Annotated in this window: 54 protein-coding genes, 3 tRNA genes and 1 riboswitch (1 of these 58 cut by a window edge); of the genes, 24 read left to right on the top strand and 33 right to left on the bottom strand. The window is 57.7% G+C overall.

Annotated features, from left to right (window positions below):
* The 5 genes from lptG to LT85_RS26750 form a co-directional block, all read left to right on the top strand.
* On the top strand, nucleotides 1-235 hold the end of the coding sequence (gene lptG / locus LT85_RS20025) for an LPS export ABC transporter permease LptG (protein ID WP_038492446.1). The gene continues 899 nt to the left of window position 1, outside the view; only the last 235 of its 1,134 coding nucleotides appear in the window; its start codon lies beyond the left edge, outside the window; it ends in the stop codon at nucleotides 233-235.
* Nucleotides 236-276: 41 nt separating this feature from the next.
* Nucleotides 277-672, top strand: coding sequence for a sirohydrochlorin chelatase (locus LT85_RS20020; RefSeq protein WP_038492443.1), 396 nt, complete (start codon nucleotides 277-279; stop codon nucleotides 670-672).
* Between the two features lie 807 nt (nucleotides 673-1,479).
* Nucleotides 1,480-1,884: a hypothetical protein gene (locus tag LT85_RS25610; protein ID WP_052135342.1), complete on the top strand. Its 405-nt coding sequence runs from the start codon at nucleotides 1,480-1,482 to the stop codon at nucleotides 1,882-1,884.
* Nucleotides 1,885-2,335: 451 nt separating this feature from the next.
* Nucleotides 2,336-2,554, top strand: a complete 219-nt coding sequence (locus tag LT85_RS20010) for a hypothetical protein (protein WP_038492440.1) — start codon at nucleotides 2,336-2,338, stop codon at nucleotides 2,552-2,554.
* A 166-nt stretch (nucleotides 2,555-2,720) separates the two neighbouring features.
* Nucleotides 2,721-2,897 carry a hypothetical protein gene (locus LT85_RS26750; protein ID WP_156117592.1) on the top strand — a complete coding sequence of 59 codons (177 nt, stop codon included), beginning with the start codon at nucleotides 2,721-2,723 and terminating at the stop codon, nucleotides 2,895-2,897.
* Between the two features lie 27 nt (nucleotides 2,898-2,924).
* Here the strand turns inward: LT85_RS26750 and cobA are convergent, their stop codons facing one another.
* The 7 genes from cobA to LT85_RS19975 all read right to left on the bottom strand — a co-directional run bounded on the left by cobA (nucleotide 2,925) and on the right by LT85_RS19975 (nucleotide 9,991).
* The gene (gene cobA, locus LT85_RS20005) at nucleotides 2,925-3,725 is read right to left on the bottom strand and encodes a uroporphyrinogen-III C-methyltransferase (protein ID WP_038492437.1); all 801 of its coding nucleotides are present in this window, start codon (nucleotides 3,723-3,725) and stop codon (nucleotides 2,925-2,927) included.
* A 31-nt stretch (nucleotides 3,726-3,756) separates the two neighbouring features.
* On the bottom strand, nucleotides 3,757-5,085 hold the full coding sequence (locus LT85_RS20000; protein ID WP_038492434.1) for a sulfate adenylyltransferase subunit 1: 1,329 nt from the start codon (nucleotides 5,083-5,085) through the stop codon (nucleotides 3,757-3,759).
* Entirely contained in the window at nucleotides 5,085-6,020 is a 936-nt protein-coding gene (gene cysD, locus LT85_RS19995; RefSeq protein WP_038492431.1) for a sulfate adenylyltransferase subunit CysD, read from the bottom strand. The genes LT85_RS20000 and cysD overlap by 1 nt, the downstream gene beginning before the upstream one ends.
* A gap of 31 nt (nucleotides 6,021-6,051) precedes the next feature.
* Nucleotides 6,052-6,795: a phosphoadenylyl-sulfate reductase gene (locus LT85_RS19990; protein WP_038492429.1), complete on the bottom strand. Its 744-nt coding sequence runs from the start codon at nucleotides 6,793-6,795 to the stop codon at nucleotides 6,052-6,054.
* A gap of 1 nt (nucleotide 6,796) precedes the next feature.
* Complete coding sequence (locus LT85_RS19985) at nucleotides 6,797-7,342, bottom strand: DUF934 domain-containing protein (protein WP_038492426.1); 546 nt, start codon at nucleotides 7,340-7,342, stop codon at nucleotides 6,797-6,799.
* Entirely contained in the window at nucleotides 7,320-9,014 is a 1,695-nt protein-coding gene (locus tag LT85_RS19980; RefSeq protein WP_038492423.1) for a nitrite/sulfite reductase, read from the bottom strand. Before LT85_RS19980 ends, LT85_RS19985 begins: the two co-directional genes overlap by 23 nt.
* Before the next feature lie 203 nt (nucleotides 9,015-9,217).
* Nucleotides 9,218-9,991: a sulfite exporter TauE/SafE family protein gene (locus LT85_RS19975; protein WP_038492421.1), complete on the bottom strand. Its 774-nt coding sequence runs from the start codon at nucleotides 9,989-9,991 to the stop codon at nucleotides 9,218-9,220.
* A gap of 246 nt (nucleotides 9,992-10,237) precedes the next feature.
* Between LT85_RS19975 and LT85_RS19970 the strand changes: the two genes are divergently transcribed.
* Complete coding sequence (locus LT85_RS19970) at nucleotides 10,238-11,179, top strand: CysB family HTH-type transcriptional regulator (protein ID WP_038492418.1); 942 nt, start codon at nucleotides 10,238-10,240, stop codon at nucleotides 11,177-11,179.
* 71 nt (nucleotides 11,180-11,250) lie between these two features.
* On the opposite strand, the gene LT85_RS19965 is transcribed toward LT85_RS19970, so the two are convergent.
* The 3 genes from LT85_RS19965 to LT85_RS19960 form a co-directional block, all read right to left on the bottom strand.
* Nucleotides 11,251-11,709, bottom strand: coding sequence for a hypothetical protein (locus LT85_RS19965; RefSeq protein WP_052135341.1), 459 nt, complete (start codon nucleotides 11,707-11,709; stop codon nucleotides 11,251-11,253).
* Nucleotides 11,710-11,852: 143 nt separating this feature from the next.
* Nucleotides 11,853-11,981 carry a hypothetical protein gene (locus tag LT85_RS27375; RefSeq protein ID WP_301280474.1) on the bottom strand — a complete coding sequence of 43 codons (129 nt, stop codon included), beginning with the start codon at nucleotides 11,979-11,981 and terminating at the stop codon, nucleotides 11,853-11,855.
* A 171-nt stretch (nucleotides 11,982-12,152) separates the two neighbouring features.
* The gene (locus LT85_RS19960; RefSeq protein ID WP_038492415.1) at nucleotides 12,153-13,748 is read right to left on the bottom strand and encodes an MDR family MFS transporter; all 1,596 of its coding nucleotides are present in this window, start codon (nucleotides 13,746-13,748) and stop codon (nucleotides 12,153-12,155) included.
* 227 nt (nucleotides 13,749-13,975) lie between these two features.
* Here LT85_RS19960 and LT85_RS26745 point away from each other — a divergent pair, with 227 nt between their 5' ends.
* From LT85_RS26745 to LT85_RS19945, 3 genes are all read left to right on the top strand, one after another.
* Entirely contained in the window at nucleotides 13,976-15,037 is a 1,062-nt protein-coding gene (locus LT85_RS26745; RefSeq protein ID WP_038496923.1) for a J domain-containing protein, read from the top strand.
* Between the two features lie 184 nt (nucleotides 15,038-15,221).
* On the top strand, nucleotides 15,222-16,649 hold the full coding sequence (locus LT85_RS19950; protein WP_253273583.1) for a chloride channel protein: 1,428 nt from the start codon (nucleotides 15,222-15,224) through the stop codon (nucleotides 16,647-16,649).
* Nucleotides 16,646-17,293 carry a class I SAM-dependent methyltransferase gene (locus LT85_RS19945; protein ID WP_038492412.1) on the top strand — a complete coding sequence of 216 codons (648 nt, stop codon included), beginning with the start codon at nucleotides 16,646-16,648 and terminating at the stop codon, nucleotides 17,291-17,293. The genes LT85_RS19950 and LT85_RS19945 overlap by 4 nt, the downstream gene beginning before the upstream one ends.
* A 35-nt stretch (nucleotides 17,294-17,328) precedes the next feature.
* Here LT85_RS19945 and LT85_RS19940 read toward each other — a convergent pair whose 3' ends face one another.
* The 8 genes from LT85_RS19940 to LT85_RS19905 form a co-directional block, all read right to left on the bottom strand.
* Complete coding sequence (locus LT85_RS19940) at nucleotides 17,329-19,572, bottom strand: mechanosensitive ion channel family protein (protein ID WP_052135340.1); 2,244 nt, start codon at nucleotides 19,570-19,572, stop codon at nucleotides 17,329-17,331.
* A gap of 122 nt (nucleotides 19,573-19,694) precedes the next feature.
* Nucleotides 19,695-20,672 carry a D-erythronate dehydrogenase gene (gene denD, locus LT85_RS19935; protein ID WP_038492409.1) on the bottom strand — a complete coding sequence of 326 codons (978 nt, stop codon included), beginning with the start codon at nucleotides 20,670-20,672 and terminating at the stop codon, nucleotides 19,695-19,697.
* A gap of 21 nt (nucleotides 20,673-20,693) precedes the next feature.
* Nucleotides 20,694-21,482: a 2-oxo-tetronate isomerase gene (gene otnI / locus LT85_RS19930; protein ID WP_038492406.1), complete on the bottom strand. Its 789-nt coding sequence runs from the start codon at nucleotides 21,480-21,482 to the stop codon at nucleotides 20,694-20,696.
* A 45-nt stretch (nucleotides 21,483-21,527) separates the two neighbouring features.
* A complete protein-coding gene (locus tag LT85_RS19925; RefSeq protein ID WP_038492403.1) occupies nucleotides 21,528-22,838 on the bottom strand; it encodes an MFS transporter in 1,311 nt (436 codons plus the stop codon).
* Between the two features lie 166 nt (nucleotides 22,839-23,004).
* On the bottom strand, nucleotides 23,005-23,652 hold the full coding sequence (otnC, locus tag LT85_RS19920) for a 3-oxo-tetronate 4-phosphate decarboxylase (protein WP_038492400.1): 648 nt from the start codon (nucleotides 23,650-23,652) through the stop codon (nucleotides 23,005-23,007).
* Complete coding sequence (gene otnK, locus LT85_RS19915) at nucleotides 23,649-24,938, bottom strand: 3-oxo-tetronate kinase (protein ID WP_038492397.1); 1,290 nt, start codon at nucleotides 24,936-24,938, stop codon at nucleotides 23,649-23,651. Before otnK ends, otnC begins: the two co-directional genes overlap by 4 nt.
* Before the next feature lie 3 nt (nucleotides 24,939-24,941).
* On the bottom strand, nucleotides 24,942-25,847 hold the full coding sequence (ltnD, locus tag LT85_RS19910; protein ID WP_038492395.1) for an L-threonate dehydrogenase: 906 nt from the start codon (nucleotides 25,845-25,847) through the stop codon (nucleotides 24,942-24,944).
* 13 nt (nucleotides 25,848-25,860) lie between these two features.
* Nucleotides 25,861-26,619: a FadR/GntR family transcriptional regulator gene (locus LT85_RS19905; RefSeq protein WP_038492392.1), complete on the bottom strand. Its 759-nt coding sequence runs from the start codon at nucleotides 26,617-26,619 to the stop codon at nucleotides 25,861-25,863.
* A 279-nt stretch (nucleotides 26,620-26,898) separates the two neighbouring features.
* Between LT85_RS19905 and LT85_RS19900 the strand changes: the two genes are divergently transcribed.
* From LT85_RS19900 to LT85_RS19880, 5 genes are all read left to right on the top strand, one after another.
* Nucleotides 26,899-28,062, top strand: coding sequence for an ABC transporter substrate-binding protein (locus tag LT85_RS19900; RefSeq protein WP_052135339.1), 1,164 nt, complete (start codon nucleotides 26,899-26,901; stop codon nucleotides 28,060-28,062).
* A 32-nt stretch (nucleotides 28,063-28,094) separates the two neighbouring features.
* Nucleotides 28,095-29,270 carry an HPP family protein gene (locus LT85_RS19895; RefSeq protein WP_038492389.1) on the top strand — a complete coding sequence of 392 codons (1,176 nt, stop codon included), beginning with the start codon at nucleotides 28,095-28,097 and terminating at the stop codon, nucleotides 29,268-29,270.
* A gap of 55 nt (nucleotides 29,271-29,325) precedes the next feature.
* Nucleotides 29,326-29,581, top strand: a riboswitch (cobalamin riboswitch).
* An 86-nt stretch (nucleotides 29,582-29,667) separates the two neighbouring features.
* Entirely contained in the window at nucleotides 29,668-31,551 is a 1,884-nt protein-coding gene (locus LT85_RS19890) for a TonB-dependent receptor plug domain-containing protein (protein WP_038492386.1), read from the top strand.
* Between the two features lie 87 nt (nucleotides 31,552-31,638).
* Nucleotides 31,639-32,613: a FecCD family ABC transporter permease gene (locus tag LT85_RS19885; RefSeq protein WP_172657049.1), complete on the top strand. Its 975-nt coding sequence runs from the start codon at nucleotides 31,639-31,641 to the stop codon at nucleotides 32,611-32,613.
* 10 nt (nucleotides 32,614-32,623) lie between these two features.
* Nucleotides 32,624-33,433 (top strand): ABC transporter ATP-binding protein, encoded by an 810-nt coding sequence (locus LT85_RS19880; protein WP_038492383.1) that lies wholly within the window; start codon nucleotides 32,624-32,626, stop codon nucleotides 33,431-33,433.
* Here LT85_RS19880 and LT85_RS19875 read toward each other — a convergent pair.
* The 5 genes from LT85_RS19875 to LT85_RS19855 all read right to left on the bottom strand — a co-directional run bounded on the left by LT85_RS19875 (nucleotide 33,425) and on the right by LT85_RS19855 (nucleotide 37,103).
* Nucleotides 33,425-34,006: a GNAT family N-acetyltransferase gene (locus tag LT85_RS19875; RefSeq protein WP_038492380.1), complete on the bottom strand. Its 582-nt coding sequence runs from the start codon at nucleotides 34,004-34,006 to the stop codon at nucleotides 33,425-33,427. The genes LT85_RS19880 and LT85_RS19875 overlap by 9 nt on opposite strands.
* Nucleotides 34,007-34,054: 48 nt before the next feature.
* Entirely contained in the window at nucleotides 34,055-34,930 is an 876-nt protein-coding gene (locus LT85_RS19870) for a cobalamin-binding protein (RefSeq protein WP_038496908.1), read from the bottom strand.
* Between the two features lie 43 nt (nucleotides 34,931-34,973).
* Nucleotides 34,974-35,813: a pantoate--beta-alanine ligase gene (panC, locus tag LT85_RS19865; RefSeq protein WP_038492377.1), complete on the bottom strand. Its 840-nt coding sequence runs from the start codon at nucleotides 35,811-35,813 to the stop codon at nucleotides 34,974-34,976.
* A 190-nt stretch (nucleotides 35,814-36,003) separates the two neighbouring features.
* Nucleotides 36,004-36,867 carry a segregation and condensation protein A gene (locus LT85_RS19860; RefSeq protein WP_038492375.1) on the bottom strand — a complete coding sequence of 288 codons (864 nt, stop codon included), beginning with the start codon at nucleotides 36,865-36,867 and terminating at the stop codon, nucleotides 36,004-36,006.
* A gap of 26 nt (nucleotides 36,868-36,893) precedes the next feature.
* Nucleotides 36,894-37,103 (bottom strand): DUF3460 family protein, encoded by a 210-nt coding sequence (locus LT85_RS19855; protein WP_038492372.1) that lies wholly within the window; start codon nucleotides 37,101-37,103, stop codon nucleotides 36,894-36,896.
* Nucleotides 37,104-37,275: 172 nt separating this feature from the next.
* Here LT85_RS19855 and bamE point away from each other — a divergent pair, with 172 nt between their 5' ends.
* Nucleotides 37,276-37,782, top strand: coding sequence for an outer membrane protein assembly factor BamE domain-containing protein (gene bamE / locus LT85_RS19850; RefSeq protein WP_038492369.1), 507 nt, complete (start codon nucleotides 37,276-37,278; stop codon nucleotides 37,780-37,782).
* A 7-nt stretch (nucleotides 37,783-37,789) separates the two neighbouring features.
* On the opposite strand, the gene LT85_RS19845 is transcribed toward bamE, so the two are convergent.
* Together LT85_RS19845 and metG are read right to left on the bottom strand one after the other, a co-directional pair.
* On the bottom strand, nucleotides 37,790-38,269 hold the full coding sequence (locus tag LT85_RS19845; protein ID WP_038492367.1) for a GNAT family N-acetyltransferase: 480 nt from the start codon (nucleotides 38,267-38,269) through the stop codon (nucleotides 37,790-37,792).
* A 9-nt stretch (nucleotides 38,270-38,278) separates the two neighbouring features.
* Nucleotides 38,279-40,369, bottom strand: a complete 2,091-nt coding sequence (gene metG / locus LT85_RS19840) for a methionine--tRNA ligase (RefSeq protein ID WP_081992572.1) — start codon at nucleotides 40,367-40,369, stop codon at nucleotides 38,279-38,281.
* A 207-nt stretch (nucleotides 40,370-40,576) separates the two neighbouring features.
* Between metG and apbC the strand changes: the two genes are divergently transcribed.
* Nucleotides 40,577-41,665 (top strand): iron-sulfur cluster carrier protein ApbC, encoded by a 1,089-nt coding sequence (apbC, locus tag LT85_RS19835; RefSeq protein ID WP_038492364.1) that lies wholly within the window; start codon nucleotides 40,577-40,579, stop codon nucleotides 41,663-41,665.
* Here the strand turns inward: apbC and LT85_RS19830 are convergent.
* Nucleotides 41,662-42,006 (bottom strand): cupin domain-containing protein, encoded by a 345-nt coding sequence (locus LT85_RS19830; protein WP_038492361.1) that lies wholly within the window; start codon nucleotides 42,004-42,006, stop codon nucleotides 41,662-41,664. The two genes, apbC and LT85_RS19830, sit on opposite strands and share 4 nt — an antisense overlap.
* A 135-nt stretch (nucleotides 42,007-42,141) precedes the next feature.
* Between LT85_RS19830 and LT85_RS19825 the strand changes: the two genes are divergently transcribed.
* From LT85_RS19825 to LT85_RS19805, 5 genes are all read left to right on the top strand, one after another.
* Entirely contained in the window at nucleotides 42,142-42,549 is a 408-nt protein-coding gene (locus LT85_RS19825; protein ID WP_052135338.1) for a DUF4399 domain-containing protein, read from the top strand.
* 137 nt (nucleotides 42,550-42,686) lie between these two features.
* Nucleotides 42,687-44,117, top strand: coding sequence for a glutamate--tRNA ligase (gene gltX, locus LT85_RS19820; protein WP_038492358.1), 1,431 nt, complete (start codon nucleotides 42,687-42,689; stop codon nucleotides 44,115-44,117).
* Between the two features lie 71 nt (nucleotides 44,118-44,188).
* Nucleotides 44,189-44,264, top strand: a tRNA-Ala gene (locus LT85_RS19815).
* 62 nt (nucleotides 44,265-44,326) lie between these two features.
* Nucleotides 44,327-44,402 (top strand) — tRNA-Glu (locus tag LT85_RS19810).
* 168 nt (nucleotides 44,403-44,570) lie between these two features.
* A tRNA-Glu gene (locus LT85_RS19805) sits at nucleotides 44,571-44,646 on the top strand.
* 241 nt (nucleotides 44,647-44,887) lie between these two features.
* Here LT85_RS19805 and LT85_RS19800 read toward each other — a convergent pair.
* From LT85_RS19800 to LT85_RS19775, 7 genes are all read right to left on the bottom strand, one after another.
* Nucleotides 44,888-46,309, bottom strand: coding sequence for a TolC family protein (locus tag LT85_RS19800; RefSeq protein WP_081992570.1), 1,422 nt, complete (start codon nucleotides 46,307-46,309; stop codon nucleotides 44,888-44,890).
* Nucleotides 46,306-48,438, bottom strand: coding sequence for a peptidase domain-containing ABC transporter (locus LT85_RS19795; protein ID WP_038492356.1), 2,133 nt, complete (start codon nucleotides 48,436-48,438; stop codon nucleotides 46,306-46,308). The genes LT85_RS19800 and LT85_RS19795 overlap by 4 nt, the downstream gene beginning before the upstream one ends.
* Before the next feature lie 2 nt (nucleotides 48,439-48,440).
* Nucleotides 48,441-49,697, bottom strand: coding sequence for an HlyD family secretion protein (locus LT85_RS19790; RefSeq protein WP_038492353.1), 1,257 nt, complete (start codon nucleotides 49,695-49,697; stop codon nucleotides 48,441-48,443).
* 67 nt (nucleotides 49,698-49,764) lie between these two features.
* Entirely contained in the window at nucleotides 49,765-49,959 is a 195-nt protein-coding gene (locus LT85_RS26740; protein ID WP_156117590.1) for a hypothetical protein, read from the bottom strand.
* 309 nt (nucleotides 49,960-50,268) lie between these two features.
* Complete coding sequence (locus LT85_RS19785) at nucleotides 50,269-50,577, bottom strand: hypothetical protein (RefSeq protein WP_038492349.1); 309 nt, start codon at nucleotides 50,575-50,577, stop codon at nucleotides 50,269-50,271.
* A 165-nt stretch (nucleotides 50,578-50,742) separates the two neighbouring features.
* Nucleotides 50,743-51,282 (bottom strand): glycine zipper 2TM domain-containing protein, encoded by a 540-nt coding sequence (locus tag LT85_RS19780; RefSeq protein WP_038492345.1) that lies wholly within the window; start codon nucleotides 51,280-51,282, stop codon nucleotides 50,743-50,745.
* A 194-nt stretch (nucleotides 51,283-51,476) separates the two neighbouring features.
* The gene (locus LT85_RS19775; RefSeq protein WP_038492343.1) at nucleotides 51,477-52,385 is read right to left on the bottom strand and encodes a LysR family transcriptional regulator; all 909 of its coding nucleotides are present in this window, start codon (nucleotides 52,383-52,385) and stop codon (nucleotides 51,477-51,479) included.
* A gap of 234 nt (nucleotides 52,386-52,619) precedes the next feature.
* Here LT85_RS19775 and gcl point away from each other — a divergent pair, with 234 nt between their 5' ends.
* The 3 genes from gcl to LT85_RS19760 are packed head-to-tail and all read left to right on the top strand — an operon-like array spanning nucleotide 52,620 to nucleotide 56,117.
* Nucleotides 52,620-54,395: a glyoxylate carboligase gene (gcl, locus tag LT85_RS19770; protein ID WP_038492340.1), complete on the top strand. Its 1,776-nt coding sequence runs from the start codon at nucleotides 52,620-52,622 to the stop codon at nucleotides 54,393-54,395.
* Nucleotides 54,396-54,412: 17 nt separating this feature from the next.
* A complete protein-coding gene (gene hyi / locus LT85_RS19765; RefSeq protein WP_038492337.1) occupies nucleotides 54,413-55,192 on the top strand; it encodes a hydroxypyruvate isomerase in 780 nt (259 codons plus the stop codon).
* 37 nt (nucleotides 55,193-55,229) lie between these two features.
* On the top strand, nucleotides 55,230-56,117 hold the full coding sequence (locus tag LT85_RS19760; protein ID WP_038492335.1) for a 2-hydroxy-3-oxopropionate reductase: 888 nt from the start codon (nucleotides 55,230-55,232) through the stop codon (nucleotides 56,115-56,117).
* Nucleotides 56,118-56,215 lie beyond the last annotated feature (98 nt).

Raw genomic sequence — 56,215 nt, 5'->3', positions numbered from 1 at the left:
ATTCGTGATGATGGCGATGGCTTTGCCATTTGCTTATTTGCATTTCCGCACCGGCGGCGTCAGTCTGAAGATCTTTACCGGCATCATGATCGGCGTCAGCTTCCAGCTGGTCAACACGCTGTTTTCGCACCTGGGCCTGCTCAATACCTGGCCACCGTTTTTTACCGCGGCCTTGCCGAGTACCTTGTTCCTGCTGATTGCCATCGGCGCGTTGTGGAAGATCGAGCGGCAATAGCGACGCTCCTGCGCACCGTCTTAAGATCGGATTGAACCCAAATGTCACAGCCAGCCCCGCGCCAAGCACTTATCCTGTTCGCTCACGGCGCACGCGATCCGGCGTGGGCCGCGCCGTTTGAAGCTTTGCAGCAGCTGATAAAGCAACAGCAACCTGCATTGCGGGTCGATCTGGCTTTCCTCGAATTGATGCAGCCGAATTTGCCGGACCTGCTTCAGCAACTGGTTGCTGACGGTATCGGCAAGGTAAGCGTGGTACCGGTGTTCCTGGGACAGGGCGGTCACGTGCGACGCGATTTGCCTGCCTTGATTGCACAGGCTCAGCAGCAACATCCGCAATTGAGCATCACAGTGGCGCAAGCAGTAGGCGAACAGCCGGACGTGTTGCAGACAATTGCCAGCTACTGCAGTTCTACGATTGCTCCTGGCGGGCCATAAGTTCCGGGTTGATATGGCAGGGTGCCAGCTCCCCTTCTCGCTGAAGGCGGCAAATGAAGCTGGTCAATGTAGAGTCTTGACTACTCGCGCAGTGCAGCAAATGAAATCCCTTGCCCCCGACAGTAAATCCGGAAATAGCGGCAGTCGCGGACCATCAGGACCTAGAGCGGCGCATGCAAGTGCTGCCCCCCAACGGTTCGGTGTTGCGCACGTTACACGTAATGAAAATTGCTTCTTACTAAAACAGTAGCTCATGTCAGGAAGATATCTTGATAACGCATAAATTTTATGGAATGTAAAGCTCTTTACTTGACAGAATGGCCAGTTGGAAATATAATCTTTGGCATTGCATCACATGGAGGTCCATATTTTGGACAGTTGTTCTAGTAGTAGCGGTGGATGGGTCCTCAGCCCAGCACTTTACGCATAGCCTTTAGCAGACCTCCGTCAGCTACAGCTTGCGTCTATGCGAGCTGTAGTGTCGTCAATATCCTGGCAAATATTTCTTGGCAGAATCCAAGCAGATAAGCGCCGCAGCGATACTCCCATCCGAATTTTGTAATACCGATTGTTCGCGCTGCCATCTGGCGGATTGCGTACGGCTGTGTATTTCCGGTTCTGGACTGTTTTCAGCTTTGTTGCTTTTAGCCTGCGCATCCTGCGGGCGAGGCGCAATGGTTCGATGACGGCCCAGACGGGAATGCGCGGGTTCGGCTATGACGTGCCAAACAGGCATCTATAGCGTGCGACCCGGTCGTATAGCGTCGTCCGGCATTCGCGGGGAACGGAAGCGGGAAGGAAATCGCCATGCCATTCAATAAACTGCATGCATTTTTTAAAAAACATCGTTCTTCATTCGTCGCCTCGCAGGCGGATCACGATTCGGCCTTGCCTTATCGTATCGTGACCACCTGCCGTGGTTTGGAAGTTGCCCACCTTGAAGAATTGATGCAACGTCTGTTGTCTACCTACGACGTCACTTATCAGGCCAACGAGCCAGCAGTGCAGTCGCACCTGACTGCCATTACAGTAGAGGTGATGTGTTCGGTGCGTGAGCGTGCCGGGTTGGTGCAACTGGTCACGCGTCTGGCGCAGGAAGCCAGTGTTCGCAGCGTGCGTTGGGAAAGTATTCCCAAGCGTTCAGCACGCGCTGCACAGATTGCCTATGAACCTTCCGGGCGCAGTGGTACTCCAACGGCACAACCGGCTTGATCCGTCTTGAGCAGGTCTTTTTGAATCAGGAGCTCTTGAAATGGACTGTTCCAGTTGTCCGCAATTGCGGACCAAAAATTTAGTAACACAGATACTTAGAGGCGGTTTCAAAATTAAGCTGGCTAGGCGCGCCGACGAAGACAGTGCGAGTAGCACGGCTAGGAGCGGATCGCAGCCCCGATGTAACAACGCCAGGTTAATTTTGAAATCGCCTCTTAAGAACCGTAAAGCAATTGTTTGCTTGCAGTGGTCTGATCCAGCCTAGCTATCCTCACTTTTCCCGTGTCGATAGCCAAGCTGCCCAGCTTGCAATCGACTGGCGAATCTCTCTTTTACCGTCGCTGTCGTACGTGCCCCAAACGGCGCGTTGCACAATTGCTTTCCATGATGAATCAGCTTTGCAAAGGCAGTCGCATGGTCGACGCTGGCGAAGCAAGCATGAAGAGGTGAAATGATGACCATTAAAACACTACTGGGCATGGCGCCCGGCAATCGTAACAATGCAAATAACGGTGGCGGCAGCAACTGGACTTTCGGCTGGTCGCCTAGCCAGGCGTCGGCGCTTTCTGCGAAGGCCAAACCAAAGAATCTTAAGCGTGACACCAGCCAGAGCGATCGCGCGGTTGGCATGTACGGCGTCCTGGCGACGCGTGGTTTCAACGGCCGTTAAGACCGGGTAACAAAGATGTAGAACTGGTCTTTGCCGCCATCTCATGTGGCGGCGGGACAGTTGTTATTTAAATGCGGCAGTTTCCTGCTGGTGCGGCATCGGTGGAATTTAGCGGATGCAGGCAATAGCTGGAATTGCAGGAAAGACCGCAAATAAGGAGTAAGAAATGAAATGGGAATTTTTGAATAAAAGAATTGCAGTATTCCTGGTATTGACAGGAGTGGCCGTTGGCCTGGTTAGCTGGATCAATGTTTTGTCACCTGAAGATCGCCTGGAGCAATCGGGCCATGTCTTGCAAAAAGCGCTGGCGCCGGAGTCGCACGTCAAGTCGATTGCCCGTTAAATAGTGCTGGCGCAAGGCCAGCGCTGCTCAGGCAGCGTTCCTGGTCTTGGCCTGATTTTCACCTGTCTGACCAATTTCCAGCGGCTGTTCAGCACGGCTGGCCAAAGCTTCGCCTATCATCACCAGCACAGGCCCATCGCATAGCTGCAGGCCTTGTTCCAGTTGGTCCAACTGCAAGCGCAGGATACGCTGGTTATCACGGCTGCAGTTTTCCACCACAACCACCGGCGTTGCAGCAGAGCGGCCTTGCGCAAGCAGGCGTTGCGCTGTTGCGGCCGCTTCGCGTCCACCCATGTATTGCACCAGCGTGTCGCAGTTCGGCATGTTGACCTGATTCGATTCGCCGGGTGCGGTGCTGGAAGTAAAGAACGCCACGCTGCGTGCGACGCCGCGTTTGGTCAGAGGCTGTTGCGAAGTCGCAGCGGCAGCCAGCGCTGCGCTGATGCCTGGTACTACTTCCACTGCGATGCCATGCTTTTCAAGCGCGCGCAATTCTTCATCGGCACGGCCGAACAACATGGGGTCGCCGCCTTTCAAGCGCACTACCAATGCATATTTGCGTGCATTGTCGACCAGCTGCTTGTTAATGAACTGCTGGGCCGTGGAGAGCTTTCCGCAACGTTTTCCTACGGCAATTTTCACGGCTTGCGGGCAGAGCGCCAGCATATCCTCGGTCACCAAGGCATCGTGCAACACCACGTCGGCCTGCGCCAGCAGGCGGGCGCCACGCACCGTAATCAGATCGGCGGCGCCAGGGCCTGCGCCGATCAGATAGACCTTACCGTAAGGAGAGTGGGTTTGATCGCTGGCTGAGTGAGTGGCTTGCATGGCTGCTGGTCCGGTTGGTAATTGTTTCTGGTCAGTCGAGGCGAATCATACCTGCGGCGACGGTCTGGTGCGTGACTTCGTCGATCAGAATGAAGGCGCCGGTGGCGCGGATTTCATCGTAGGAGTCGGCCGCGATCGCTTGCTGCAGGTTCAATGAAACGCGAGCAATGTCGTTCAGCTTGAGCGACTCTGCCGTACGCCGTTCCTGGGTGTTGATATCAAGCAGGGTATCGATCTTGGTAATGCGCGCGGCAGTTTGCTTGGTGCTGTGCTTCAGCCAGTATTTACGGCGCAGGTCCAGTGCATCTTCCGACAGCCAGCACAGATCGGCGCTGACGGTTTTCAGCAGGGCAGGAGGGCGGTCGACCGAAGTCAGCATGTCGCCGCGCGAAATGTCCAGATACTCATCCAGCAGCAAGGTCACTGACTGGCCGACCACAGCCGACTGCAGCGAGCCTTCTAGCACCAGGATGTCCTTGACGGTCGCGGCCTGGCCGCTGGGTTGAACCACCAGCTTGTCGCCTTTGCTGACCTTGCCTGCTTCGATACGTCCCATATAGCCGCGGAAATCATTGGCTTCATGGCCGTTGTGGCGCGCCACCAGTTGCACCGGAAAACGGAACGGCTCGTCATGCGATTCGTCGTAGACGCTCAGGGACTCCAACAGTTCGATCAGCGTAGGGCCTTTATGCCAAGGCATCTTGTCGCCGGCTACCACCACGTTGTCGCCAGCCAGGGCCGACAACGGAATCGGGCGCACATCGCGCAAACCGAGTTGTTTGGCGAATTCCAGATACGCCGCGACGATGCGGTCATACACGGTCTGGTCGTAATCGACCAGATCCATCTTGTTGACCGCCACCACCACGTGTTCGATCTGCAGCAGATGCGCAATGGTAGAGTGACGCTTGGTCTGGGTCAGCAACTCAACGCTGCCGTCGTCGCCGAATTTTACCTTGGAGACGTCGATCAGGATGATGACGGCGTCCGCAGTGGAGGCGCCGGTCACCATGTTGCGCGTATATTGCTCGTGGCCTGGCGTATCGGCGATGATGAACTTGCGTTTCGGCGTGGCGAAATAACGGTAGGCGACGTCAATGGTGATGCCTTGTTCGCGTTCTGCTTCCAGGCCGTCAGTCAGCAGGGACAGGTCGATCGTATCGCCGACCGTACGCTTGTGCTTGGCGCGCGACATGGCGTCCAGCTGGTCGGCGAAAATGCCCTTGCTGTCGAACAGCAGGCGGCCGATCAGGGTGCTCTTGCCGTCATCTACGGAACCGGCAGTAATGAAGCGCAACAAGCCGCGCTCCAGCGGCGCGTTGCTGGTGTCGGTGTTCAAGGTCTTAACAACGGCGTTCATTAGAAATATCCTTCTTTTTTGCGTTTTTCCATCGATGCTTCCGAGGTTTGGTCGTCCATCCGGGTGGCGCCGCGTTCGGTGATTTGCGTCACGGCCGTTTCGGCAATGATGGCTTCAACGGTAGCTGCATCAGACGCCACCGGGCAGGTGCAGGAAATGTCGCCGACGGTGCGGAATCGCACTTCGCGGGTTTCCACGACTTCGCCTTCTTTCGCCGGCGTCAGGTCGGTCAGCGGCACCAGCAGGCCGTTACGCGGAATCACCTGGCGTTGATGGGCGAAGTAAATCGGCGGCAGTTCGAGTTTTTCGCGGGCAATGTATTGCCAGACGTCGAGTTCGGTCCAGTTGGAGATCGGGAATACCCGCATGTTTTCACCCGGATGAACCCGAGTGTTGTACAGGTCCCAGAGTTCCGGGCGTTGCGCTTTCGGATTCCATTGGCCGAACTCATCGCGGAAGGAAAAAATCCGTTCTTTGGCGCGAGCCTTTTCCTCATCGCGGCGGGCGCCGCCGATGCAGGCGTCGAATTTGTGCTCGGCGATGGTTTCCAGCAAGGTCACCGCTTGCGCCGCATTGCGCGAATCGGTCTTCGGATTGCGCAGGCGCACCGTACCGCGCTTGATCGAATCTTCGACCGAGCCGACGATCAGACGCTCGCCCAGCTCCGCCACACGCTTGTCGCGGAAGGTGATCACTTCTTCAAAGTTGTGACCGGTATCGATATGTACCAGCGGGAAAGGAAATTTACCGGGACGGAAAGCTTTTTCCGCCAGGCGCAGCATCACCACCGAATCTTTGCCGCCGGAAAACAGCAGGGCAGGATTGCTGCATTCCGCAGCCACTTCACGCATGATGTGGATGGCTTCCGATTCCAGCCAGTCGAGGTGGCGGTTGGCGGCTTTGTCCAGGAAAAATTTTTCGACAACTGTGTTCATAGCGGTTCTTGTCTCTTAGTGAAGCGATGATTCAGGCGTTTTTCGGAGCGGCGGATTTGATACGTATCAATTTCCCATCGACTACGTGCAAACCGCATTCTTTCGATTCTGGATTCTCCCACCACCAGCGGCCGGCGCGTACATCTTCGCCTGGCTGGATGGCGCGGGTGCAAGGCTCGCAACCGATCGACGGATAGCCTTTGTCGTGCAGCGGGTTGTACGGCACATTGTTGCTACGGATGTATTGCCAGACATCGTCCTCTGACCAGTCGGCCAGTGGATTGAATTTGCTCATGCCATGTGCATCATCCTGTTCCTGAACATGCAGCTCGGCCCGCGTCTGCGACTGCGCACGGCGCTGGCCGGTGATCCAGGCCTTGTTGCCGGCCAGGGCGCGGTTCAGCGGTTCGATCTTGCGGATGCGGCAGCATTCCTTGCGCATCTCGATGCTGTCGTAGAACGCGTTCAAGCCGTTTTTTTCGACGTAGGCGGCAACCGCTTCCGGCTGCGGCCGGTAAGGCGTGACGTCGTAGTCGTAGGTCTCCTTGATGCGGTCCAGCATGCCCAGTGTTTCGGTGTGCAGACGACCGGTTTCCAGGGTGAATATGGCAATCCGGTCCTGCAACTGATTGCGCAGGATCAGATCGGTCAGCACCATGTCTTCAGCCGCCAGGCTGGAGGCAAATACCGCCGGCGTATATTCCGCGGCGATTTTTTCCAGGGTCGCCTTGGTGGCGGCAACCAGTTCGGGAAGCGACAGGATCGGGCTGTTCATATTAACCCTGGCTCACGGCTTGGCGGTTCACACGGCGGAACAGCGGCGTTTTCTCATCCCACGAAGTCTGGTATTTTTCCGAGAAATCGGTCAGGCCCTTGAGAGCGTCGTGAATGTTCTTGTCCGCGCGCACTGCAAAGGCGTCGAAGCCGACTCGCTGCATGTAGAACAGCTGGTCGCGCAACACGTCGCCTATGGCGCGCAATTCACCGCTATAGGCAAAACGCGTGCGCAAGGTGTAAGCGATCGAATAGCCGCGGCCATCCGTAAATTTCGGGAAATCGACGGCGATGACAGCGAAATGCGCGAGGTCGTCTTTCAACACATCGGCTTGTGCATCGCTGGCGAGCCAGACTCCCAAAGGCGCACGATCTTGCAACAGCGTACGCTGGGCTTGCCAGACGCTGAACGGCACGATGACCTTCCCGGCCGGGATGCTGACGCTTTCAGGTGTTTCACCGTCGCTCAGGCGCAGTACGCTCCAGTCGTCAGCGACGACCGTGCGGTTCTTGATAATTTCAACGTTAGACACAGGCGTCCTCCCCATGGGTGTGGCCGGTCGGAATCGGGCTGGCGTAAACATATTCCTTGAACGGTGCAATCCCAAGGCGCTGTACGGTATCGATAAACAGCTCTTCCTCGGTGCGTTGCTTCACGTAGACATCCAGCAGGCGTTCGATTACGACAGGCATCTGCTGCGACGAAAACGACGGGCCGATGATCTTGCCGATGCTGGTGTTGTTGCCTTGTGCGCCGCCGATGGATACCTGATACCACTCAGAACCGTCCTTGTCGACGCCGAGAATGCCGATATTGCCGACATGATGGTGACCGCAGGCGTTGATGCAACCGGAGATATTCAGTTCGATTTCACCAATGTCATGCTGGAAATCGAGGTTGTCGAATTTTTCGGCAATGGCTTGTGCGATCGGGATCGACTTGGCATTTGCCAGGGAGCAGAAATCGCCGCCGGGGCAGCAGATGATATCGGTCAGCAGGCCGATGTTCGGCGTCGCCAGGCCTTGCGCCTTGACCGCCTGCCACACCGTGAACAAGTCACTTAGCTTGACGTCGGCCAGCACCAGGTTTTGTTCATGGGTGATGCGCACTTCGCCGAAACTGTACTGGTCAGCCAGGTCGGCGACGAAATCCAATTGTGCGGCGGTAATGTCTCCAGGCGGGACACCGGTTTTCTTGACCGACAAAATAACCGCAGCATAGCCGCTTACTTTGTGCGCTTTGACATTGCGCAGGAGCCAGTTGGCGAACGCCTTGTTGTCCGCTTTATGCGCTTCGAATCCGGCATCGCTTGCTGGCAGCGTTGCGTAAGGCGGCGGCACGAAGTATTGCGCAATCCGCTGCAATTCTTCCACGGTCAATGTCGCCGGACCATCCTTGATCTCCGCCCATTCGGCTTCGACCTGGCGGCCGAACTCTTCCGCGCCGAGCGCTTTCACCAGGATCTTGATGCGGGCCTTGTACTTGTTGTCGCGGCGGCCGTATTGGTTATAGACGCGCAGGATCGCTTCGAGATATGTCAGGGCATGTTGCCAAGGCAGGAATTCACGGATCACGCTGCCGATGATGGGCGTACGACCCATGCCGCCGCCAACCAGGAAACGGAAGCCGACTTCGCCTTGCGCATTCTTTACCACATGCAGGCCGATGTCATGTACCGCAGTAGCGGCGCGGTCTTGTTCCGAACCGCTGATAGCGATCTTGAATTTACGTGGCAGATAGGCGAACTCGGGGTGGAAAGTGCTCCATTCGCGGATGATTTCAGCGTAGGGACGCGGATCGATTATTTCGTCAGCGGCAACGCCGGCCAGCTCGTCGGAAGTCGTATTGCGGATGCAATTGCCGGAGGTCTGGATCGCATGCATTTCCACCGTCGCCAGTTCTGCCAGGATGTCCGGCGACTGCTCCAGGTTGATCCAGTTGAACTGGATGTTCTGGCGCGTGGTGAAGTGGCCGTAGCCGCGATCATAGGTGCGGGCAATATGCCCGAACATGCGCACTTGCGCCGACGACAGCATGCCGTAAGGCACGGCGACGCGCAGCATGTAAGCGTGACGCTGCATGTACAGGCCGTTCTGCAAGCGCAGCGGCAGGAATTCTTCTTCCGTCAATTCATCCGCCAAACGGCGGCGTACCTGGTCGCGGTACTGGGCGACCCGTTCCTTGACTATCTGGTGATCGTATTGATCGTAACGATACATCTTTGTCTTCCTTATGGGTTGTGGCTAACGGCGCCACGCCTTTATACGTAGGATTTACGCAAAATTCCGCCAGCGGCGTTATGCCTCCTGGCTGTACCTTCGTACTATCTTCGTCGGCATGCCTTGTTGACGAAATTTTGCGTAAGTCCTAATACACGTTAAAAACAGGTGCGGGAGCTGCCGAAGCAACTCCTTCGATACATTTAGTAAATCAGTTTTACTGCGACGCTGGTCAGCGTTATCGCCAGCAGGCCGCGCAAGAATTTTTCAGGCACTGCGCGCGCGGCCAGCGAGCCCAGCGTGATCCCCGGCACCGAGCCGAGCAGCAGCGAGCCCAACAGGCTCCAGTCGATCGATCCCAGCCACCAGTGGCCGAGCGCGGCGATGGCGGTCAGCGGCACTGCATAGGCAATATCGGTTCCCGCAACTTCAGCCGGCGACAGGCGCGGATACAACAGGACCAGAATGGTGGCGCCGACCGCGCCGGCGCCGATCGACGACATGGTTACCAGCGCGCCGAGCACGATTCCCGCAACAACCGTGGCGATAGTCAGGTTCTTGCCTTGCAGCTGCTTTTCCGGATGGGCGTTCAGCCACAATTGGAGCTTACCCTTGAATAGCAGCGCAATCACAGTCAGCAGCACGGAAATCGCGATCGAGTAACGGATGATCTGCCCGATTTCTGCGCTGATTCCGCCTAAATATTTGAGGGTCAATGCTGTGGCGATCGCTGCAGGCAAAGCGCCCAGCGACAGCAATTTGACGATGTCCCAGCGTACTGTTCCCTTGGAGCGGTGCGCAACCGTACCGGCGACCTTGGTCACTGATGCAAACGCCAGGTCGGTGCCTACGGCCACACTTGGATGGATGCCAAACAGCAGAGTGAGCAAAGGCGTCATCAGCGAGCCGCCGCCGACACCAGTCAATCCCACCAACAATCCGACGGCAAAACCGCTCACTACATAAGAAACAGTCATATCACCTCGTACTAAACACCTCGAATCGTAATAAACTTCACATATATCTCCAACTACAGACTATTTATTTGCTTATATGCGTATTTGATATATGTAAATACAGCAAACGCGCTAGCTGTCGGTGGGGACTTTGCATGTGGTATCAAGCAGTTTGGGGTGGGTAGCGGCCAGGTTTGGATGTGTTTTTAATAACATCATCCGACTGTGCTGGACTGATTCTTATACAAAGAAAAACTAAGGAAACTTATGAATCTCCATCAGTTCCGCTTCGTCCGTGAGGCGGTGCGCCAGAATTACAACCTGACTGAGGCGGCCAAGGCGTTGTATACCTCGCAGCCGGGCGTTTCCAAGGCGATTATCGAGCTGGAGGAAGAACTTGGCGTTGATATTTTTACACGCCATGGAAAACGGATACGCGGCCTGACCGAGCCGGGACGGGCAGTACTGAAGTCGGTTGAGCTGATCATGCAGGAAATCGATGGCCTCAAGCGTATCGGTAACGAATACGCCGCACATGATAGTGGAAGCTTTACGATTGCCACGACACATACGCAGGCGCGTTATGCCTTGCCGAAAGTGGTGCAAGCTTTCACGCTGAAATTTCCCAAGGTGCGCTTGTCGTTGCTACAGGGAAATCCCAGGCAGGTAGCCGACATGGTGCGCAACGACCAGGCCGATCTGGCGCTGGCGACCGAGGCCATCGTCAATGCCGATGGCCTGGTGACCTTGCCATGTTATCAATGGGAGCATGTGGTGGTGGTGCCGCCGGATCACCCCTTGCTGCAATCGAAAGCGATCACGCTGGAAGAAATAGCCGCTTTCCCTTTGATTACCTACGATAGCGCCTTCACCGGCCGTACCAAGATCGACCACGCGTTCTCGCTGCGTAACCTGAAGCCGGATGTGTTGCTGGAAGCGATCGATGCCGATGTCATCAAGACCTATGTCGAGCTTGGCATGGGCGTGGGTATCATTGCCGGCATGGCGTTCGATGCTGAACGGGATAGCGGTTTGCGTTCGATACCTGTCGGTCATTTGTTCGGCACCAATATATCGCGCGCCGCAGTCAAGCAGGGCGCCTATCTGCGCAGCTATGTGTATACCTTCATCGAACTGCTGGCGCCGACCATGAACCGCAAGCTGATCGAGCAGGTGATGAATGGCGAGAAGGATATGTACGAGCTGTAAGACAACCGGTAAAAATAAAAAGGGGCAACGTCGACCGTTGCCCCTTTTTTATTCCGCGCGTTGTTCCGGGCTCAATAACCAGCGTCGCGTATCGCGTCTTCGGTGGCATGCTTAGCTGCTTCGATCCGATGCATGGCATGCTGTTGCAAGCCGAATACACGCGGGTCGTCTTCACGTTGTGCAACGTCGCTGCGTGCGCGTTCCAGCGCAGCGATCGCATCATGCAGGCGGCCACCGCGATCCAGGCGCGCATCCGGCCGCTCTTGCTGATAAACATCCTTGCCGACATCCACGCCCAGTTGCCTGATTTCACGCGTGGCGGCATCGATTTCCGACAAGGCTATCTGTTCGTTGCGGCCCATGACCCAGTTGTCGCCAGGACGATGGTCAATCAACCAGCGCGCCGCATGCAAATCGGCCAGCGCGTGCAAATAGGCGCCGTGATGGCCAGGTTCGTCAGCTTGCGCGGCAAGCGGCAGCACTGCGGGAACCAGCAGCAGCGAAAGCACGAGTTTGTGGATTAATTTCATAAGGGCTTCATGCTTATTTTCGTGTGGCAACGTATTCGAACGAAAATCTACATCTGGCTAGTTTGTAGATTTTCCGTTAGGCAATTATATCGATGCACTCGTATTGGCTAAGCGTTGCACTGACCGGTTAAATCCATCACGACTTAATAACGGTCATACGGATGGTAGTAGTGCGGGTGGTAATAACCGGGGCCGATAGGCGCCACGATACAGCCGCTGAGCATGGTGCTGAGGATGGTGCCGAGCACCAGCGTGGTAATGAGCTTTTTCATTTTGTCCGTCCTTGCAGAGTGAGTTGCCAGGACTTCAGAATGCCACCGGAAAGCAGATACAGGTGCTTCCAGATCGTGTGAGATGTAACGCTTTGTTAGGTACTTTTCGAGTGGAATTTCAGGCCGGGCTGGCTACGTCCGGACCGCATCTGTGATGACAATAGCGTTTGTCTATTCGGCGACTACACCGGGTTCTGGTTTGATGCGCAGGGTAATGAGCGGCACTTTGCTGACCAGCCACAATGCAATCCCGGTAACCACAACTGCCAGTCCCACACCCATGTGGATCGAACCTATCAACGCTTCACGCGCAGCTTCCAGCAACAGCTGGCCTTGATGGCCGGCGCTGGCCAGCTGCGCCAGCACGGTAGTCTGGGTCTCGTGGCTGATGAGGATTTGCGGGTCGGAAAAACTGGAATACCAGCTATCGGCTTTCTGTTCAGCCAGCGCTTGCCGCACGCTGCCTGCATACAGATGATTGATCAGGGTGCCGATAATGGCGGTGCCTAGCATGCTGCCGATCATGCGCAAGGATTGCATCAGCGCCGTTGCGATGCCGAGATGTTCGCGGCCAGCTTCCTGCTGAATGAAGATGGTCAGGTTAGGCAGGATGAAGCCGAGCCCCAGGCCACCGATCAGCATGAAGCCGGCAATCACGCCATGCGAAGTCCAGCGATTCGAAATCACTACGCCAAGACAGGACAGCGCAAGCAGGGTGAAGCCGATATACAGCATCACATTCGGATTCTTGAGTCTGGGGATGATGCGGCCATTGGAAATGCTGCCGATCATGATGCAAGCCACCAGCGGCGTGATCAGCAGGCCGGCTTCCTGCGGCGACAGGCCGAAACCGCCCTGATACAACAGAGGCGCATAAAACATCAGCGAAAACATCGAGAATCCGCTCAGCACCGAGAGCAGGAACAAGGTCGACAATTTTGGATCGAGCAGCAGGTCGAAAGGCAGGATCGGCTGCGGTGTGTGATGTTCCCATTTCCACAGCGCGACGAAGCTGACGATGCTGGCCGCCAGCAAACCCAGCATGCCAAGCGACAAGCCATGCTTAGGCAACATTTCAACAAACAGTTGCAGGCATCCCAGCGAAGCCGTAATCAGCAACGCACCTGGCCAGTCAAGACGGATCTTGGTGTCCGGATGCGTGTGGCGCAGATGCGGAAGATATTTATAGACGAAGAACAAGGAAAGCACGCCGACCGGCAGATTGACATAGAACACCCAGCGCCAGCCCCAGTATTGCGTCAGGAATCCGCCCAGGGAAGGTCCGACCGCGGTGGCGATGCCGAACGCGGTGCTCATCATGACCTGCCAGCGCAGGCGCACGTGGGCGCCGGGGAACAGGTCCGGGATACAGGCAAAGGCGGTGCCGACCAGCATGCCACCGCCGATACCCTGCAAGCCGCGGGCGATCACCAGCCACAGCATGCTGTCGGCCATGCCGCACAGGATGGAAGCGCCGGTGAACAGGATGATTGAAACAAGTACGAATGGCTTGCGGCCGTAGAAGTCGCCCAGCCGGCCGAAAATCGGCACTGTGATCACCGAGGTGAGCAAATAAGAAGTTGCGACCCAGGCGTACAATTCGAAACCTTTTAGTTCGGCAACGATCGTTGGGAGCGCGGTGCCGACCACGGTGGAATCGAGCGCCACCAGCATCACCACGAAAGCAATACCGAGCATGGCAAGTAATGATTCACGGAAGGGTAAGACCTGGTCGCTCGAATGCGCGGAGGCGGAATGGATAGCCATATTGTTGTTTATCGGCGGAGTCGCCGGTTGGTGGAACGGGGCATTGGAAACGAGAATCGGGGGTACGAGGCAAATGCTTATTGCGAACACAAGATCATACGCTCCTTGACCGGTTTCTGCTGCGGCCGGCCGGTATCGTATTGGACGGCGTCGGCCAACGGCAATTTATAATCACCCCATACGCCATTTTTTCATTTGAAAAATCACACGACAAAAAACATCAAGCAATGAAAAAAACAGACACCAAGGCGCTCAATGTTGTCGAACAGGTTGGACGAGCCAGTCTGTCGCAAGGCCAGAAAATATTCAACGACCTGATCAGGAAAATAGAGACCGAGCGCCAACAGCTGACGGCATGGCAGGAGATGATTCTGCAGCACCAAAAACAGTATGTCAGCCAGTTTCAACCGCTGATTCGCAGCTACAACGGATTGCGGGCAAAACTGGTGCGCACCCTTGACGCCGTTTATTCTGCCAAGGGTTTGAGCAAGAGCGACCAGGAAAAAATCAGCCATGTGATCTGCACAGTCAGCGCTGCGCTGATCGCAGGCGGTGAGGCTGCGGATTTGAAGCAGATCTACAACATGCATAGCCATAGCCATAGCCATAGCCATAGCCATAGCCATAGCCATAGCCATAGCCATAGCGACTTCGACGACGAAGAGAGAGATGTGGTGGATGCCGCGCCGGAACAGGAGTCTAGTGCTGTTGGTTCTGGTGCGTCAGAGGAAAATGCGAGGCATGCCGACGCGCGCTCCGCCAAGCGCAAAAAGTCGGCGAAGGCCGCCGCCAGGGAAGCCGCGCAGGAAGAAGAGAAAAAGAATGTCAGCCAGTCGATACGCGAAGTCTACCGAAAACTGGCCAGCGCCTTGCATCCCGATCGCGAGCCGGATACCTTGGAGCGAGAGCGCAAGACGGTGCTGATGCAAAGAGTGAATATCGCCTACGACAAGAAGGACTTACTCGGATTGCTGGAGCTGCAACTGGAAATCGAGCAAATCGACCAGCGAAAAATCAACTCTCTCAGCGAGGAGCGCCTGAAGCATTACAACAAGGTTCTCACCGAACAATTGACTGAATTGCGAGAGGAAATTGCCGGCGTCGAGGCCGATTTCAGGATGCGCTTCCATTTCAGCGCGAAAGAGGCGCTGTCTCCCGCGCTGGCGATGCGTTATCTGAAAAACGATATCAGGGAGATGCAGCAGCATATCAACGCACTCAAAGGCGAATTACTGGCATTTGATGATGTCAAAAACATCAGGATCTGGCTGAAAAACTATCGCATCTAAATAAGCATCTAAGTAAATCTCGTTCTATGGTCCCAGATGGCTGTACAGTGATTAGGTTGGTTTTTGGCAATATGTAATTGCAGACTTTATCCCCGTTTTGAGCCGATTCCGTTGATATGCCGACAGCATGTAGGAGGGAAACACGCGGGGATAATTTATAATCATGTCTTTGCGCCCAAATCCCATGAATCCGCTTCCCCCCAGTTTTTCCGATCAGACGCTGCGTCAGGTGCGGCGCGCCTGGCGTAAATACGGCATTTTATGGATGGGGGCGGTACTGGTAGGCCTGGTCGCTGTGCTGTACGCATGGCTGATGGATGTCGGCTTTGGCATGTTCCGCTCCATGCAGCAATCGCATTTCTGGCTACCGTTGTTTCTCACGCCAGCGGTCGGCGCCTTGTGCGTCTGGATCACGCGGCGCTATTTTCCCGGCTCCGAGGGGAGCGGGATTCCGCAAGTGATTGCGACGCTGGAAGAAGACACTACCCGGCGCGGCCAATCGCTGCTGTCGGTGAAACTGCTGCTGGGGAAGATCGGTGTTTCCTTCATCGGTATCCTGGGCGGCTTCACTATCGGCCGCGAAGGCCCTACGGTACAGGTTGGCGCTGCCTTGATGTTTAATTTGCGACGCCTGTATCCGCGCGCCAGCGCCGCTCTCGAGCGACGTTTGATACTGGCTGGCGCTGCCGCCGGTTTGTCGGCCGCATTCAACACGCCGCTAGCCGGGATCGTGTTTGCGATTGAGGAGCTGACGCGCAGCTTTGAACATCGCGCCAGCGGCGTGGTGATTACCGTGATCATCTTTGCCGGTGCGGTAGCGCTGGGCCTGAACGGTAACTATACTTACTTCGGCACCATCCAAATCGACAGCGCGTTGACCGACATGCTGGCGCTGGCGGTACTGGTGACCGGAATCCTGACCGGCGTAGCAGGCGGTATGTTTTGCTGGTTGCTGCTTAATACCAAGCGCTGGATTCCCGTCAAGCTGCAGGATCTGCGCAGCAACCGGCCGATTGCTTTCGGCGCGCTGTGCGGCCTGGCCGTGGCGGTAATCGGCGTCATCGCCGGCGGCGCCACTTTCGGCAGCGGCTATGTCGAGGCTAAAGGCGTGCTGGAAGGACACCAGCATCTGTCGGTGTTTTATCCATTTTTGAAAATGGCGTCGATGGTGTCATCGTACCTGCCCGGTATTCCAGGCGGGATATTCGCACCGTCGCTGTCGATCGGCGCCGGTTTTGGTAATTTGCTGCATCAGGTATTCAGCAACACGTCGTTGCCGATGCTGATCGCATTGGCGATGGTAGGTTATCTGGCAGCGGTCACGCAATCGCCGATTACCGCGTTCGTGATTGTCATGGAAATGATCAACGGCCATGCGCTGGTGATCTCGCTGATGGCCACCGCTCTGATTGCCAGCCGCGTCTCGCGCTTCTTTGCGCCGCCGCTGTATGACGCGCTGTCGGAACGGTACCGGGTAGCCTGTGCGGGAGCCATGCCACCGAATGCCGGGCAGATGGATTCAGAAAAAACAGAAGTGAAGGAAATGAAGGAAGTGAAGAATGCGTCAGACAATGAATTGCAAAACGAGCAGCGAAACGGAATGGAAAAATGATTAATACTGATATGGCGGCTTATTACGCCAAACGTGCTGCGACCTACGAAGAGATTTACCAGCGCCCGGAGCGCCAGGACGAGTTGCTGACCCTGCAGGTACGGGTGCAGGAATTGATGGAAGGCCATGACGTGCTGGAGCTGGCATGCGGCACCGGCTTCTGGACCGAACAGATCGCCGCCACGGCGAAATCAGTGCTGGCGACCGATATCAATCCGGAAATGATTGCCCTGGCAAAGGCCAAGAATTTGCCCGCCGACATAGCAACTTTCGCACTGCAAGACATCAACACTTTCCAGCCGGACCGGCAGTTCACTGCCTGTTTCCTGGGTTTCTGGTGGTCGCACGTAGGACGCCAGGACCAGGTCCGATTCATTGCCCAGCTGCGCGAGAAACTCGGTAAGGATATCGTACTGGTGATGATCGACAACGGCTACGTCGAAGAGCAGAGCACGCCGATCGCCCGTACCGATGCCGACGGCAATACCTATCAGTTCCGCACCCTGCCTGACGGCGAGCGTTATGAAGTCATGAAAAACTTCCCGACCGATAGCGGCTTGCGCAAGAAACTTGCGCCGATTACGCGCGAACTACGCATCTTGCGCCTGGAATATTACTGGCTGCTGAGCTGCCGCATCAAATAATCGGGTTGTTGCGGGTTGTTGTGGATTATGGCGGGTTATGGTTTTACGCTGGCCGCAGGCGTATCGGTTGCGGTCTTACCCGATGTTGCCGAGGGTTCCACCGCAGCCAGCGGGAAGCTGGCCCATTCGCTGGAGAAATGCACCTTCGGTTCGTCATCCACCTTCTTCTTGATGCGCAGATTAAAGCCGCGCATCACTTCGTTCTGGGTTTGCGGCTTGGTGCGGATACCTGCCAGCAGCGCCACCCCGTTCAAATCGAAACCATTGACGCCGTAGATCTCGATCGGTTGCAGCAGCAGGCGGCGCAGGCGGCGGTCTTCCAGCATCTCGGCGCCGGTTTCCCGCATCAGGCGCAGCGCCTGGTCGACGTCGGAATCGTGCGTCACATTGAGCTTCAGCGTGGCGTATGTGTATTCGCGCGAGTCGTTCTTGATCGCCGTGATTTGCGAAAACGGCACACTGTGCACCGAGCCGTTGCCATCGCGCAGCTTTACCGTACGTATCGTCAGGCTCTCGACGGTGCCGGCGTGGCCGTTACCGACATCGACCCAGTCGCCGACCGACATTGAATCTTCCATCAGGATGAAGACGCCGGTGATCAGGTCTTTGACCAGCGATTGCGAACCGAAGCCGAACGCCAGCCCGACCACCCCGGCCGAGGCCAGCAACGGCGTCACGTTGATACCGAGATTGGCCAGCGTAGTTATCACGGTGATGGTCAGGATCAGCAACATCAGTGCATTGCGCAGCAAGGGCAAGATGGTGCGCATGCGCGTGCTGGGGTTCTTGCGCGCATAACGGCTGTTGCGGCTGGGAGTAATGGCTTCCTGGATAAAAGTGTCGAGGATGATCCAGACCAGCCAGGCGACCACCAGGGTGACGCCGATCTTGCCGAGGGTGGCCATGATCATCTGGCCGATCAGGGTGGCGTTGGCAAAATCCAGCAGCGAATGTTCCCAGATCCTGGTTAACAACTCGAAGAAGCCGATCCACAACACCAGCTGCAGTATGCTGAATCCAACGTTGCTCAGGCGCCGGATATAAGGCGACTGCCGACGCAGAGGCGCAGACGCCAGCTTGCGGCTGCGGGTACGCTGCAATAGCGCGCTGAAAAAGAACATGGCGATCAGCAGTGCGGCGCTGCTCAAGGCGTGATTGAGGGCGGAATTGCTGCTGGCCAGGTCGAGCACGGTGGCGATGCTGACGGTGACGCTCAGCAGCAGGATCGGCACGTACCATAGCGCTGCGATCACTTCCAGCGTTTCCATGCGCGCCGGATGGTCGCGCCGCACCGCCAGGGGCCGGTTGCGGATGATGTGCGCCACCGGACGCCGGAACAGCAAGGCGAACAGCCCGCCCAATATGGCGGCCACCAGGCTGGACAGGGTAGAGACGACGTCAGCCAGGTGCACGCCGATGATTTGATTGACTTGCGGATTGTTGAGCGCGTCGCCCAGCCAGCCGGCGCAGCCGATCACGTACAGCAGCTTCCAGCCGCGCCTGAACAGGATATGCACCGCCACCAGGCGGTGGCCGCCATGCGACAGCGTCATGATGATTGCGCATACCGCCTGGAACAGCCGTGCGCCGACCAGCGTGTATAGCAGGACGGTCGCCAGCGTTCGTCCCAGCGACGGTCCCTGCGAAGACTTAAGGATGATCACCGCGATGATTACAGCCACCAGCGCTAGCAGAATCGGCGCGATGTGGCGCACGATATACAGCAGCAATTCCTTGAGACTGGGATCGGCCGGCAGCGTCGTGTCGACTTTGAAATACTGGTGCAAGCGCTTGCTGGTGTAAAAAATGCTAAAGGCCACTACGCCAAACAGCGCCATCATTTCCAGGAAGTTGGTCAATACCTGCCAGCCGGTTTCATGCTCCTGGCGCTGGAGGATGGTCGACAGGTCCTGCCAGGCCAGGGAGAATTGCGTGGCCCAGTATTTTTCCGGCGTGACCACTTGGTGCAGGTGTGCCTGGAAAGCGTCGAGACTGTTGGAAATCAGCCCCATGAAGCCCTTTTGATTCGGCGAGGTTTCGCTGTTTTGCTTTTCCGCCTGGATCAGCGTCGCCACCAGGCTGCCGGTGGCGGGGTTGCTTTGTAGTGCCTTGGACAACGAGTCTAGCGGCGATGGCGCGGCGGCGGGCGGCGGCGTGCTGGCTGCGCTGGCGGCAGCCGTGGCTGCCTGGGCGGGGACGCCGTTTGCCAGCAGCAAGCAAAACAGCAACAGCGCGCCCCTGAGCAAGCGGACTAAGTGCTGGAAAGAGCTGGTCTTCATGTCGGCTGGGTAAAAGTCATAAAGTGACAATCTTACCGTACCGCTGCCTTATGAATCGCAAGGATCGCAAGACCGGGCGGAATTGGTGCATATCAAAAAGACATGATATGGCCACCGTGAGCTTATGCCGCCGGTAAATCATCCTCGATATAAGCGCGTACAACTTCATCGAAACTGGTTTCACCAACGAAGCCCAGGTCGACGGCGCGTTTGGCGTCCCAGGCGCCAGGCCAGCTCGAAATAATCCGGTCGATGGCGGGGTCATGCGCCCATTCGATCCGTGCCGCGACTTCCTTGCCCGCAACGCGCTCCAGCGCCGCGACCATTTCTGCCACGGTGACTGATATCCCCGGCAAATTGATGGTCCGGCTTTTACCCAGGATGTCGGCAGGCAGCGTATAGCCATGGATCAGGCAGGCGATCACCTTACGCGGCGACAGCAGCCATAGCCGCACATCCGGCGCAACAGGACAGACGGCAGGCTGGCCGTTGAGCGGTTCGCGGATGATGCCGCTGGCGAAGGAGGAGGCGGCCAGGTTTGGTTTGCCGGGGCGCACGCTGATGGTCGGCAGGCGCAGCACGCGGCCGTCGACAAAGCCTTTGCGGCTGAAATCGTTGAGCAGCAGCTCGGCGATCGCCTTTTGCGTGCCGTAGGACGATTGTGGATTGAGTGCGGTGTGATCCTGTACCACCGCTGGCAGCACGCCGCCGAATACCGCCACCGAACTGGTGAAAATCACGCGTGGCGCATGGCCGCAAGCGCGGCAGCGTTCCAGCAGCAGGCGCGAAGCGTCCAGGTTGATGCGCATGCCGAGATCGAAATCGGCTTCCGCCTGGCCGCTGACAATCGCCGCCAAGTGAAAGATTGCCGCAGTCTGCGTTGTGATCACGCGTTCCAGCAAGGCGCTGTCGGTGATGTCGCCCGTGATTTGTTCAATCCGCGCATCGTCGAAGCCGCTGGCGGCGACCACGTCCACCAGGATGATCTTGTCGATGGTTTGCAACTGGCCGCTACGGTCTGGCAAGCTTCCTTGCTTGAGCAGACTGTGCGCCAGGCGTTGCCCCAGAAATCCGGCGCCGCCGGTGATGACTACTTGCATGTGAATTCCTTTTGAAAATTTTTAGAGCCAGGGCTTGAGCCAGCCCAGCCCTGCAGAAGTGTCTGCGCGCGGCCGGTATTCGCAGCCGACCCAGCCCTGGTAACCGAGTGTGTCGATCAGTTCGAACAGGTAGGGATAATTGATCTCACCGATATCCGGTTCATGCCGCTCCGGCACGCCGGCAATCTGGATGTGGCCGATGCCGGCTTGCGGACGCAGCATGTCGCGCTTGAGTTTGACTGCCAGGTCGCCCTCGACGATCTGGCAGTGATACAGGTCGAACTGCACCTGCAGGTTGTCGCAGCCGACCTCGGCGCAAATCGCTTGCGCTTCATCCTGGCGATTCAGGAAGAAGCCGGGAATGTCTCGCGTATTGATCGGTTCGATCACAATCGTGATGCCGTGCGCGGCCGCTTGCGCAGCCGCGTAAGCCAGGTTGTCCAGATACACCGCGCGATGACGGGCACGATCCTGTTGCGGCTGGATCAGGCCCGCCATGACATGCAACTTGCGGTTACCAAGAACTTGCGCGTATTCCAGGCCGGTGGCGACACTGCGCTTGAATTCATCTTCGCGTCCCGGCAAGGAGGCAATACCGCGCTCTCCGCCAGCCCAGTCGCCCGGCGGTGCGTTGAACAATGCTTGCGTCAAGCCGTTGTCCTGCAACCGTGTATGCAGCTCGGCGGCGGCGTGCTCATACGGGAACAGGAATTCCACGCCCTTGAAACCATCCTTGGCCGCGGCAGCAAAGCGCTCAAGGAAAGCGTGTTCGTTATACATCATGGTCAGATTGGCGGCAAAACGCGGCATTGCAAACTCCTGTAAAAATCTTGAAATTGTCTTGGAAACGCGCTGTCAGCGATTAACCATTTTAGGCGGCGTCCGCAAGATCGCAATGGCGCCGACCACCAGCATGCCAGCCAGCATGAACATGCCGGTCTCGTTGCTATGCGTCGTATCCTTCAGCCAGCCAACCAGGAAAGGACTGACAAAACCGGCCAGGTTGCCGACCGAGTTGATCACCGCAATGCCTGCTGCGGCGCCAGTGCCCGACAGGAAAGCCGTCGGCAAGGACCAGAACAGCGGCGAACAGGTCAGTACGCCCATTGCCGCCAATGACAGGAAGGCGATCGCAATCACGGTATTGTCGGCCGCTATCGCCGATACGATGAAACCTACCGCACCCAGCAAGGACGGCACGATCAGGTGCCAGCGCCGCTCACGCATGCGGTCGGAACGGCGGCCGATCAGGATCATGGCGAACACCGCGCATATAAAGGGAATCGCGCTGATCAGGCCGATCTTGAGGTCTCCCACCACGCCGGAAGCCTTGACCAGGGTCGGCAGCCAGAATGTCAGGCCGTACTGGCCCATGACGATGCAAAAGTAGATCAGGCACATATGCCAGATGCGAATATCCTTGAACACGGCGGCGGTCGACTTCGGACTTTGCTTGTCTTTCTGGTCGGCGCGGATTTCCGCTTCAAGATAATCCTTCTCCGCTTCGGTCAGCCACTTGGCCTTGCGGATGCTATTGTCCATCACGAAGAACACGGCAATCCCGACCAGGATCGCCGGCACTGCTTCGATCATGAACATCCATTGCCAGCCATGCCAGCCGCTGGAACCGTGGAAAGCTTGCATGATCCAGCCTGACAACGGATTGCCGAAAATGCCGGAGACCGGGATTGCCGCCATGAAGGTGGCGACCACCTTGGCGCGCCTGTGCGAAGGAAACCAGTAGGTCAGGTACAGGATAATGCCGGGATAAAAACCGGCCTCCGCCACGCCCAGCAGGAAACGCAGGACATAGAACTGGGTAGGCGTCTGGACCCAGGCAAAGCAGGCCGACAGGATCCCCCAGGTAATCATGATGCGGGCGATCCACAGCTTGGCGCCCACCCGGTTCATGATCAGGTTGCTGGGTAGTTCAAACAGGAAGTAGCCGAGGAAGAAGATACCGGCGCCGAGGCCGAAGATGGTTTCGCTGAAGCCCAGGTCTTGCGACATCTGCAGCTTGGCGAAGCCGACGTTGACGCGGTCCAGGTAGGCCACCACGTAGCACAGCATGATGAATGGCACGAAGCGCCAGAATACTTTTTTGTACAGGTTTTCGGCTTGTTCAGCCGGCAGGCTCACGCTGGCCTGTGCGATTGTTGCGGACATCTTGTCTCCATCCATTAAGATTTTTATAAAAAGCCGGATGTTTCTATTAGCTCAGGACTTACGCAAAATCGTTCTGGCAAGACGCATCGACGAAGACAGTACGAAGGTACGGCCAGGAGATGCAACGCAGTCAGGGAGGTTTTGCGTAAGTCGTATTCGTTGAAACTTACCAGCGTGCGCCAAATACCCGATACAGCTCATCCAGGGCCGCCGCGCTAAGCGGCTCCGGCTTGTCCTTCAACATCATCCACAGCTTCGCGGTTTCTTCCAGTTCTTCCAGCGCAAACGCCGCCTGCGAAACGCTCTCATGCCACATCACCGGACCGAGCCGTTCCAGCAACACGCCGCGGACCGAGGTGGCCAGCAGCCTGACCTGGTCCGCCACTTGCGGATCGCCGGGGCGGCAATATGGAATCAGGGGAATGTGTCCCACTTTCATTACCTGATACGGCGTGATCGGAGGCAGCACATCCTGGTCATGCCAGACGCCGGCCAACGTTAGCGCCACCAGATGCGTCGAATGGGTATGCACCACTGCCTGCATTTGTGGATTGTTGTCATAGACTGCGCGATGCAGCGCCAGTGTCTTCGACGGTTTGTCGCCGCTGACCCATTTTCCGCTTGCATCAACCTTGGCGATTTGTGCCGGAGCCAGCCGGCCGAGACAGGCGTCGGTCGGCGTGATCAGCCAGCCATCATCCAGCCGGGCGCTGATGTTGCCGGCCGTGCCGACCGTGTAACTGCGTTGGTACAGGCTGGCGCCGATTTCGCATATTTCCTCGCGCAGAGCCTGCTCTTTGAGTGATGTGTTCATAGACGTGTTTCGCCAAGATGACGCAGCGCCTTTTCAAAGAAATCTGTACTGCCGAAATTGCCGGATTTGAGCGCCAGTGCCAATGGCCTTGCGCCGGTAGACGCTGTCGCCGGCACGCCTGGATCGATTTGCGCGCCGATACGTAGCGCGTGTACGCCGAGCGCCTTGACCACTGCGCCGGAAGTCTCGCCGCCGGCAATCACGAAGCGCCGTACGCCTTGCACCAGCAATGCTGCGGCTATATCTGCCAGCGCCTGTTCGATCAGCAAACCGGCGCGTTCGATGCCCAGTTCGGCCTGCACCTGCTTGACCTGTTCCGGCGTGGTGGTGGCGTAGATCAAGACAGGTTGTTGCTGCAGGTGCCGGCCGGTGAATGCCAAGGCTTGCGCCACCACTGGCTCGCCACGCGCCAGCGCCAGGGGATCGATGCAGAATCCCGGGCGGCTTTCCAGCCATGTGCTGACCTGCGTGTTGGTAGCCTTCGATGCGCTGCCTGCCAGGACGATAGACAGGCCGTCTACTGCAGGTAGTTCTGCGGCCTTGGTATTGTGCGGATTCAGCAAGCCGGAGCGGACGAAATTGCCAGGCAAGCCCAGCGCTATACCTGAGCCGCCGGTGACCAGCGGCAGGTCTGCGCAGGCAGCGCCAATCGCGTAGAGATCCTGATTTTCCAAGGCATCTACGATCGCCATTCGCACGCCTTGCTGGCGCAATGCAGCCATCTCCGAATGGATCTTGCCGGTTCCTTGCGACACCACGGGATAGCCAATCAGGCCGACTTTAGACGGGGTTTGCTGTTGCAGTACGCGCACCAGGTTAGGATCGGTCATAGGCGTCAGCGGATGATTTTGCATCCCCGATTCACTCAACAACTGATTCTGGATAAACAAGTGGCCGCGATACAAAGTCCGACCGGTTTCAGGAAAGACCGGGCAGGCAATCGTAAAATCGCTACCCAGCGCATGCAGCAAGGCATCGGTAACCGGGCCGATATTGCCCTTCGCGGTGGAATCGAAGGTGGAACAGTATTTGAAGAAGAACTGGCGGCAGCCTTGCTGCTGTAGCCAACGCAATGCAGCGAGTGATTCCGCTACAGCTTCATCGGCAGGAACCGTGCGCGATTTGAGCGCCACCACGATGGCGTCGACATCTTGCGGCGCAACGTCAGGCACACCGATGGTCTGCACGGTACGCATGCCTTCGCGCACCAGCATGTTGGCCAGGTCGGTGGCGCCGGTAAAGTCATCGGCGATGCAGCCCAGCAGGGGGGTATCTTGTATCGGCATGCTTTACTCCTGCGCTGCCGGCAGCTTGGTTGGCAACTGGATGCCAGGGAAAATCTTGATCACGGCAGAGTCGTCCTCGGCGCCATGACCTGCAGTCGACGCCATCATGAACATCTGATGCGCAGCAGCGGAAAGCGGCAACGGGAATTTGCTGGCGCGTGCGGTATCGAGCACCAGTCCCAGGTCCTTGACGAAAATATCCACCGCCGACAACGGCGTGTAATCGGCTTTCAGGATATGCGGCACGCGGTTCTCGAACATCCAGGAATTACCCGCGCTGTTGGTGATGACCTCATACAAGGCATCGGCGTCGACGCCTTCACGCAGCCCGAGCGCCATGGCTTCCGCTGCGGCGGCAATATGCACGCCGGCCAGCAACTGGTTGATAATCTTGACCTTGGAGCCGACGCCATGGGTGTCGCCCAGCCGATATACCTTGCCGGCGATCGCCGTCAAAACCGCCTCACCCTTGTCGTAAGCGGCGGCGGGGCCGGAAGTCATCATGGTCATCTCGCCTGAAGCGGCCCGCGCTGCGCCGCCGGAGAGCGGCGCATCGAGCAGATGCAACTGCTGCGCCGCCAGCCGTTCGCCCAGTTTGATTGCGTACTCCGGCGCTACTGTAGCGCTGGCGATGACGAGGCTGCCGGGTCGCATTTTTGCCGCTGCGCCTTGTTCGCCGAACAGCACCTGTTCGGTTTGCGCGGCGTTGACTACGACGGTAATTACTACATCGCATTGCGCGCCGAGTTCGGCAGGCGTGTTGCAAACGATGCCGCCTTCGCTGGCAAACTGCTGCAGCACTTCAGTGCGCACATCGCATGCATAGGTGCGCAAACCGGCGCGCAACAAAGAACGGGCGACGCCCAAGCCCATGGCGCCAAGGCCGATTACACCTACGTTGATAGTCATGTCGTGATCCTGATTAGCGAGTTTTTGAAGCGCTTTTGGTTTTTGCTTTTTGCGATGCTTTGGCGTCCGCTGCACCTTGGGCAAGGCGACGCGCTGCGTTGAACATATGGTTTTGCGCGGCGTTGCGCGCACCCAGCGGGTCGCCGGCGGCGATGGCGGATGCGATGGCGGCATGTTCTTCATACACCTGGCGCATGAAGTCGTCGCGCCTTGCTTCATTGCTGCGGGTGACGGCGGTGGCCGCTTCCAAATACTGGCTGAGAAAGGCCAGGGTTTGCAGCAGGAAGGGATTGCCAGTCGCTTCGGCGATGCTGCGATGGAACATCACGTCGGCCAGCACGCCGTCGCCGCCGGTGTTGACGTCGGCTTCGATTCCTTTCAGCGCGGTTTCGATGGCTTTCAACTGGCGCGGGGTGCGGCGGGTGGCCGCCAGCGCCGCTACTTCGGCATCGATGGCGCGGCGCAGTTCGACGATCTGCAATACGGCATCGGACGACGAGGCCTGGTCGAACTGGATCCGCAACGGCCGCAGATGGCCTTGTTCGCTGACATATACGCCGCTGCCTTGGCGCGGTTCGACTGCGCCTTCATTCTTCAGGCGGGAAATAGCTTCGCGCACCACAGTGCGACTGACGCCGAATTGCTCGGAAAGCACCGGTTCGGTCGGTAGCTTGGCGCCGGGACCGAATTCGCCGGTTTGTATCTTTTTCAGCAGCTCCTGGGCGACGGTATCGCTCAGGGATGTCCGGTTGGCATTCAGTTTGTTGAACATGTTGTCTCTTCCGCATGCGTATTTTTATCGTAATGTGACCATATCATCATATGAATTATTGGAAAAATCAAGGCTTGTTTCAATGCGGCTTGATGCCAGTGCAAACATGTCGGTTCTTGCTTTTGGTCAATGATTGGCTCGATGTTAATGATTAAGATCGACGTTATGGCGAAATCAAGAGGTGGGCCGCAGGGTGCGACCGGATACATTCCAGTAGAATTCTGTCCTTGTGGAAATGCACCTGCATTTCATTGTCGCCGCCACCAGGATCGCTATCCGATGAATAAAATCATGCGCCGCAGTTTCTTTCTCTTCGGGGTCCTGGCCGCCGCCTTTGTCCATCCTGCGCTGGCGCAAATCAAGATTGGCGTAGATATCGCCGTGACTGGTCCGGCTGCGGCAATTGGCGCACCCACAAAAAACGCCATCCTGCTGTGGCCGAAAGAGATCGCAGGGAAGAAGGTTGAATACATCATCTTGGATGACGCTTCCGATCCGGCCAACGCTGTGCGCAATGTACGCAAGCTGATCAGCGAAGAAAAGGTCGATTTGATCGTCGGCCCCAACACCACGCCGGCGGCGCTGGCCTTGGTTGATGTGGTGGCCGAGGCAGGCACGCCGATGGTGGCGCTGGCGGCGTCGGCGTCGATTGTCGAACCGCAAGACGCCAAGCGCGCATGGGTATTCAAGCTGCCGCAAAACGATTCGCACATGGCCACCATCCTGACCCAGCACATGGCCGACAACGGCATCAAGACGGTCGGCTTCATCGGCTTTGCCGATGCCTACGGTGATAGCTGGTGGCGTGAGTTCTCGCATCTGGCCGAGCTGCGCAAAATCAAGATCGTCGCCAGCGAACGCTATAACCGCAATGACACCAGCGTCACCGGGCAGATTCTCAAGATCATGTCGGCGCAGCCGGACGCAGTGCTGATCGCCGGCTCGGCGACGCCGGCGGTGCTGCCGCAGAGGACTTTGGTAGAGCGAGGTTACAAGGGGCGGATTTACCAGACGCACGGCATCGCCACCGCAGACTTCCTGAAAGTCGGCGGCAAGGATGTCGAAGGCACGTTCTTCCCGACTGGGCCGGCGGTGGTCGCCAAGCAGCTGCCGCTCTCCAATCCGGTCAGGACGACCGCGCTGGAGTTCACCCGGCGCTATGAAGCCGCCTATGGCGTCGACACCATGACCCAGTTTGCCGCCGATGCGTGGGGAGCTTACATGCTGATTGCAAATGCCGTGCCGCAAGCGCTCAAATCCGGGCGGCCCGGCAGCCCGCAATTTCGTGCGGCGCTGCGCACTGCGCTGGAAAATACGCATGACCTGACGATTCCGCAAGGCGTGGTCAACATGAATTCCAAGGATCATGTGGGACTGGACCAGCGCTCACGCGTGATGGGACGGATTGTGAATAACAAGTTTGCCTATGCATACGGCGGCTAGGTCATTTTAGAGAAGATTGAAAGCGAAAGAAGATGAATCAGTTGGGTTTGTGGTTGCGCGGTTTTATTCCCGGCCCGGTAGTGGTCAATGCTACCGAGCGCCTGCGCGCCTGTTGCGGTGCTTTGCTGGGGATTTTGCTGACGGGGCTGGTGAGTCATTGGGTTCTGGGGGCGGGCGCTCCCTTGCCTTTGCTGATTGCGCCGATGGGCGCTTCAGCCGTGTTGTTGTTTGGCGTGCCCGCCAGTCCGCTGGCGCAGCCTTGGTCCATCATCGGCGGCAATCTGGTGGCCGCAGTGATCGGCGTCGCCTGCGCACGCTGGATCCACGATCCTTTATTGGCGCCTGCGTTTGCAGTGTCCGCCGCGATCGGTGTCATGTTCGCCTTGCGCTGCCTGCATCCGCCGAGCGGAGCGGTGGCCCTGACTGCGGTGCTGGGCGGACCGGCGATTACCGGCATGGGTTTTCATTTCGTCTTGATACCGGTGCTGCTGAATTCGTTTTTGCTGCTGCTGGTGGCGCTGCTGTTCAACAATGCCACCAAGCGCCGCTATCCGCATAGCGCACACCAGGATCCCGCCAAACTGCACCACACCAAGGACCAGCCGAGCGGCGTCCGGGTTGGTTTCACCCAGGAAGACCTGGATTATGTGCTGCAACAATATAACCAGGTGCTCGACGTCAGCCGCGACGATCTTGAAAGTCTGATCCTGCAAACTGAAATGCACGCATATCAGCGCCGCTTTGGGGCGATCACCTGCGCCGACATCATGTCGCGCGATATCGTCAGTGTCGACTATGGCACATCGCTGGAAGATGCCTGGGCTTTGTTGCTAAAACATCGGATCAAGGCGCTGCCGGTGATCAATTCTGCCCGGCGCCTGATCGGCATCGTGACCCAGACCGATTTCATGCGGCAGGTGGATTTGCAGGTATATACCGGCTTCGAGCAGAGATTGAAGCAGTTTTTGAGGCGCACCACAGGGACTCATTCGGATAAGCCAGAAGTTGTCGGCCAGATCATGACCGTCGCGGTGAAAAGTGCTGCCTGGTCCACGCACATAGTGGAACTGGTGCAGCCTTTGTCCGATTCCGGGATTCACCATATCCCTATCGTAGATGATGAAAATCGCCTGGTGGGCATGGTGACCCAGTCCGACATGGTGGCCGCCCTGTACCGGGGCAACGCGAACTTGACTGCGCCGAACTGAACTACATATTAACCACACTTTAAGCCGCGGCAATTGCCGCCAACCTGCGCCGGCCTTACAATGGCGGGGTTTTGGTGCACGCGGACATGTCCATGTCCGCAGTTAAACGGGAAACACGGCGCTGGGCAAATTAAAACTGCCAGCCAACGTGTGCTGCCCCCGCAACGGTAAAACAAGCGTCGCCGGTTCCATCCTTCATGGATGTGTCGAGCGACAGAACGCATCTCGAGCCACTGTGCAGCAAGCCTGCATGGGAAGGTTATGCGCTCCGGCTTGTTAGCCCGGATACCGGCCAGATCAGGGGGAGTAAGGAGCGGGCGCCTATGCGCCGGTTCCTTACGACTGTTGCAACCGGGCTTGCGGGGAAGCAGGCCGGGGACTCTTATCTTACCTGTACATGACCTTATCTTTCTCACGTCGCTCCGGCGCGACCTTGAAGCCGCTCGCGCTGGCTTCGGCGATTCTTTCTTGCAGCTTCGGCTCCGCTTTTGCACAAACCGCCCAGGACCAGAACCTGGTGCCGGTAGTCGTTACCGCCGCCCGCGTCGAGCAACCGCAAACCGATGCACTGCCGCACACCACCGTGATCAGCGCCGAAGACATCCGCAATTCGCAAGCGCCTGACCTGCCGGCGTTGCTGGCGCGCGAAGCCGGTATCCAGATTACCCGTGTCGGCGGCCCAGGCCAGCAGGCATCGCTGTTCATGCGCGGCGCCAATACCTCGGAAACCCTGGTCATGATCGACGGCGTGCCGATTCGCCGCCAAGCATCTTACGGCTTACCGGCGCTTGAAAATATCCTGCCAGAGCAGATCGACCATATCGAAATCGTCCGTGGCAACGTCTCGGCGATTTACGGTTCCGGCGCCATTGGCGGCGTAGTGCAAATCTTTACCAAGCGCGGCGAGGGCCCAGCTGCCTTCAGCGCCTCGGTTGAAGCTGGTTCGCGCGGCACTTATCAAGGCGATGTTGGCGTCAGCGGTAAGAGTGGCGACACGCGCTATGCCCTGGCGTTAACGCGTTTCAAGACCGACGGCTTTTCGGCGCAGAATCCGCTGCAAAACCCGAACGTCAACCCGGATCGCAATGGCGACGGCAATACCAGCGTTTCGGGATCTGTCTCGCAAGAATGGAGCAAGGGTAACGAAATTGGCGCGCGCATTTATGCCAACGACGCCAAGTACACATTCGACGATGCCTACGGCACGCCTGCCGATCAGAACCGCGGCCATTCCAAGAGCCAGTCGGTCGCCGTGTTCTCCAAGAATCGCTTCACACAGGACTGGACCTCGACGCTGACTTTCTCGCAAAACGTCAACCGCGACAACTACGATGATCTGACCCCGTTCGGCAACAGCAGCAACGGCTATAAGAGTACGCAAAACCTGTTGCAATGGGCCAATGAATTGCGCTTGTCGCCGATGTGGACAGCCACCGCTGGCGTCGATGCAGGCCGTGAAAAGGCGGATGTCGATTCCAACAGCAGCTACGGTAACTCCAGCAATAGCTATTCACGTTCGACTTCCAGCGTGTACGCCGGCGCACTCGGTAAAATCGGCGCGAATCAATTGCAAGTCAACGTGCGGCATGACGATGTCGGCGGTTCCGGTTCGGACAATACCGGCTACCTCGGCTACGGCTACGCGTTGACCGACAGCGTCAAGCTGATCGCCAATGCGTCGACCGCTTTCAATGCGCCGACGCCGGTACAGTTGTTTGACCCGCTGTATGGCAACACTAATCTCAAGGCTGAGCGTTCGAAGTCTTACGAACTGGGTGTGCAATACGCGGCCGGCGCGACCTTGTTGCGCGCCACCTTGTTCGATACCCGCACCCGCGACCAGTTTGGCTACGATCCTGTGTCCTTCCGTGCGATTAATATTGCGCGCGCAAAGAACCAGGGTCTGGAGCTGAGCGCCAGCGCTACATTGGCTGAAATCGACTGGCGCGCCAGCCTGACTTTGCAGAATCCGAAAGACGAGTCGACCGGCCAAACCCTGGTGCGGCGCGCCAAGACCCTTGGTTCCGTCGGCGCTTCCAAGAGCTTCGGCGCCTGGCGTATCGGTACGGATGTGCAGTACACCGACAGTCGTACCGATATTCCCGGCAATCCGCAACTGGCGCCGTACTGGCTGACCAATGCCAATGCGCGCTACCAATTGACCAAGCAAGTTTCGCTGTTCGGCCGTATCGACAACCTGTTCAATCGCGATTATCAAACCGCCTACGGCTATAACCAGCCTTCCCGCGGTGTATTTGCAGGCGTCAGCTGGCAGCAATAAGTAGATCGTTAGATAATTGACCCGTCCATTTTGACCAGCCCATTAACGGATAACGGATCGATCACGCCATTGACCAGCATCGCCACATTGCGCCGCGCCATTCTCATCCTGTGCTGCCTGACGGCAGTCGCGGGATTGGCGTTGTCGCTCGCAGTTGTCTGTGGCAGCAGCGGTTGCGGCCGGCCGTTGGTGGCGGATCAAATCTACCTGTCCTTACGTTTGCCGCGTGCGCTTACCGCCTTCATTGTCGGCGGTTTGCTGGCTTTGGCCGGAGCGTTGATGCAGGTGTTGCTGCGCAATCCTCTGGCCGATCCCTACGTGCTCGGTTTGTCCGGCGGCTCTGCCGCCGGCGCTTTATCGGCCTTGCTGGTAGCTAGTCATTTCGGCTTTACGGGCGATTCTGCCGCGGCCCTGGGGGCAGCGCTGGGAGCCGGGCTGGCGGTGTCGCTGCTGTTCGGCCTGGCGCGTCAGGCCTTGCGCCGCTTACCCAGCGTGGCTCAGCATAGCGGCCATCGTTTGATCTTGACTGGCGTAATGATCGCCGCCGGCTTCGGTGCGATAGTGACGCTGGTGCTGACCCTGGCGCCTGATGCGCAGCTGCGCGGCATGCTGTTCTGGCTGATGGGCGATCTGGAAGACGGCCGCCTGTTGCTGCCGGCTGCCGTGTTATTGGCGTTACTCCTGCTTTGGAGTGTTTTTAACGCGCAGCAGTTGAATTTGCTGGCGCGCGGCGAAGGTTTCGCGCAACTGCTTGGCGTGCCTGTGTTGCGGCTGCGCTGGATGACGTTGGCGGCGGCCTCACTGGCTACCGCAGCGGCGGTTACTGTAGCCGGGACGATCGGCTTTATCGGCCTGGTGGTGCCCCATGCTATCCGCCTGCTGGTCGGCAACGACCAGCGTATTTTGTTGCCCGCCAGCGTGCTGGCCGGCGGCGCCGCACTGGCGCTGGCGGATCTCGCCGCCCGTACGGTCGTGGCGCCGACGCAATTGCCGGTGGGTGTGATTACCGCCCTGGTCGGCGTTCCTGTGTTCTTGTGGCTGCTAGCGCGCAGCCGCGCATGAGGACCGGGTCATGAGCGAATTCACTGCTCCGCTGCTTTCCACTGAACGGTTGAGTGTCAGTATCGATCGCAGAATCTTGTGTCACCAGCTGGACTGGCATGTCATGCCTGGGCAGTTCTGGTGCGTACTGGGCCGTAACGGCGTCGGTAAAACCACCTTGTTGCATACGTTGGCGGGATTGAACCGGCCTGCGAACGGTCGTGTATTAATACGAAATGACGATATCCAGGATATCAAGCCACAGCAACTGGCGCGCCTGCGCGGCTTGCTGGCGCAACAACAGGCCGATGCATTTTCCAGCAGCGTGCTGGCGGCAGTGATCGCCGGCCGTCATCCCTATCAGTTCGGTTTCGGCTGGGATCGAGAAGAAGACCGCGCGCAGGCCATGCAGGCTTTGCAGCAAGTCAACATGGCCGCGTTCAGCGAGCACGATGTATTGCGGCTATCAGGCGGTGAGCGGCAACGTGTGGCGCTGGCGACCTTGCTGACGCAGGATCCCTCATTGCTGATGCTGGACGAACCGACCGCGCATCAGGATGCGGCGGCGCAAATTGTAGTAATGGCGTTGTTGCACAAGTTGTCAAATGAGCTGCCGCGGCAAAAGGCGGTGATCGCCGCCTGCCACGATATCAACCTGGTGGCGCGTTACGCCAGCCATGTGTTGTTGCTCGGCGATGGCCAGACCTGGCAGGGCCGTGTCGACAGGGTGCTGCAGCCGGAGTTGCTGCAAGCCGCATTCGGTTGTCCGTTTGAAGTGCTGGAAAACGGCAAGCGACGTTTGTTCATGCCGGTTGCCGATACTGCGCCAGCATCAGCCTGAGATCATGCCAGCCTGCCTTGCGGCCCACTGCGCTTTGGTAATGCGGTAAAGCATATGCGGCTTGAGTGGATGGCCATCCGCTAGTTTCGGATGCTGGAAATCGTCGATGGAATCACGTTGCATACCGATCGCCTGCATGACTTTTTGCGACGGCAGGTTGGTGTCGGCGGTAAATGACACAATCTGTTCAAGTCCCAGCTGCTGGAAACCTGCAGCCAATGCCGTCGAGGCCGCTTCCCTAGCAAATCCCTGACCCCAATGCTGACGCGCAAGACGCCAGCCGATCTCTACCGCCGGCGTAAAAGGCGCATCGAAACCCACCTGCAGCAACCCGGTCAGGCCGATAAATTCATCGTTGTCTTTACGTTGCAGCGCCCAGAAGCCGAAACCGTGCCGGGCGAAATGGTCATGCATCCTTCCGAGCAGCGCAGCGCTTTCCTGATAGCTCAATACGGCGGGGAAGTAGCGCATGACTTGCGGATCGGCGCACATTGCAGCGAGTTCCGCCAAGTCATCGTCGCGCCATTGTCGCAACAGCAGCCGCGGGCTTTCAAGTTCAAGGATGGGTGTCATCAGACGCTCCACAAAAATGAGAGACGCGTCGGCAAGCAGGGTTGAAAATTACCTGCGATGGCCACGCGCCAGATCCAGTTTCTGGCATAGCTCGGCAGCGCCGTCCAATATACGCGGTCCGGGACGGCTCATCCAGTTCGAGGTTAGCTTGAAGATGTTGTTATCTGCCACAGCGGCCAGTTTGGGAAAGCGCTGCCAACCCGTATCGGGGGTGTCGCCGCCATCGGCAGCGAAGATCACTTCCGGATTGGCAGTCAATACCGCTTCGGTGCTGACCGTCGGCGCCAGCTGCGGCAGCTGGCCGAACACGTTTTCTCCGCCGCACAAGCGAATCACGCTGGAAACCATATGGCTGCCGTTGAGCGTCATGAGCGGCTTTTGCCAGATCTGGTAAAACACCCGGACCGGTGGCCGCTGCTGATAAGTTGCGGTCAGTTGAGCCAGTCTGGCGTTGAATGCCTTGGCCGCTGCAGCGCCGCTGTCTTCGGTACCCGCCAGTCGCCCCAGCCGCAGCAAGGACGAGGCGATTGCTTCCAGTTTGTGCGGTTCGCTTTCAAATACCGGAATACCGAGAGCGCGCAGCCTGGCTAACTGGCTGGCCGAATTGCCGCTGCTCCATGCCACCACCAGATCGGGTTTGAGGGAGACAATGCGTTCGATATCCACGGCAGCGCTGCTGCCGACTGAAGGGATCTTTTGCGCTGCCGGAGGATAGTCGCTGTAATCGCTGACACCGACCAGGTAGCTACCGGCGCCGGCTGCAAACAGCAATTCGGTTGCATGCGGCGCCAGGCTGACGATCCGGTGCGCCGGCTGTTGCAGGGTGATCGTGTGCTGCGCATCGTCTTGCACCGAGATGGCTGCAGCGGCTGTGATCTGCGTCGTCAGGCTCGCCGCGCCTAGAACCATTGCGGCTGCCAGCATCGATGTTGTGCCATAAAAGAAATTGCGCACCGGATAGCGTTTCTTATATTTCCAGATTGTCGATCAGGCGCGTGGTGCCGAGCTTGGCGGCGGCCAGCACTACCAGTTTTTCGCCTTGCGCCAGGTCGCCGGCTGCCGGCGCTTGCAGATTGCTGCGTTTACGGATCGAGATGTAGTCGGGATGCCAGCCGCGGCCACTGAGTTGCGCCATCGCCTCTCTTTCAAGTTCGGTGATGTCCAGATGACCGCTGCGTACTTCTTCGGCGACCTGGTTCAGCGTCTTGAACAAGGTCGGCGCTTCCGCACGTTCCTCTGTCGACAGATACATATTGCGCGACGACAGCGCCAGGCCATCGTCGGCGCGCCAGGTTTCGGCAGCGATGATTTCAGTCGGCAAGGCAAATTGCTTGGCCATGTTGCGGACGATCATCAGCTGCTGGTAATCCTTCTTGCCGAACACTGCCACGCGTGGCTGGACACAGGAAAACAGCTTTAGCACCACGGTGGTGACGCCGGTAAAAAAGCCCGGGCGGAATTCACCTTCCAGCGTATTGCCGAGATCGTCTGGCGGCCGCACGCGGAATTCTTGGGGTTCCGGATACAGGTCTTTTTCGGTTGGCGCGAAGAGGACGTAGACGCCTTCTTTTTCCAGCTTTTCGACGTCGGCGGCGAAGGTGCGCGGGTATTTGTCGAAATCCTCGTTGGGACCGAACTGCAGGCGGTTCACGAAGATCGAGGCGACGATCGGATCGCCGTGCTTCTTCGCCAGGCGCATCAGCGACAGGTGGCCTTCATGCAGATTGCCCATGGTTGGCACGAATGCTGTGCGCAATTGGCCGCGCAGCTGGTCACGTAGTTCTTCAATCGAGGAAATGATTTTCATATTTATTAATTGTGGGGAAGAGGTGGCCGGCGTAGGTTTTAAGAGTCACCGTAGCGTGGCGAATTATCCTATCCGGACGACTCCGTCCCCAACTGACTAAGCAGGAAGGTTGAGGTGAGCAAAAAATTTTGTAAAACGGACAGTGTTCAGCAAACAGACACTAAAACCATTCACAAATAAACTGGGAAAATTATGCTGGTGCATAGGTCGGCGAGTAGGCCAGCCGCACATAGATCGGCGCAAACGGTTCAGCCTGGGTAATCTCAATCAGGGTTTCCTTGGCTAGCTCCAGCATGGCGATGAAATTCACCACCAGCACAGGCACGCCGCGCGAAGGATCGAACAGCTCGGCAAATTCGACGAAGCGCGACGATTGCAGGCGCCGCAAGATCCCGGTCATGTGCTCGCGCACTGACAGTTCTTCGCGGCTGATGGTGTGATGGGCCGTGAGTTTGGCACGCTTGATAACGTCGGCCCAGGCGGCTTGCAGATCGTCCAGGTTGACGTCCGGCCAGCGCACAACGGTGTTTTGTTCGATATAGATCTGGGTGCGGACATAGTCGCGTCCGAGTTGCGGCAGAGCGTCGATCTCGCGTGCGGCCAGCTTCATTTGCTCATACTCCAGCAAACGCCGCACCAGTTCGGCACGCGGATCTTCGGCTTCTTCGTTGTCGGTCTTGCGGACCGGCAGCAGCATGCGCGACTTGATCTCGATCAGCATGGCCGCCATCAGCAGGTATTCTGCCGCCAGTTCCAGGTTGGTGATGCGGATCTGGTCGACGTACTCCAAGTATTGCAGGGTAACCTGCGCCATCGGGATGTCGAGGATGTTGAAATTCTGCTTGCGGATCAGGTAGAGCAACAGATCGAGCGGGCCTTCGAATGCTTCCAGGAAGACTTCCAGCGCATCCGGCGGAATGTACAGATCGGTTGGCATGCGGAACAGCGGTTCGCCGTACAGACGCGCATAGGCGACGCCGTCGATTACGTTCGGCGTCGAATCCGGTTGGCCTTCCAAGGTCAGTTCGGCGGCATCCGACGAATTCTGGCTCATCTGATCTTTACCTAATCGGAACTGGATTAGTGATTGTTCTGATACACGTAAGGTTGCTGGTCGACGCGCGATTCCTGGGTGCGGTGCTGGCTGTCCAGGTCAATCGGCGTCTTGTCCCACAGCAGGGCTCGTCCGGCGAGTTGCTGTTCTTCCAGTTTTGGATTCTTTTCCTTGAGTTCTTCAACGAACTTGGTGATATCGGATTGATAGCCGTAGATTTGCTTGGAGAATTTCATGGTTGCTTTAATTAAGTGTGGTGTGGCTAGGATTAAGCGCTATTTTATGCTATTTCGGGCTGTCTTAACGGTTTGTCGGCGTTGGGACAAGGGATTGTTGCATGTCTGAATGACAAGTATGTCGCCGCCAAATGGCGATATACTGGCGCAATCATCGGATAGAGGAGATTGAATGAAATCTTGGGCGCGTAACTTTTTGCTATTGTTCGCGCCGTTTCTGGTCGCGGCTTGCGACCAGAACGGTAAATTCATACAGGAGGCGGGTTTGGAGAAACTTAACCGCGGCGTATCGTCCGAGGTTGACGTACGTAACGCCATGGGGCAGCCCGATACGGTCTGGGAAAACGAAAGCGGAGAGCGTACCCTGGAATACCCCAAGGGGCCGGCAGGCGCACGCACCTGGTTTTTCACTATCGACAAGGATGGCAAGCTGAGTGATTACAAGCAAGTGCTGACGGAAGAGAATTTCGCGCGTATCAAGGTCGGCATGCGCAAGGAGGAAGTGCGCCAGATGCTGGGCCGGCCGCGCACCGTAGTGCAGTTTACGCGCAAGAACGAGGAAGTATGGGACTGGCGTTATACCCAAAGCGACGCCAGCCAGGCTTTCTTTAATGTGCACATGGACATCACCAGCGGCCTGGTGACCGGCACTTCAGTGTCGCAGGTGTACGGGCATTAACCGGGAATTAACGCTTTAGCCAGCGCCGCATCACGATTGGCGGTTCTTCGAGCGGGTTGGCGCGTGCGTATTCCAGTTCCGGCGCCAGTTCGAATTCAAATACAGCATACAAATCGACAACTCTGGTTTGATCTGCCCGAACCGCCAGTCTCAATTCACTGACGTCGGCGCCATGGGCGCGATGAATCACCGCTTCCATCAAATGCTGCGACAGGCTCTGGCCGCGATGGGCGGGCAACACACCCATGCGCAGGATTTCCCAGACGTCGGTTTCAGTATCGGACGGCAGCCAGCGCACTGAACCGACAGGGGCGTTGTCCAGTAGCAAAATAAAGCCGCCGCCACGTTGCAGGTCATGCTGCACCTGCTCAGTGTGTTCCCGATGGCCTCTGGAACTGGCGGCAACCCGCTCAGCCCAGCAGGCGCGCGTCAGGTCGGCGATCAGTGCGGCATCACCGGCGCTGGCTTCGCGCACTTGCAGGTTCATCTCCCGGCCTTAGCTGACCCGCATGCCTGGCTCGGCGCCTGGCCATGGCGTCAGGACATAGATGCCTGGATTGGTTGTGCCATCGGTAGCCGAGGCTGCCAATACCATCCCTTCCGAGATACCGAACTTCATCTTGCGCGGCGCCAGGTTGGCCACCATCACCGTCAGCTTGCCGACCAGTTCTTCCGGCTGGTAGGACGACTTGATGCCGGAAAATACATTGCGCAGACGGCCTTCGCCGACGTCCAGCGTCAAGCGCAGCAGCTTGTCGGAACCGTCGACGTGTTCGCAGTTGACGATCTTGGCGATGCGCAAATCCACTTTTACGAAATCGTCGATCTTGATTTCTGCGGCCAATGGCTCGATGTCGCTGGCGGCGGCATCTGCGGCTTGCGCTACAACAGCTGCCGGTTCCGGCGCATCGAACAAGGCATCCAGCATCTTCGGCTCGACCCGTGTCATCAGGTGCGAATAAGCATTGATGACGTGGCCGTCGGACAGAGGTTTGGCGACATCTCCCCACACCAGCGGCTGGATTTGCAGGAAGGCTTCAACTTGCGTCGCCAGCGCCGGCAATACCGGTTTCAGATACAAGGTCAGGATACGGAACGCTTCCAGCAGGCGGCTACAGACTTCGTGCAACAGCGCTTCCTTGCTTGGATCCTTGGCCAGTTCCCATGGCTTGTTGGCGTCGACGTAGGCGTTGATGATATCGGCTTGTTCCATCACTGCGCGCAAGGCCTTGCCGTATTCGCGGATATCGTATAGCGCCTGGATATCGGTCGCTGCTGCGCGCAGCCTGGCCAGGAAAGGATCGCTATCGGTAGCCCAGGCGGTACTCAGCTTGCCGTCGAATTTCTTGGCGATGAAGCCGGCGGCGCGGCTGGCGATGTTGATGTACTTGCCGATCAAATCGGAGTTCACGCGCGCCACGAAGTCATCCGGATTGAAGTCGAGATCTTCTACCTTGGCGCTCAGTTTGGCGGCGATGTAATAACGCATCCATTCCGGATTCATGCCCAAGTCCAGGTAGCGCAGCGGCGAGATGCCGGTGCCGCGCGATTTCGACATTTTTTCGCCGGATACCGTCAGGAAGCCATGCACGAAAACATTGTTAGGAACCTTGAGGCCCGAGAAATGCAGCATGGCCGGCCAGAACAGCGTATGGAAATACGTGATGTCCTTGCCGATGAAATGGTATTGCTCGGTCTTTGGATCGGCCATGAAGGCGTCGTAGTCGCGACCAGTCTTGCCGAAATAATTCTTCAGCGAAGCCAGGTAGCCGACCGGCGCGTCCAGCCAGACATAGAAATACTTACCCGGCTCATCGGGAATCTCAATGCCGAAGTAGGGCGCATCGCGGCTGATATCCCAGTCGCCCATGCCGCCGTCGCTTTCCAGCCATTCCTTGGCCTTGTTGGCGACTTCCGATTGCAGGCGCGGCTTGCCGTCGACGCTGCCGAGCGCCCAGCCGCGCAGGAATTCCACGCATTGCGGGTCCGACAGGCGGAAGAAAAAGTGTTCCGACGACTTCATTACCGGCGTCGCGCCTGTCAGGGTCGAGTACGGATTCTTGAGGTCGGTAGGGGCATACACCGAGCTGCACACTTCGCAGGAATCGCCGTACTGGTCCTTGGCGCCGCATTTCGGGCATTCGCCCTTGATGTAACGGTCCGGCAGGAACATGTTCTTGACCGGGTCGTAGAACTGTTCGATGGTCTTGGTCGAGATGAAGCCCGCCGCTTTCAGCTTGCGATAGATGTCGCGCGACAGTTCGTGGTTTTCCGGACCGTCGGTCGAATGCCAGTTGTCGAAGGCGATGTGGAAGCCGTCCAGGTATTGCTTGCGGCCGGCCGCAATCTGCGCCACGAATTCCTGCGGCGTGATGTTGGCTTTCTCGGCGGCGATCATGATCGGCGCGCCATGGGCGTCGTCAGCGCCGACGAAATTGACTTCATGGCCCTGCATTCGCTGGAACCGTACCCAGATGTCGGCCTGGATATATTCCATGATGTGGCCGATATGAAACGCTGCGTTGGCGTAAGGCAGGGCGGTAGTAACGAATAACTGGCGTGGAGTTGAAGTCAAAGTAATGCTCATTTGGCAATGAATTTGCAACGTCAAGCGCTGCTGGTTGGAATAAAAGAGTGATTTTAGCAGTGCCGGGCTGGTTTTCGCTTTAGTACCGATGGATTACCTGCATTTAGGGGCCGGCGGAAATCCCTGCATCTGCCTGGCTTCAGCGGAAAGCCGGTGATTTGGTTTAGACTTGCCGCATCTTATAAAGAACTGCATAGAGGAAAAGTAATGAGCATCACGATTGAAGCGGTCAAGGCAGCGTTATCCAGCGTCATCGATCCGAATACCGGCAAGGATCTGGTCAGCAGCAAGTCGGCCCGCAATATCCAGTTGGACGGCGCCAATGTGGCGTTTGACGTCGAACTGGACTATCCGGCCAAGAGCCAGTTCGCCCTGATTGGCGATGCCGCCGCCGCCGCAGTGGGCGCGTTGGCTGGCGTCGGCCGGGTCAGCCCCAACGTCTATTCAAAAATACAATCGCATGCGGTGCAGCGCGGCATCAAGCTGATGTCCAACATCAAGAACATTATTGCAGTCGCGTCCGGCAAGGGCGGCGTCGGAAAATCGACCACGGCGGTCAACCTGGCGCTGGCATTGGCGGCGGAAGGCGCGCAGGTCGGCATCCTGGATGCGGATATCTACGGTCCTTCGCAACCGATGATGATGGGCATCAGCGGCCGTCCGGAAACTAAGGATGGCAAGACCATGGAGCCGCTGGAAAACCACGGCCTGCAAGTCTCGAGCATCGGTTTCATGGTCGATCCGGACGAGCCGATGGTATGGCGCGGCCCTATCGTGACCCAGGCCTTGCAGCAGTTGCTGGACCAAACCAACTGGCGCGACCTGGATTACCTGATCGTCGATATGCCGCCAGGTACCGGCGACATCCAGCTGACGTTGTCGCAAAAAGTGCCGGTGACCGGGGCCGTGATCGTCACCACGCCGCAAGACATCGCGCTGCTGGATGCGCGCAAGGGCTTGAAGATGTTTGAGAAGGTAGGCATTCCGATTCTCGGTATCGTCGAAAACATGAGCACTCACATCTGCTCCAACTGCGGCCATGCCGAAGCGATTTTCGGTGAAGGCGGCGGCGCCAGGATGTGCGGCGAATACGGCGTCGATTTCCTGGGGGCTTTGCCGCTGACCATGTCGATCCGCCAGCAAACCGATTCAGGCACGCCGACAGTGGTGGCGGAACCTGAGGGTCCGGTGGCGCATATCTATAAAGAGATCGCACGCAAAGTGGCGATCAAGGTGGCGGAAAAAGCCAAGGATATGAGCAGCAAATTCCCGACCATTGTGATCAAGAACGACTAAGTCTCGTTGGAAACCTCATGATGCACCGCCAGCCAGATGGTGGGCTGCGTTGCATCGGTCCATTCGATGCGGTGGCGGCAATGGGCCGGAATATGCAGCCAGGCGCCGGGCTGCATCACGTGTTCTTCAGCCGTGTCTGCTATCGTCAGGCCGGCGCTGCCGCTGAGCAGCAGCACCCATTCCTCTTGCGGATTGTCATACCAGAATCCGGGCGGGCTGGCTTGGCCATTGGAAACAATCCTTTCGATTTTCAGGCCAGCCCGTTCATGCAGGAGTTCGAACACTTCTGCTGAACTGTCGGATGGCAGCTTGGTCAATAGATTGCCGTGGGCAACTTGCATGGTAATTTTCTCCTGAAAGCGAAGCTGGCAGCATCGCTGTATTATTGCACTCAGTAAATTGTTTGGCCTTCGACGCTGGCATTTCCGGTCAAGCGAGGCATCCAATTATCTATCCTCCATATAAAGGACAAGACAATGAAATCACGCATTTTTTCCCTGCTGTTTTCCGCCGCTCTGATGAGCGCCAGCCTGTTACCGCAAATGGCCCACGCCGCTTCGGTTTCATTCGTCGAACCAGCAGACGGCGCCGTAGTCAGTAGCCCGTTCACCGTCAAGTTCGCCGTCAGCGGCATGGAAGTCAAGCCGGCCGGCGACATGACGCCGAATACCGGCCATCACCATTTGCTGATCAACGAAGATAGTATTCCAGCCGGCCAGTCGATTCCGATAGACGACAAGCATTTGCATTTTGGCAAGGGGCAAACCGAGACCAGCGTTACGCTGCCGCCCGGCCAATATAAACTGACCATGCAGTTCGCTAACGGCGCACATCAATCCTATGGGCCGGAACTGAGCAAAACCATCAACGTAACGGTGAAGTAACGTTGAAGTAACGGTCAAGTAGCATTCAAACAGACGCGGCGCTATTGCGGCCAGCGGTTCCATCCGCTGCTGCAACGCGGTAAAATGAGGTTTTCCTTGATAACGGCTTTGGCATGCCAAGGCCGTTTTTATTTATCATGACTGCTAGCACTCCAGCTTCAACTTCCCCGAGCACCAAGGTGCGCACCCGCTTTGCGCCAAGCCCGACCGGTTACCTGCATCTGGGCGGCGCCCGCACTGCGCTGTTTTCCTGGGCTTTCGCACGCCATTTCGGCGGCACTTTCGTGTTGCGCATCGAAGATACCGATCTGGAGCGCTCGACGCCGGAAGCGGTGCAGGCGATTATCGACGGCATGCAGTGGCTGGGCCTGGAGCATGACGAAGGTCCGTTCTACCAGATGCGCCGCATGGACCGCTATCGCGAAGTGATCGCGCAAATGCTGAAGGACGGCACGGCTTACCATTGTTATTCGTCGCCGGAAGAAGTTGAAGCGATGCGCGAGCGCATGCGTGCCGCCGGTGAAAAGCCGCGTTACGACGGTACATGGCGTCCGGAGGCGGGCAAGACTTTGCCGCCGGTTCCTGCAGACCGCAAGCCGGTTGTGCGTTTCAAGAATCCGCTGGACGGCGATGTTAGCTGGGACGATGTGGTCAAGGGCAATATCACCATCTCCAACAAGGAAATGGATGACCTGGTGATCGCGCGTCCAGACGGCACGCCGACCTACAATTTCTGCGTGGTGGTGGACGACTGGGACATGCAGATCACCCACGTCATCCGTGGCGATGATCACGTCAACAATACGCCGCGCCAGATCAATATCCTGAAAGCGCTGGGAGCAACCTTGCCGCTGTACGGTCACGTACCGATGATTCTCGGCGCCGACGGCGAAAAGCTGTCGAAGCGTCACGGCGCCGTCAGCGTGATGGATTATCCTGCGCAGGGGTATCTGCCGGAAGCGATGCTGAATTACCTGGCGCGCCTTGGCTGGAGCCACGGCGACGAAGAAATTTTCAGCATGGAGCAGTTCTGCCAGTGGTTCAATCTGGACCACTTGTCGAAATCGCCGGCGCAGTTCAACGTGGAAAAACTGGCATGGGTCAACAACCACTATATCAAGCTGGCTGACAACGAGCGGCTGGCGGCGATGGTCAAACCGCTGATGGAGCAGGATGGTGCCGATTTCGGCGCTGCGCCGGATCTGGCGAAAGTCATCGGCCTGTTGAAAGAGCGCGCTCACACGGTCAATGAAATTGGCGTTGCCGCTATGCTGTTCTATCGCAAGCCGGCGCCGGATGCCGTGTTGCTGGCGCAACATTTCACCGATGCGATCAAACCGGCGTTGGCTGATTTTGCACGACGTTGCGCAACGGTCGAATGGAACAAGGAAAGCCTGGCGCCGATGATCAAGGAAGTGCTGGCCGCGCATACGTTGAAGATGCCGCAGTTCGCGATGCCTTTGCGCCTGATGGTGACCGGCCAGTTGCAGACGCCCGCGATCGATGCGGTGCTGGAATTGTTCGGCCGCGACACAGTGTTAGCGCGTTTGCAGCCTTATCTGGTGTAAATCTGCAATAAATCTGCAAATCGGGATTTACAAGCGCTAAATAAGCTTGCTATAATCTCGCTTCTGCAAACGGGGGTATAGCTCAGCTGGGAGAGCGCTTGCATGGCATGCAAGAGGTCAGCGGTTCGATCCCGCTTACCTCCACCAGCAAATTGGTAGCAGAAGCAGGACTTGTAGCAAGGCAGCAAACGTAGCACGGACAGATTACTGTCCCCATCGTCTAGAGGCCTAGGACATCACCCTTTCACGGTGAGTACGGGGGTTCGAATCCCCCTGGGGACGCCAGAATTCTTTTGGTATCGACAGGTAAGCGAGCAAAAATTGGTCGCAGATTTTCGGTACTGAGTGTATTCGATACAATCAAGAAGGCCGCCCAATGCGGCCTTTATTGTTTTTATCAGCAGTAATAAAGTAGTAGCAAGCAGCAGTAAAGGCCAGTACGGACAGATTACTGTCCCCATCGTCTAGAGGCCTAGGACATCACCCTTTCACGGTGAGTACGGGGGTTCGAATCCCCCTGGGGACGCCAAAACATAAAAAGCCCGCGCAAGCGGGCTTTTTTGTTTTGGTGGCCACAAGTAAGCCGCCTGCGCGGCTTACGCGGGGGATGAGAAGGGAATCGCTTGCAAGCGATTCCGCGGCCTGCGGTATGTAGGCGAATCCCCCTGGGGACGCCAAAACATAAAAAGCCCGCGCAAGCGGGCTTTTTGTTTTCGGGCATGCAAATCAAATTTATTCCTAAAAACTTTCTCCGCAGTTTCCATCCTGTTTCATTGAATGCCGTCGATCTGCAAACGTCCCAGGCTGGCCGCAAGACGTAATCTGGCTGTCTGCCAACTGGTCAGCGACAGGATGCGCTGTTGCTGTGCGCTGGCCAGGTCGCTTTGCGCCTTCAGCAATTCCAGGATGGTACCGACGCCGGCCTTGTAGCGTCCCTGCGCCACGTCGAAGGATTGACGGGCGCTGTGCAGCAGGATGTCGGTGCTGTGCAGGTTTTCGGTCTCGGTGCGCAGAGCCTGGTGGCTTTTCCATACTTCCAGCGTGACCTGTTGTTCGATATTGGCGAGCTCGGCTTCCTTGCTCTCGGCCTGGGCCTGGGCGCCGCGCGTCTTGTATTTGCGGCTGAAGCCATCGAACAGTGGAATGTTGACTTGCAGGCCGATGCTGCGGCTGGTGATGGTCTGCTTGGATGACACCTGGGTGATCGGCGTGTCGCTACGGTCGCCGGTGGCGAACAGCGACAGCGTCGGCCTGCCGTCGGCGTTGGCGGCGTCGGCTTGTGCTTGCGCCGCCTTCCATTGCGCCTGCGCGGCCAGGATCTTCGGATGACTGCGTACGGCGTCGGCGATCAACTGGTCGACCGCTTGCAGCAACAGCGGTGCATCGGCAACATCGGCCAATGGCGCCAGCGTTAGCGGCGTATTGGGAAGCTGGCCCATGACGATGGCCAAGCTGCCCAGCGCATTCTGTAAATCACCGGCGGCTTGCGCGCGCTTCAAACTGGCCTGGGCGTACGCGGTTTGCGCCTGCAGTTTGTCGGCCAGGGCGCCAGCGCCTGCCAGGTATTTGGCGGCGCTGGCCTTGAAGCTTTGTTCTGCGGCTTGCTCGGCCTCGGTGGTTGCGGCCAGCATGGCTTGCGCCGCCTGGGCCTCGTAAAAGCTTTGTACGGTGCTCAGAAATATCGTCTGCAGCATATCGTCTTGGGCAGCGTTGGCGGCGTTCAGCAATTGTCGCGCGCTCTCCAGGTTGGCGGCGCGCAGGCCAAAGTCGTACAGCACCCAGTTCAGGCTCAGGTTAGCGCTGCTGCTGTGAGTCTTGAGCGAGGAATTATTGTCGGGGAAGTCGGGATAGGTATAGCGGTTATCTGCTTTACTCCAGCTGCCGCTGCTGGTCAGGGTGGGCAGATAGGCGGCGCGGCTGACGCCGACGGCGGCGGCCTGCGCCTTGACGTTGGCCCAGGCCTGGCGGGTTTGCGGATTGCGGCAAAGCGCCCGTTCGACAGCATCCAGCAAGCTGAGCGGACTAGGTAGTTGCGCATCGAAACTGCAACCGGTAGCGTATGCGGTTTTGGCAGGTGTTGCCGACACCTCATGCATGGTGCGAAGCGGATCGGACCATATCGATTCGGCACGGGCGGTCATAGTCGCCATTCCTGCCAACGCCAGCATTAAGGCAGGTAACCGGGTGCTCATGCCGTAGCCGTTTCTTGTGCCTGCAGCGTCTGCGGATCGATGATCTTGCCGCCTGCCAGAAGGATGGCGCGATCCGCGCTGTTGATGGTCTCCGGCCGGTGGGCGACGATCACGCGCGTGATGCGCATGGTTTTGATGGCGTCGTTGACCAGCTGCTCGCGTTCGATGTCGAGATGGCTGGTGGCTTCGTCGAGAAACAGTATCTGCGGCCGCTTGTACAGTGCGCGCGCCAGCAAGATCCGTTGTTTCTGGCCACCCGAGAGAATGGTGCCCATATCGCCGACCAGCGTGTTGTAACCCATCGGCATGGCGGCGATATCCTGCTCAATGGCGGCCAGCCGCGCGCATTGCCCGATCCAGGCCTGGTCTGCCTGCGGATCGAAGAAGCTGATGTTGTCGGCCAGTGAACCGGCGAACAGCACGTCATCCTGCAGCACGGTGCCGACCATGCGGCGCAAGGTGTCGAGGCCGACCTGCTGTACCGGCTGGCCGCCGATCAATACTTCGCCCTGGCCGGGAGCGAGTATTCCCAGCAGGACGTTGACCAGCGTGGTTTTGCCGCCGCCAGACGGACCGACGATGGCCACCGATTCACCGGCTTCGATGCGGAACGATACGTCGTCCAGCACATAAGGTTCCTGCTCGGCATAGCGGAAGCGCAAGCCGCGTACTTCCAGCGATGGCTGCAACGCCGTATCATCTTCGCCAACACTGCGGCCATGCGTGGTTTCCGGCGCCTGCAGCACGATATCGGCCAGTCGTTCTCCTTGCAATTGCAGCATCTTGAGCTCGACGAATTTATCGATCAGCGAACTGACGCGGCTATCGAACTGGCCCTTGTAAGCATTGAACGCCATGAGCGCGCCGACTGTGAAATTGCCGTCCATGACCAGTCGGGCGCCAAGCCAGATGGTCAGGATATTTTCGATACCGAACAGCACGCCGTTGAGCGTCTTGTAGAGCAAGCTCAGTTTCTGCGTGCGCAAGTCGGCATTGATCTGGTCCACCAGCAGGCTCAGCCAGCTGGAGCGCCGTTCGTCCTGGCGCTGGAACAGCTTGATGGTCTTGACGCCGCGTATGGTTTCGAGGAAGTGGGTCTGCTGCTTGGCGGCGTGGATGATCTGTTCTTCGGTGGCGTGCCGTAACGGCGCAAACCAAGCCCAGCGGCCGAGGCCGTAGAGCAGCATGGCGCCGATTGCGATCCATGCCAGGGTCGGGCTGTAGATGAACATCAGCGCCAGCGTGACGATGGTCATCACACCATCCAGGATCGCTTCCAGGAACGAGGTAGTAAGTGTGTGCTGGATGATGCCGACTGCGCCGAAGCGCGACACCACGTCACCCAGGTGGCGCTTCTCAAAGTAGGCGACCGGCAGGCGCAGCAAATGGGTAAACACATTGGCTTGCCATTGCACGTTGAGCGTGGTGCTCATGTACATCAGCACCCAGCTGCGCGCGACCGCGACTGCTTGCTGCATCAGCATCAACAAACCGAAGCCGAGCGCCAGCGTAGTCAACAGATCGCGGTCGGCGGAAACCAGCACATTGTCGATCACCCATTGCAGGAAAAACGGGCTGACTACCGCAAACACTTCCAGCGCCAGCGACAGCAACAGGATCTGGCTGAACGAGCGATATACGCCGGTGATGCGTCCCAGCAGGCTGCGCAGCTTCACACTCTGAGTGACGGAAGCCGGCTTGAAACCGGGATTCGGCCATAGCTCCAGAGCCACGCCGGTGAATGCCTTGGCGGCTTCCTCCATTGACAGCTTGCGGATGCCGAAAGCGGGATCGTAAACGGTGACAGAGCGTGGAGCAACCTCTTGCAACACCACGAAGTGATTCAGGTTCCAGTGCAGGATGCACGGTAGTTTGAGCTGGCCGAGATCGCTCATGTCGAGCTTCAGCGGCCGCGACGCTAGCTGCAGTTGTTCGGCGATGGCGATCAGGTCGCGCAAGGTGGAGCCTTTGAGCGACACAGGGAAACGGCGTCGCAAGGTCGCCAGATCGGTACGGTAACCGTGATAGCCGGCCACCATGCCAAGACAGGCCAGGCCGCATTCGGTGGCCTCGGTTTGCAGCATCAGCGGCAGGGTGGGGTTGATGCCGAAGGCAAGTCGATTGAACATGGTCAGAGTTTGCCGGTCAGGCTGTAGAGGGGTTCCAGTACCCATTCATAGAGGCGCAGCTTTTCTTGCCGGACATCGGCATCGAGCAGCATGCCGGCCTGCAGCGATTGTTGCCGGCCGTAGGCCAGTACCTGCTGCGAGGCCAGGCGCACGGTAATCCGGTACATCGGCTCGCTGCCGTTGGCGCCGGCCGGGACGCCGATGGCGTTCAGTTCATTGTTCGGCAATGCGGTCCGCGCCACCGATTCGACCACGCCTTTCTGGTGGCCGAACTTCTGGTAGGGATAGGCCTGGTAGCGGATCAACACCTGATCGCCGGGCCGTACAAAACCGATGGCGCGGCTGGGTGCATACAGCTCGGCCAGCAGCGTGGCGCCGGCCGGCACGATGCTGACCAGCGGGCGGTTGCCGTCGACCGCCTGGCCGGCATCGGCAATGACGGCGGTGGCGATGCCGGCTTGCGGCGCGGTGACTACGATACGGCGTTTGGCTTCGCTTTCGGTCAGTTCCTGTGCGGTGCTGGCAAGGTTGCGGTCGATCTGCGCCAACTGGTTCTGCTGCTTGAGCGACAGGCTGCCAAGTTCGTTTTGCTGCGCCGACAGTTCGCGGCCGACGCTGATGCGGTCGCGCTCCAGGCTTTGCTGGCGATTCTTCTGGTCGAGCAGGTCTTCCTGCTTTTGCTGGAATTGTTCGCGCGAGATGTAGTCTTGCTGCAGCAAGCCCTGGTAGCGCCGCAGGGTGTCTTCTGCCAAGTGGACACGGTCTTGCTGGCCGGCGATCTGCTTGTCCAGCTTGGCGGCTTCATTGCTGAGAGCGGCAATTTTGTTGTTCAGACCGGTGCGCTCATCCTGTTGCAGCATGCGGGTCTTTTGCAATTCATCGCGCAGGCTGGCCTGGCGCTGTTCGACCTGGTTGCTGATGGCCGCTTGTGTTGCACCCTGGGTGCTGCTCTGGCGCTCGCTGGACAAGACATACAACACGTCGCCAGCCTGGAGCATTTGACCTTCCTTGACATGTTGTTCGATGACGATGCCGCTTTGCGGCGCATAGACTTTGATCAAGCCGCTGCTCGGCAGCAACTGGCCGCTGACGGTGCTGTGCCTGGTGTAACTACCCCAGGCCAGGAAGGCGCACACCAGCAATGCCAACAGCGCGGCGCAACTAGTCAGGAAAGTAAAAGAGAGCGGCCGTATCAGGACGATCTCGCCCAGCCACTTGGTTTGTTGAGCGGCGACTGCCTGCTCGCGGAATAGACTCATGACGCCTTCAAAATAAAAAACACGGCAACCGGTTGCCGTGTTTTTGTGCCAGTAGAGCGGTCTGCTTTTAGGCCGGAGTAGTTGGTGTTGTTGGTGTAATGGCTGGCTTGGTTGGCGTCACTGGCGGTTTGCCGCAGCCTGGCTTGACTGGCGCGCAACTCTTGAAGAAGCTGCGGAAGCAGGACAGGAATGCGCCGAAGAACAGACAGCAGCCACCACTGACCTGGTCGATCTCTTTTGCAGATAATTGTTGAATAGCCATATTTCCTCCATTTGGGTTAAAAAACTGCTGGGAGAGAATTCCCCCTGGGTTCTCATCCAGCAAAGTTTGGCAAATGCCAAAAATTACATAACAAAACAATCATTTGTTATTTTGTTGGCATTATTGTTTTATGTTTAACTTTGGCGCAACACAAAATAGAAAAAATGACAATATTTAACTATTTCTTACATGAAATGAAAGCTCGGTTTTTTTGCGTCGCAGGGGAGGCATGGTGGGAAAAATTGGATGCAGGCAATCAAAAGGCCGCATAGGCGGCCTTTTGATTGTTACTACTGAGGGCTGGTCTGTTTAGTGACGGCCACCCATGGTCATCTCACGGGCGCGCTGCATATCCCGGTCAAAATTTACGCGTGCTTCACGTTTACAATCATTGGCTTCACGACCGCGCATTGCGCGACAGTCGTTCATTGCCTGCGCATAGGCATTGGTATTTTCTTTTTTCATCGTTGCAAAACGTGCTTGCGGCGTGCGGTCCGGCACGCTCCAGCGTGCCGGATCCCGGAACTGGACGTTTTCCTCAGCGGCATTGACGTGCAGCGCAAAAACGCTCGCGACGACAAAAAAAGCCAACGATAGCGGCCTGATGAGTATGTTCATGATGCCTCCTTATATTGATATTGCTGCCTTCAGCGAAATACCGAAGGCAGTTCGACGATTGAAGTGTAAAACTTGCATCCGCCCAGTCAATAAGCAACCAATAAGCTACCGGATCAATCTATTCACCAGGCCTTATGCCACGCCTTATACATGCAGGAAAATGGCTCAATAACGGGAAATCTGTCCATTGTCCACACGTACCCGGTCGCCCACTCGCAGATCGCCTGGGTTGCTGACAGTGATGGTCTGGTAGCCGTTGTCATTCATGCGAATGCGCACGTTGTAGGAAGTGGAGCCGGGGCTGTTGCGCGCCTCCAGCTGGTTGCCGACCACCGCGCCGCCAACCACGCCGGCGATAGTAGCCAGGGTGTTGCCGTTGCCATGGCCGACCTGGTGGCCGACCACGCCGCCCAGCACGCCGCCGACTACTGCGCCGCCGATGCCTTGGCTAGGTGTGTTGACGACATCGATGGCATCGACCACGCCATAGTTGCGGTTATTGTTTTGCTGATAGCCAGGTTGCTGATAGGCAGGGTAGGTTTGCGCCGGTGGATTGCTGTAGCCCTGATTGTTGTAACCCTGGTTGTTATAGCCTTGGTTGCCATAACCTTGTCCGCCGTATGGCGCAGCGCAGCCGCCGAGCAATAGCGAACCGCCGATGACGGCTGCCAGCATGGCTTGTTGAGTTGATCTGCGGATTGTCATGACGTGCCTCGTTGATAAGGTAAAAATTCGGATGGATGTGTTCAGTGTAGTACTTCATGCTGGCGCGTATGTACGCTGCACTACATTAAAACGGTTTTATGAACTGCTTGGTTGACCATCAGACCGGCCGGACGGGTGCAAGTGCCCTGAATCTTGCAGATGATTACAAATGTTTCCGATTGACACACCTATCCTCAACCTTTGCTCCAATAGTCCGGTTGCGCGTAGATCGATTTCAAACGGTCGATAAAGAAGCGCACCTTGGCCGGCAAATGCCGCTGCTGCGGATAGACCGCCATGATGTCATAGTGCGGCAAGGCAAACTCATCCAGCACCGTCAGCAGTTCGCCCGAGGCTAGCTGCGATTCGATTTCCCAGGTCGAGCGCCAGCCAAGTCCAAGGCCCTCGCTCACCCAGCGATGCAGCAATTCGCCGTCATTGCAATCCAGGTTGCCGGCGGTTTTGATGATGACGGGCTTACCGCCTTGCTGGAAATACCAGCCGCGCTGCTGGCCGCCTTGCAGATTAAAGGACAGGCAGTTGTGATTGGCGATGTCTTCCAGCGTCTTCGGAATGCCGTTGCGATGGAAATATTCCGGCGTGCCGCATACCACGCGGCGGTTGCTGGCTAGTTTGACCGCCACGAAATTCGGATCGATGGCGCCGCCGATGCGGATGCTGATGTCATAACCCTCGCGCACCAGGTCGACCACGCGGTCGGTCAGGTTGAACGAAATCTGTACCTCCGGATTAGTGGCGATAAACGCTGGCGCATGCGGTGCTACGTGCTTGCGGCCAAAAGCAGCCGGGGCCGATACCACCAGATGACCGGTGGCCTTGTGGCGGCCCTCCGAGATGATCTTTTCGGCGATGTCCAGCTCGGTCAGCAGCTTGCGGCAATGATCGAGAAATACCGTACCTTGCTCGGTGAGGGTCAGATGGCGGGTGGTCCGATGCATCAGCTTGGTGCCCAGCCGTTTCTCCAGCGCATCGATACGCCGCCCCAGCATCACGGGGGTAATGTTTTGTTCCAGCGCAGCGCCTGCCAGGCTACCTTTTTCCACCACGCTGACAAAGGCTTCGATCTGTTTGAGTTTATCCATGTCTCCTCCGGCTTGGTTACCTGTCTGATTTATCTATATTACTGTTTTTTTACAGTATTCCATACCTGATGTATCGAATAAAGCGATTGTTTGTGTTCTTATCAAACAATATGTTTGGTTATAGCATGTGCTCTATCCACTCGGCAGTCTCCATCCGCCTCTTGAAACGGCGTAGTTCCGGAGCAGGCCGCAGGCAGTGGCAATGATTTTTACATTCTGTAATCCGGAGGCAACATGGCAAAGATGAGAGCAGTTGATGCAGTAATTCACGTATTGGCGAAAGAGGGCTGCCTGCAAGCCTTTGGAGTGCCAGGTGCCGCAATTAACCCGCTGTATTCGGCAATGAAACGGCATGGCGGGATCGAGCACGTGCTGGCGCGCCACGTTGAAGGCGCATCGCACATGGCTGAAGGCTACACCCGCGCCAACCCGGGCAATATCGGTATCTGTATCGGCACTTCCGGCCCGGCCGGCACCGACATGATCACCGGTTTGTACTCGGCCCAGGCTGATTCGATCCCGATCCTGTGCATTACCGGCCAGGCGCCGCGCGCTCGTTTGTACAAGGAAGATTTCCAGGCCGTCGATATCGAATCGATCGCCAAGCCGGTCACCAAATGGGCAGTCACCGTGCGTGAACCAGCTCTGTTGCCGCGTGTGTTCCAGCAAGCATTCCACATCATGCGTTCCGGTCGTCCGGGACCAGTCTTGATCGACATGCCGTTCGACGTCCAAATGGCCGAAATAGAATTCGATCCGGACACCTACGAACCATTGCCAGTCTATAAGCCGGCAGCTTCGCGCAAGCAAATCGAAAAAGCGTTGACCATGCTCAATGAAGCAGAGCGGCCATTGCTGACCATCGGCGGCGGCGTGATCAATGCCGATGCTGCGGACCTGGCGGTTGAATTCGCCGAGTTGACCGGGGTGCCGGTGATCCCGACCTTGATGGCCTGGGGGGCGATCCCTGACGATCATCCGCAAATGGCGGGCATGGTCGGTCTGCAAACCAGCCACCGTTACGGCAACGCCACCATGCTGGCTTCCGACTTCGTGCTAGGCATCGGCAATCGCTGGGCTAACCGTCACACCGGTTCGGTCGAGGTGTTCACCAAGGGCCGCAAGTTCGTCCACGTCGACATCGAGCCTACGCAAATCGGCCGCGTGTTCGGTCCGGACTACGGCATCGTCTCCGATGCAAAAGCCGCACTGACATTGTTTATCGAAGTCGCCAAGGAATTGAAAGCCGTCGGCAAATTGCCGGACCGTTCGGCCTGGCTGGCCGAGTGCCAGGAGCGCAAGCGCACCATGCAGCGCCGCACCCATTTCGAAAACGTGCCGGTCAAGCCGCAACGCGTGTACGAAGAAATGAATAAAGCGTTCGGCCGCGATACCTGCTACGTCAGCACCATTGGTTTGTCGCAAATCGCTGCCGCACAATTCCTGCATGTGTATCACGCCCGTCACTGGATCAACTGCGGCCAGGCGGGTCCATTGGGCTGGACTATTTCTGCCGCGCTGGGTGTGTGCGTAGCTGATCCGAAACGTGAAGTGGTGGCGATTTCCGGCGACTACGATTTCCAGTTCATGATCGAAGAACTGGCAGTCGGCGCGCAGTTCAACCTGCCCTACCTGCATGTGGTGGTGAATAACTCCTACCTCGGCCTGATCCGTCAGGCGCAACGCGGCTTCGAGATGGATTACTGCGTGCAGCTGGCGTTTGAAAACATCAACGCGCCAGAACTCAACGGCTATGGCGTCGACCATATTGCAGTCGTCGAAGGCCTCGGTTGCAAGGCGATCCGCGTCACCGATCCGAATGCTATCCAGGACGCTTTCGCCCAGGCCAAGCGCTGGATGAAGGAATTCCGCGTGCCGGTAGTGGTGGAAATCATCCTGGAACGCGTCACCAACGTTTCTATGGGTCTTGAGATCGACAGCATCAACGAGTTCGAAGAACTGGCCAAGAGCCGCACGGATGCGCCTACCGCCGTTTCCCTGCTGGACTGAGACCGAGGAGTAACGACATGACAAAATTAGCCGCCAACCTGACCATGCTGTTCACGGAACTGCCGTTCCTGGACCGCTTCGATGCAGCCGCCAAGGCCGGATTCAAAGGAGTCGAGTTCCTGTTCCCATACGCGTTCCGTGCCGAGCAGCTGGCTGACAAACTGAGCACCAACGGTCTGGAACTGGTCTTGCACAATCTGCCAGCGGGTAACTGGGAAGCCGGCGAGCGCGGTATCGCTTGCCACCCGGATCGCGTCAGCGAATTCCAGCAAGGCGTCGACGATGCGATCCGTTATGCCAAGGTGCTGAACGTCAAACAGTTGAACTGCCTGGTCGGCATCGTGCCGGTTGGCGTCAGCACCGAGCTGGCGCAGGCAACCGTGGTCAGCAACCTGAAATTCGCTGCCGACAAATTGCAAGCTGCCGGGATCCGCTTGCTGATCGAACCGATCAACAGTTTCGATATCCCGGGCTTCTTCCTGACCGGCACGCACCAGGCGCTGGAACTGATCAAGGCGACCGGCTCAAGCAACCTGTTTGTGCAGTACGACATCTATCACATGCAAAGAATGGAGGGCGAGCTGGCTAACACCATCAAGGCCAACCTGCCGCAAATCAAGCATGTGCAGCTGGCGGACAATCCGGGCCGTTTCGAGCCGGGAACAGGCGAAATCAATTATCACTATCTGTTCAAGTTCCTGGATGAGATCGACTACGACGGCTGGATCGGCTGTGAGTACAAGCCGAAGGCCGGTACGGTAGAAGGTCTCGGCTGGCGCGCAGCGCACGGTCTGTAATCCTGACAGAAATTTTTAACCAACACGGAGAAATATCATGGCAAAAGTTGGCTTTATCGGACTCGGCATCATGGGCGCGCCTATGGCGGAAAACCTGCAACGCGGCGGTCACAAGCTGTATCTGCATGATCAGAAAAATCCACCGGCAGCATTGATCGACGGCGGCGCCACGGTCTGCACTTCCGGCGCCGAAGTCGCCAAGCGCGCCGACATCATCATCGTCATGGTGCCGGATACCCCGCACGTCGAAGCGGTGCTGTTCGCGGAAAAGGGCGTCGCCGAAGGCCTGACAGCCGGGAAGATCGTGATCGACATGAGCTCTATCTCGCCGATCGCCACCAAGGGCTTCGCCAAGAAAATCAATGCATTGGGTTGCGAATACCTGGATGCGCCAGTATCCGGCGGCGAAGTCGGCGCCAAGGCAGCGTCACTGACCATCATGGTCGGCGGTTCCGAGGGCGCGTTCAACGACGCCAAGCCGTTGTTCGAATTGATGGGCAAGAACATCACGCTGGTCGGCGGTAACGGCGATGGCCAGACAACCAAGGTGGCTAACCAGATCATCGTCGCGCTGAACATCCAGGCGGTTGCCGAAGCATTGCTGTTTGCCTCCAAGGCTGGCGCAGATCCGGCGCGGGTACGTCAGGCGCTGATGGGGGGCTTTGCCGCTTCGCGTATCCTGGAAGTGCACGGCGAACGCATGGTCAAGCGCACGTTCAACCCAGGCTTCCGTATCGAACTGCATCAGAAAGACCTGAATCTGGCCCTGCAAGGCGCCAAGGCTCTAGGCGTATCGTTGCCGAACACGGCAGTGGCGCAAGAATTGATGAATTCCTGCGCAGCCAACGGCTTGAGCGGCCTCGACCACTCGGCGCTGTGCCGGGCAATCGAAATCATGTCCAACCACGAAATCGCCAAGGCGTAATATAGTGTGAAATCAGGTTGGGTTACGCTGGCAGGCTAGGCTGGCCCAACCTGCAAATAGCAGTTCGTATAGAATAATTCCAGCCAAAAAGGCTGTTC

The organism is Collimonas arenae, from assembly GCF_000786695.1.
Lineage (GTDB): Bacteria > Pseudomonadota > Gammaproteobacteria > Burkholderiales > Burkholderiaceae_D > Collimonas > Collimonas arenae_A.
The sequence above is the reverse complement of the archived record's forward strand: the minus strand, read 5'-3'. Positions and strand labels throughout refer to the sequence as shown.

Bases quoted from the DNA above. Each gene is read 5' to 3' on its own strand.
- LT85_RS20020 (WP_038492443.1), top strand. From the start codon at position 277: ATGTCACAGCCAGCCCCGCGCCAAGCACTTATCCTGTTCGCTCACGGC.
- LT85_RS25610 (WP_052135342.1), top strand. From the start codon at position 1,480: ATGCCATTCAATAAACTGCATGCATTTTTTAAAAAACATCGTTCTTCA.
- LT85_RS20010 (WP_038492440.1), top strand. From the start codon at position 2,336: ATGATGACCATTAAAACACTACTGGGCATGGCGCCCGGCAATCGTAAC.
- LT85_RS26750 (WP_156117592.1), top strand. From the start codon at position 2,721: ATGAAATGGGAATTTTTGAATAAAAGAATTGCAGTATTCCTGGTATTG.
- cobA (WP_038492437.1), bottom strand. From the start codon at position 3,725: ATGCAAGCCACTCACTCAGCCAGCGATCAAACCCACTCTCCTTACGGT.
- LT85_RS20000 (WP_038492434.1), bottom strand. From the start codon at position 5,085: ATGAACGCCGTTGTTAAGACCTTGAACACCGACACCAGCAACGCGCCG.
- cysD (WP_038492431.1), bottom strand. From the start codon at position 6,020: ATGAACACAGTTGTCGAAAAATTTTTCCTGGACAAAGCCGCCAACCGC.
- LT85_RS19990 (WP_038492429.1), bottom strand. From the start codon at position 6,795: ATGAACAGCCCGATCCTGTCGCTTCCCGAACTGGTTGCCGCCACCAAG.
- LT85_RS19985 (WP_038492426.1), bottom strand. From the start codon at position 7,342: ATGGGGAGGACGCCTGTGTCTAACGTTGAAATTATCAAGAACCGCACG.
- LT85_RS19980 (WP_038492423.1), bottom strand. From the start codon at position 9,014: ATGTATCGTTACGATCAATACGATCACCAGATAGTCAAGGAACGGGTC.
- LT85_RS19975 (WP_038492421.1), bottom strand. From the start codon at position 9,991: ATGACTGTTTCTTATGTAGTGAGCGGTTTTGCCGTCGGATTGTTGGTG.
- LT85_RS19970 (WP_038492418.1), top strand. From the start codon at position 10,238: ATGAATCTCCATCAGTTCCGCTTCGTCCGTGAGGCGGTGCGCCAGAAT.
- LT85_RS19965 (WP_052135341.1), bottom strand. From the start codon at position 11,709: ATGAAATTAATCCACAAACTCGTGCTTTCGCTGCTGCTGGTTCCCGCA.
- LT85_RS27375 (WP_301280474.1), bottom strand. From the start codon at position 11,981: ATGAAAAAGCTCATTACCACGCTGGTGCTCGGCACCATCCTCAGCACC.
- LT85_RS19960 (WP_038492415.1), bottom strand. From the start codon at position 13,748: ATGGCTATCCATTCCGCCTCCGCGCATTCGAGCGACCAGGTCTTACCC.
- LT85_RS26745 (WP_038496923.1), top strand. From the start codon at position 13,976: ATGAAAAAAACAGACACCAAGGCGCTCAATGTTGTCGAACAGGTTGGA.
- LT85_RS19950 (WP_253273583.1), top strand. From the start codon at position 15,222: ATGAATCCGCTTCCCCCCAGTTTTTCCGATCAGACGCTGCGTCAGGTG.
- LT85_RS19945 (WP_038492412.1), top strand. From the start codon at position 16,646: ATGATTAATACTGATATGGCGGCTTATTACGCCAAACGTGCTGCGACC.
- LT85_RS19940 (WP_052135340.1), bottom strand. From the start codon at position 19,572: ATGAAGACCAGCTCTTTCCAGCACTTAGTCCGCTTGCTCAGGGGCGCG.
- denD (WP_038492409.1), bottom strand. From the start codon at position 20,672: ATGCAAGTAGTCATCACCGGCGGCGCCGGATTTCTGGGGCAACGCCTG.
- otnI (WP_038492406.1), bottom strand. From the start codon at position 21,482: ATGCCGCGTTTTGCCGCCAATCTGACCATGATGTATAACGAACACGCT.
- LT85_RS19925 (WP_038492403.1), bottom strand. From the start codon at position 22,838: ATGTCCGCAACAATCGCACAGGCCAGCGTGAGCCTGCCGGCTGAACAA.
- otnC (WP_038492400.1), bottom strand. From the start codon at position 23,652: ATGAACACATCACTCAAAGAGCAGGCTCTGCGCGAGGAAATATGCGAA.
- otnK (WP_038492397.1), bottom strand. From the start codon at position 24,938: ATGCCGATACAAGATACCCCCCTGCTGGGCTGCATCGCCGATGACTTT.
- ltnD (WP_038492395.1), bottom strand. From the start codon at position 25,847: ATGACTATCAACGTAGGTGTAATCGGCCTTGGCGCCATGGGCTTGGGC.
- LT85_RS19905 (WP_038492392.1), bottom strand. From the start codon at position 26,619: ATGTTCAACAAACTGAATGCCAACCGGACATCCCTGAGCGATACCGTC.
- LT85_RS19900 (WP_052135339.1), top strand. From the start codon at position 26,899: ATGAATAAAATCATGCGCCGCAGTTTCTTTCTCTTCGGGGTCCTGGCC.
- LT85_RS19895 (WP_038492389.1), top strand. From the start codon at position 28,095: ATGAATCAGTTGGGTTTGTGGTTGCGCGGTTTTATTCCCGGCCCGGTA.
- LT85_RS19890 (WP_038492386.1), top strand. From the start codon at position 29,668: ATGACCTTATCTTTCTCACGTCGCTCCGGCGCGACCTTGAAGCCGCTC.
- LT85_RS19880 (WP_038492383.1), top strand. From the start codon at position 32,624: ATGAGCGAATTCACTGCTCCGCTGCTTTCCACTGAACGGTTGAGTGTC.
- LT85_RS19875 (WP_038492380.1), bottom strand. From the start codon at position 34,006: ATGACACCCATCCTTGAACTTGAAAGCCCGCGGCTGCTGTTGCGACAA.
- LT85_RS19870 (WP_038496908.1), bottom strand. From the start codon at position 34,930: ATGCTGGCAGCCGCAATGGTTCTAGGCGCGGCGAGCCTGACGACGCAG.
- panC (WP_038492377.1), bottom strand. From the start codon at position 35,813: ATGAAAATCATTTCCTCGATTGAAGAACTACGTGACCAGCTGCGCGGC.
- LT85_RS19860 (WP_038492375.1), bottom strand. From the start codon at position 36,867: ATGAGCCAGAATTCGTCGGATGCCGCCGAACTGACCTTGGAAGGCCAA.
- LT85_RS19855 (WP_038492372.1), bottom strand. From the start codon at position 37,103: ATGAAATTCTCCAAGCAAATCTACGGCTATCAATCCGATATCACCAAG.
- bamE (WP_038492369.1), top strand. From the start codon at position 37,276: ATGAAATCTTGGGCGCGTAACTTTTTGCTATTGTTCGCGCCGTTTCTG.
- LT85_RS19845 (WP_038492367.1), bottom strand. From the start codon at position 38,269: ATGAACCTGCAAGTGCGCGAAGCCAGCGCCGGTGATGCCGCACTGATC.
- metG (WP_081992572.1), bottom strand. From the start codon at position 40,369: ATGAGCATTACTTTGACTTCAACTCCACGCCAGTTATTCGTTACTACC.
- apbC (WP_038492364.1), top strand. From the start codon at position 40,577: ATGAGCATCACGATTGAAGCGGTCAAGGCAGCGTTATCCAGCGTCATC.
- LT85_RS19830 (WP_038492361.1), bottom strand. From the start codon at position 42,006: ATGCAAGTTGCCCACGGCAATCTATTGACCAAGCTGCCATCCGACAGT.
- LT85_RS19825 (WP_052135338.1), top strand. From the start codon at position 42,142: ATGAAATCACGCATTTTTTCCCTGCTGTTTTCCGCCGCTCTGATGAGC.
- gltX (WP_038492358.1), top strand. From the start codon at position 42,687: ATGACTGCTAGCACTCCAGCTTCAACTTCCCCGAGCACCAAGGTGCGC.
- LT85_RS19800 (WP_081992570.1), bottom strand. From the start codon at position 46,309: ATGAGCACCCGGTTACCTGCCTTAATGCTGGCGTTGGCAGGAATGGCG.
- LT85_RS19795 (WP_038492356.1), bottom strand. From the start codon at position 48,438: ATGTTCAATCGACTTGCCTTCGGCATCAACCCCACCCTGCCGCTGATG.
- LT85_RS19790 (WP_038492353.1), bottom strand. From the start codon at position 49,697: ATGAGTCTATTCCGCGAGCAGGCAGTCGCCGCTCAACAAACCAAGTGG.
- LT85_RS26740 (WP_156117590.1), bottom strand. From the start codon at position 49,959: ATGGCTATTCAACAATTATCTGCAAAAGAGATCGACCAGGTCAGTGGT.
- LT85_RS19785 (WP_038492349.1), bottom strand. From the start codon at position 50,577: ATGAACATACTCATCAGGCCGCTATCGTTGGCTTTTTTTGTCGTCGCG.
- LT85_RS19780 (WP_038492345.1), bottom strand. From the start codon at position 51,282: ATGACAATCCGCAGATCAACTCAACAAGCCATGCTGGCAGCCGTCATC.
- LT85_RS19775 (WP_038492343.1), bottom strand. From the start codon at position 52,385: ATGGATAAACTCAAACAGATCGAAGCCTTTGTCAGCGTGGTGGAAAAA.
- gcl (WP_038492340.1), top strand. From the start codon at position 52,620: ATGGCAAAGATGAGAGCAGTTGATGCAGTAATTCACGTATTGGCGAAA.
- hyi (WP_038492337.1), top strand. From the start codon at position 54,413: ATGACAAAATTAGCCGCCAACCTGACCATGCTGTTCACGGAACTGCCG.
- LT85_RS19760 (WP_038492335.1), top strand. From the start codon at position 55,230: ATGGCAAAAGTTGGCTTTATCGGACTCGGCATCATGGGCGCGCCTATG.